We start from the raw sequence: 54,085 nt of genomic DNA, 5'->3' as shown, positions 1-54,085 counted from the left end.
TGCCATGATGGTTTCCTCGAGTATATGCGATCATACAAACAGATCGCAACATTGTTAAAATTTGATTCATGATACCATCCGAGTATCAGATGGTATCTGATGATACTACTGCTAATAGACGATTAATTATTCATCATCATCTTTAGCTGTAAATTTCTTGATGATCTCATCAGCAACATTTTTTGGCGTTTCTTGATACTTCAAGAATTCCATTGAGTAAGTTGCACGACCTTGAGACATTGAACGCATTTGGGTTGCATAGCCAAACATTTCAGCCAATGGTACTTCTGCACGAATAGACTTGGTGCCACCAGGAAGATCATCCATGCCTTGAACCATACCACGACGACGGTTCAAGTCACCCATGATGTCGCCCATGTAGTCTTCAGGTGTTTCCACTTCAACTTTCATGATAGGCTCAAGTAGCGCTGGATTGGCTTGTAGAAAGCCTTTTTTGAACGCCATAGAACCTGCCATCTTAAATGATAGCTCATCAGAGTCAACATCATGATAAGAACCATCATATAAAGTTGCCTTGATACCAACAACTGGATATCCTGCGATAACGCCATTTTTCATACGCTCTTGGATACCTTTATCAACTGCTGCATGGTATTCTTTTGGAACTACACCGCCGACAATTTCTTCGTTAAATTCGTATTCCACATCGCCTGTTGGATCAAGTGGTTCAAGACGCAACCAAACATGACCAAATTTACCACGACCACCTGTTTGACGAACGAACTTACCTTCAACTTCCACAGATTGGCGAATCGTTTCACGATAAGCAACCTGGGGCGCACCAATATTAGCTTCAACATTAAATTCACGCTTCATACGATCAACGATGATATCAAGGTGAAGCTCGCCCATACCTGAAATAATCGTTTGACCCGATTCTTCATCTGTGCGTACACGGAATGAAGGATCTTCTTTTGCTAAGCGACCCAAAGCAACTGACATTTTTTCTTGGTCAGCTTTTGTTTTTGGCTCAACCGCCAAAGAAATTACTGGCTCTGGGAATTCCATACGCTCTAGAGTGATGATGTTATCGTTATCACACAGCGTGTCGCCCGTGGTTACATCTTTCATACCTACTAAAGCTGCAATGTCGCCTGCACGGATCTCTTCAACTTCTTTTTGTTCATTGGCGTGCATCTGTACGATACGACCGATACGCTCACGCTTCATCTTAACAGGGTTATAAACGCTATCACCTTGCTTAACAACACCAGAATAAACACGAACAAATGTCAAGTTGCCAACATACTTATCATTCATGATTTTGAATGCCAATGCTGAAAAAGGTGCTTCATCAGAAGCTTCACGAGAAGCTTCGGTTTCGGCTTTATCATCCAAAATGCCTTTGATCGCTTCAACATCATCAGGTGCTGGTAAGAACTCGATGACAGCATCCAGCATACGCTGTACGCCTTTGTTCTTGAACGCTGAACCACATAGCATCGGCTGAATCTCACTCGCCAAAGTGCGGATACGCAAACCTGCAACGATATCTTCTTTTGACAATTCGCCTTCTTCAAGGTATTTATCCATCAGCTCTTCAGATGCCTCAGCGGCAGCTTCGATCATGTTAGTACGCCACTCTTCGGCAGTGTCAACCAAGTCTGCTGGGATTTCGCCATATTCAAACTTCATACCTTGTGACGCTTCATCCCAGATGATAGACTTCATCTCGATCAAGTCAACCACACCAGTAAAGTTTTCTTCTGAACCGATAGGAATAACGATTGGCACAGGGCTTGCACCTAAGCGAGTTTTCATCTGCTCAACAACACGGAAAAAATTTGCACCTGTACGGTCCATTTTATTCACAAATGCCAAGCGAGGTACTTTATATTTGTTAGCCTGACGCCATACGGTTTCAGACTGTGGTTGTACGCCACCAACAGCACAATAAACCATGCAAGCACCGTCAAGAACACGCATAGAACGCTCAACTTCTACAGTGAAGTCAACATGGCCTGGGGTGTCAATAACATTGATACGATGTTCTTTGAACTGGTTACCCATGCCTGACCAAAATGCGGTGGTCGCAGCAGAAGTAATGGTAATACCACGCTCTTGCTCTTGTTCCATCCAGTCCATGGTAGCGGCACCGTCATGTACCTCACCAATTTTATGTGATACACCAGTATAAAACAAAATACGCTCAGAGGTAGTGGTTTTACCTGCATCAATGTGTGCCGAGATACCAATATTACGGTAGCGACTAATAGGGGTTGTACGAGCCATAATTTTTCCTAGAAAAATTCTGTTTAATTTGGTAAATCTGTTGGCTATTAACCATCACAACCAACAGATTTTTGAGTATTATTTGGAAATGAATTTCCAAAAACAATTACAATTATTGTAAGAAAAGTATGCACCAAACGCTGGTTAATGCACCTAAAATTAGAAACGATAGTGTGAAAACGCTTTGTTTGCGTCTGCCATACGGTGAACATCATCACGCTTCTTAATGGCTGCACCTTTACCTTCTGAAGCATCATTTAGCTCACCAGCTAGGCGTAGAGCCATAGATTTTTCAGAACGCTTTGAAGCAGCATCAGCTAACCAACGCATAGCCAAGGCGGTACGACGGGATGGGCGTACTTCCATGGGTACTTGATAGGTAGCACCACCAACACGGCGAGCCTTAACTTCAACGGTTGGGCGAACATTTTCTAGCACTTCTTCAAAAAAAGCCACAGGGTCTTGAATATTCTTTTTGGCAACAACTGCTTCTAGTGCACCATAAACAATTTTTTCTGCGACTGATTTTTTACCATCAACCATCACATGGTTAATGAATTTAGCAATTGTTTGGCTGCCGAATTTAGGATCTGGTAGAATTTCACGGGCAGCGACGACACGACGTCTTGGCATAATAGTTTTCCTTATCTCTTCAGGATTATCTGGTATAAAGCTAGGTTTAACCAGCCTTACTGCATGATTGGGTCTGACACACCAAACCCTGATTCACGCAACAATGTCTTAGGCAAATGATTACGCCTTAGGACGCTTAGCACCGTATTTAGAACGGCCTTGTTTACGATCTTTCACGCCTGCACAGTCAAGTGCACCGCGTACGGTATGGTAACGCACACCTGGCAAGTCTTTTACACGACCGCCACGGATTAATACAACGCTATGCTCTTGAAGGTTGTGACCTTCACCACCGATATAGCTAGAAACTTCATAACCTGAAGTTAGGCGTACACGGCAAACTTTACGCATGGCTGAGTTAGGTTTTTTTGGTGTGGTAGTATAGACACGAGTACACACACCACGACGCTGTGGGCACGCTTGCAACGCAGGAACTTTTGATTTTTCCTTGATGGTTGTGCGACCCTTGCGGATAAGCTGGTTTGTAGTTGCCATAGGGCAATTTTCTCCCGTTGTTGTTAAAAATTCGTCATCAATCAAGCACCGATCTTGGTTGGTACTTTCAACCAATAACGCAAATCCCCATTTAGGGCAATATATTATAGGGCTAAATCAAGAAAACTTCAAGCAGCCCTATAAAATAAATTATGTTTTTGATAAGAATAATTCAAGCCACTATCAAAAAATGACTGATTGATAGCGATTTTTTAATTATGCTTCGGCGGTTGATTCTTGATTTTCCGTATTTTCACTTGAGTTAGAAATCAATTGATGACTTTGCTCAAAATCATCTGAAAAGGTTGCCATCGCTGTACCAATGACTTCATCAATCAGCTCATTATTATAATGAGCACCCACTGCTACTGCAGATATTGGCAAAATTTTATGCAACCAATTTGGATTTAAATTATCAAGATTAACAAATTTATCCAAATCCAAAAACTGTTTGGCATAAGGTTGGCTTTCACGATAACGAGCAGACAAGCTATCTAACTGAGCTTTAATGCCTGTTTGTTGAGCATTAGCAAGCATGCTACTACCCAAAGCCAACGCTGTCAAAATCACCTGTTTTTCTTGGAGTTTTTCAAGATTAGCACCTGACAGCACACCATAAGCTTTCTTAGTACCTTCTTTGCCAGTCAGCGGCTGATCATAAATGGCAGCCACTTGATAAACTGTACGCAACGATACCATCAATAGCCAAGCTGCATCAGCAAGCACACCTTTTAAGCCTGCTAAGCCTGCCACACCGCCAAGCGTTGCCAACGCACGGTTTTGATTGGCGACATCTTCGGCAAAAGCATGACGCTCTTGAGTGTTCATGGTATTGATTAAATCAAATCTTGGGTCATTTTTAAGATCTTTGATTGCCCATGCATTCGACCATTCAGCTACTTTATTATAAAGTGATTCACCGATGGCTTCAAATTTAGATTGAGGAACAACTTTAGCTGCCACATTCTTAGCTGCAACTGCTTTGGCACCAAATATTTGTCCTGCAAAAAAACTGCTTTGGGCATGAAATGCATCTTTATCAAAACTTTCACGATGCAAGTCAACGCCTTGGTAATGTTTATTTTTATTTTGGCTAATGCCATACATGCCAGACAAATAGGCACCCACTTTACCAAGTTTAGTGGTCAAACCCTTATCTTCGTGGGTAGCGTCATACTCTTCGCCAGCCGCCTTGGCAGCTTGTAGAGATTCTTGGGCATTGGTTTGTAGTGCTTGTGCTTCTTCTTTAATGACTTGGGTAGCCAAATCTACATTTTCGCTGACTGCATTAATTTTCTCAGTTGCACCAAATTTTTCGCCCAATTCTTGAACTTTCTCATCCAAAGCGGACTTACCTTGTTCAAAGAGCTGATTGAGCTTATCTTTTGCACTTTGAGCGGTTGATTGTGCCGAATCAGCGGCAGCAACCGAACCACTTACTACGGCAGCTTGAGCCTCTGTAATGGCATCATTAGCAGCCGTTTGAGCTGTTTGCTTGAGTTCTTCGCCAGAAGATTTTAGGGTATCAGCTTTTTGGCTAAGCTGAGATTTGACCTCTTCTGTTTTGTCAACAGCAGCTTGCTTAATCTCATCTATTTTTCCGCTTGCGGTATTTTTGAAAGATTCGGTGGCGTGTTTGACATCATCTACCACATCTTCAACTTTGCGTTTAGCAGCGGTGGCAGCTTGCACCGCCTTATCTTTTAGGGTCTGTTTTTCTTGATCTTGATCAGTATTATCTTGATCGGTATCGTCTTTTAGGGAGTCAACCTGATCTAAGACTTGCTCTTTGATGGCTTCTACTTTGCCTTCAACCGCTTGTTTGGCTGATTCAAATGTTTGAGTAGCATCATCTTTTAGTGATTGAGCTTCAGCTTTGGTAGTCTCAACCTTATCACTGGCCGCTTGTTTTAACGCTTCAACTGTATCGGCAGCATCTTCTTGCAAAGATTGGGCTTTATCCTTGATATCCTCAACTAAACTTTGAGTTTTCTCTACCTTGTCTTGGGTAGCTTCTTTGGCGACTTCAAGCTTCTCAGTAGCCTTATCTTGAAGATCTTGTGCTTTATTTTCAAAATCTTCTTTAGCCTCTTGAGCTTTTTGTTTAACGCCATCTACCACAGTCTCATCATCTGCTTTAGATGCGTCATCAGTGTGATCTGCTTGGTCAGCTTTGGTATCCGTATCACGAATAATCAAAACATCAGAGACAGCTTGATTGTCGATATCTACTTCAGCAACAATTTCAACATCATCATATTCAGCGACTTCTTGAGCCAGCTCTTTGACTTGATCATCATGGCTGTGTTGTGTTTGTTTGGTGGTTTTTTGGGTTGATTTTGTCATCAGTTACTCCATGATTTTGGTATTAAGATTCAGGTTTTGACATAAAATACAAAAAGTCAATTTACTTTTATCTATCGTATGTCCAACCTCATTAATTGTATGAAATTGTCATAAAAATTATCTTCTAAAGATTATCACAAAAACTAAACTACGCCTAGTGATAATATACAACATAAATGTTATTAAATGTTCATAAATACCGTCGCCAATTGATGAATAACTAAATATTTGGTCAACCCTTGTCTATCTTTAGTCATTTTCACCTATTTTTATGAAAATTTTGGGAAAATTTCCCTAAGTGTTGGAATAATTTGTTACAATAGCAAGATTACAACTGTAAACTTTTTAGGATGAAATTATGAAACGAGTTGTCATCACAGGTGCAGGCATTGTTTCTTGCTTGGGTAATGATTTAGATACTGTCAAGGAGGCCTTAGAAAATGGGCGTTCAGGCATTCGCTTTAAGCAAGAATATGCCGATTTGGGATTTAAATCATGCGTGGCAGGTAGTATAGATCATGATGACTTGGACACCACAGGCATTGATCGTAAATTAAAGCGCTTTATGAGCAACGCCAGCCTTTATGCATATATCAGTGCTTTATCAGCAATCAAAAACGCAGGGCTTAGCATTGACACCATCGCTGACAATCCTAGGGTTTCGGTGGTTGCAGCATCGGGCGGTGCTTCTACTGCTGATGTGGTGGCAGCTGCGGATGCCATGCGTGAAAAAGGCTTGCGTGGCGTAGGTGCAATGGCAGTTCCCAAAATCATGGCAAGCTCGGTATCTGCGACCTTAGCGACGGGGCTAAAAATCAAGGGCTTGTCTTACTCGCTATCTTCTGCCTGTGCCACTTCAAGCCACTGTGTCGGTCATGCCATGGAGCTGATTCAACTTGGTAAGGCTGATATCGTACTGGCAGGCGGCGGTGAAAGTGAGCATTGGACGCAATCGTGTATGTTTGATGCCATGGGTGCAATGAGTACACAGTACAGCGATACTCCACAATCCGCCAGTCGCCCCTATGATAAAGATCGTGATGGCTTTGTGATTGCAGGCGGTGGTGGCATGGTTGTTGTTGAAAGTCTTGAATCAGCACAGTCCCGTGGGGCAACAATCTTGGCAGAGATTACAGGCTATGGTGCAACTTCAGACGGTGCAGAAATGGTTGCACCAAGTGGCGAAGGTGCGGTCAGATGTATGCAAATCGCCCTTGCTCAAGCAGGATTAGCCAGTGTTGATTACATCAATAGCCACGGCACCAGCACACCCCTTGGAGATATCACAGAACTTAACGCCATCGCAACCGTCTTTGGTGGAGCAAAGCAAACACCACCCATCAGCTCAACCAAATCTATGACAGGTCATAGTTTGGGTGCGGTAGGTACCCAAGAGCTGATCTATTGTCTGCTCATGATGAACCATGAGTTTATTGCTCCGACGATTAATATCCAAAATTTAGATGACGCTGCCAAAGATTTTGACATCGTTACCCAAACTCGTCAAACAGCACTCAATAGCATCATGAGCAATAGCTTTGGCTTTGGAGGTACCAACGCCGCTTTGGTTATCCAAAAATTTAACAATTAAGACAACAAAGGTCATGGGGACGGCATCCCTGTGACCTTATTAAACATAACAGCCATCTTGTCAAATCCAACGGTTTAACTTTTCAAGTATTTTACTGAACTAAAACAATCAGACCACTCCCCTTTTTCTTTTTTGTATTTTGCTTTAAAATTTGTATTTTTATTTGCCATTTGATAATGCTAAAACATCACTTTGCCACCACATACACCCCAAGTCAAATCACAGCTCTCATCACGACGCATCACCCTGATTGGCAAGTGTGCTTTTTAAATAATGCACATCGCCCTGTGATTGGGATTTGTCCTAAGGTTGCATGGACAGCCACTTTTGATAAAAATCTGTACATTCACAAAAAAACTCGTCAAGCAGATAGGGTACAGAGTTTAAATGGACGACGCTACCCATCTACTTATGACAACTGGCAGCATGAGCTGACGGCATATGCCAATCAAATGAATCTCGATGATTATCATGGCTTAAATCATAGCAGCTATGTGCATGGATTTATGGGATTTATTAGCTATGATTTATCAGCACATCAGTTAAATCATCGCATTACCATCAAGCCAAATCAACCTTGTGGCTATTTGGCACATTATGATATTTATCTTCAGCCCATCAAAGACGGCTATGACTTAATTGGCATGGGCGTTTGTTCTGAATTTTTTCATCGTATTACCCATCAGTTATCTGACTTATTATGTCGTTGCCTGCCCACAGCTTCGCCGATAGACTTTCAGCCTATTTGGACAAAAACAGAGTATGCCAAAGCATTTTATCAAACCCAAGAATATCTAAAAGCAGGCGATACTTATCAAATTAATCTAACCCAAAAATGGTATGCTCATTTAGACCGTCTGGCAAACCACTTGCCTGATTTACAAGACACAATGAATGCACCTTTTGCAGGATTTTTACAATTGGGGGAATTTGAACTACTCTCCATCTCACCAGAGCTATTTTTTGAATTTTACAAAACAAACGGTAAAATCCATCTGATCACCAAGCCCATTAAAGGCACACGCCCACGCCATGCAGACCCTATTATAGATGATGAGCTTAAACAATCTCTTGCAAACAGCGAAAAAGATATCAGCGAAAATCTGATGATTGTGGATTTGCTCAGAAATGATTTGGGCAAATATGCACAAATTGGTACGGTCAAAACGCCCAAGCGTTTCGCCATCGAAAGCTTTAAAAATGTGCATCACATGGTCAGCACTGTTACAGCGACGCTCAGTGATACGCATCCAATTACCGTCTTATTCGGCTCGCTGCCAGCTGGCTCTATCACGGGTGCACCCAAAAAACGGGCATGCGAGATTATCCATGAGCTTGAAACCTCACCTCGCGGTGCCTACTGTGGGACGATGGGCTATATGAATTTTGACGGTACAGGCAGCTGGAATGTACTCATTCGCACACTACAAAAATGGCAAGAATGCGAGATCTGGGCAGGTGGTGGCATTACCATCAAATCAAATGTTGATGATGAGTATCAAGAATGCCAAGATAAAATTGGCACTATTTTGGCAAAAATGTCTAAGCCAAAATAGTGCTTGATTTAAGTCTTAGATGGCTTTGGTTCTTTCGATCAGCCAGTCTTTAGCTGCACCACTGACACGATCAATCAGCTCATCATGCACACGCTGATGGTAGTGATTTAGCCAAGATTTTTCATCTTCGGTCAAAAGGCTGGGCAAAATGAGACGAGTGTCAAAAGGACACAAAGTCAAATCATCAAATTTTAAAAATGTGCCAAACTCACTGCGATCAGCCTCAACACAGACAGCACAGTTTTCTAAACGGATACCCCACTGACCTTCACGATACAATCCAGGTTCATTGGTGGTTACCATGCCACGCTTAAGCACACGCTCTGGCGTTGTTGGAGCAAATACTGAAATCACTTGCGGACCTTCATGGACATTCATAAAATAGCCCACGCCATGTCCTGTACCATGATTATAATCTAAACCCTGACGCCATAAATGGATTCGGGCTAACGCATCTACTTGTGATGACGCCAAACCTTCAGGAAACTGTGCTTGTGCCAGTCCAATATGTGCTTTGAGTACATAAGTAACATCGCGTTTTTCATCATCGCTCACTTGACCCACGCTTGCCATGCGTGTAATGTCGGTTGTGCCATTATAATACTGTGCACCTGAATCGATGAGTAACAGCCCATCACCTTCGATCACACTGTAATTATCTTCACTTGCACTATAATGCACAATTGCTCCATTGGCTTGAAATCCTGCGATGGTATCAAAACTGGGTGAAACATAGTGCTTTTGTTTACTGCGTGCCTCGATGAGCATACGATCGATATCAAGTTCGGTGATACGCTCGCCAAGTGATGTTTTGGCTTCAAATTCGGCAAAAAATTCACAAAGTGCCGCACCATCTTGACGCATGGCTTCACGAATATGTTCGATGTCTGCCTCAGATTTGATGGCTTTGATGATTGTACTTGGATTCATGGCACGAATCAGCTCAACCGATGAAGAAAGCTGCTTTAAAGTACCAATCGCAATGCGTGATGGATCAATTAACAGCTTGCCTGAAACTTGAGCAATCGCATCGCCAATCGCTTGATATTCAGCAACTTGTACGCCCATCGACTCAAGTGAGGTGCGTATTTTGTCATCAAGCTTATTGATATCAACAAATAAAGTCGCCTTGGTATCGTCTAATAGCAAGTGTGATAAAAATACAGGATTAAATTCCACATCAGATCCACGCAAATTTAACAACCAAGCAATATCATCAAGGCTAGATATCAGATGAACATCTGCTTGTTTTTGTTGGATTTGAGCACGAACCTGTGCTAATTTTTCGGCAACCGTTGTATCAACAAACTCAGCAGGATGCTCATAAATGGCGGCATCTGGTAACTGTGGTCGATCTGTCCAAATTTTTGACAACAAATCCAAGTCTGTTACTAACTGAATATCTTTATCCAAAAATGCTGTTTTTAAATTATCATGCTCATTTACAGACAATACATTGCCATCGATGGCAACCTTAGAACCAGCTGGTAATGTGTCAGCCAAATATTGTGTAAAAGTCGGCTGTCCGATCTGCATTTTTTGAAATTCAATGCCCGTACCTGCCAGCTGAATGGGTGCTTGTACCCAATAGCGACTGTCTGTCCATAAGCCTGCAAATGTCTGAGTGACAACCAGCGTTCCCACCGAACCTGTAAAGCCAGATACCCAAGCTCGGCCCTGCCAATATTTAGGCAAATACTCCGACATATGCGGATCGGCTGATGGGATAATCAACGCATCCACACCTTCATCTGCCAGAATTTGACGAGCAAGACCGATACGCTCTTGATATCTATTTGACGAATTTAGCATAACTTTTCCTTGATAATGATAAACCTATATTATATGCCTAAAGCGTTTAATTTTAACATAAGTTTGAACAATTGTTCTACGAATAAGGCAATCCACCTGATAAATCTTTAAGATTTAGGGCGATAAAATAAAAAACCCTTGTGATACTCACAAGGGCTAAAAGCCATAAAAAGTCAATTACTTTGCAATGTGGCGACTTCAGCTTCAGCAGGTTCAGCTTGGGCTGGATGCTCACCTGCTGGGCGTAGCCATGCTGAAATTGCAATACCTGCAATCATTACAAGCAATAGCACAGTACCAATCAATGCTGTTAGCGATTCTTTGAGTGGGTTATTATTTGAAGCATCATGTGCCATGGGTAACCTGCCTAATTTAGTCTAAGATGGGTAATGATTTAATTTAAGATGAAACCTAAAATGAATTATCCTTATTATATAACAAATGATGGCTTTTTGTACAATGACTTTTATCAATTCAAAGTTGTCTAAACCCAAAATGTCAAAATTCACAACCAAGTCAGCTTTGAAGATTAAAAACCATTAAAAACACCCAGCCATCTTAACCTGCCCTTAGGCAATTGAGTTAAAACGACCGACCAAGCTCCAAATAAAAATTTTGTTTGTTATGGCTATAAAGTGCTGGTAAGTTACTGTTATTTTTACTGTAACGATAAGTCAGCTTTGGCGTTAATCCAAGCCAGTGAATGTCTTTGTGCCAAATGGAGGTTTGTAGGGTTAGGGTTTTATCTGTGCGATACACATCATCAGGATTAACCAGACGCAATAATTTACCATGATAACGCTCACGCTCAGCACTCACTCTACCTTGCACGGTCAGACCATTTGGCAATCTTTGCAACACCCCAAAATGTATCTTTGTGGCATGACTGCTTTTTGTTGCATCTTGCAGATGGCTAAGCTGATACCCCACGCCCAAAGAGTAACGACGATTTGGGCCATCTTGCAACAAAATGGTGTCATTCACATGATAACGCTTGCCATCATAACCTTGATAACGCTCGGTATAATTGCCTTTTTCCATGCGTGCAAAAAACGCATTTTGCCATTTATCATTGATCCGATGATGGCTGCCAAACGCCACGCCCTGACTGTCTTTTCTGGGGGATAATCTGCCATGCTGCTGATTGGTGGCAAAAATACGCCCAACAAAAGGTACGACATCAACATAACCTTTTTGGTGATCTTTTCTTAGTCCAGCATGAGCAAAAACCGCCAGTTCATTGTGGCTTTTGTCATCATAAAATTTACCATCAACATCTAGGGCTGTATAAATACTCATGCCATGACTAAGCGGCGTGTATTTATTCACACCAAGCGATAAGGCAAGCCCATGAGCAGGTTTTGGGGCATCTTTTTTAATGTTGGGCTGGGTGATGGTGGAGGCGGCGTTGATATTATCCAAATGCAGATAGTTGATGCCCAAATCCAAGCCCATTTTATATTTTTTATGTAAATAGCGACTTTGCGATAGCACCCATCTTTGCTCTTTTTTGCTTAATTTTAAAAAGTGGGCATCATCTTTGAGTTCATCTAGCACCATTTGGGCGTGTTTATCGTGCTTGTTGGTCAGCAACAAGGAAGCAAGTTGTAATTTTACCGCCGTAAGTGTTGGCTCTTTGTTACTCAAATCGGTCAGCAGATTCAATGCCAATTTGGTATTGCCATCACTTAGGGCAAGTTTACTTTGGGCAAATAACAACAAAACATCATCTTGATAATCATCAGGCAGGCGGTCATAAAATGGCAATAACAAGCGTAATGTTGCCACATCATCTTGCACAATCGCTTGATGAAAGACATGATAAAATGCCTCTGGCTGGGCAAGTAAAAAATTGACATCTACGCTCGGTGGGGCAGGCTGGCTCTCATTGGTCTGATGGGCGGTCAAGGCGTTGATGGGTAAAGGGGTTTTATCACTTTTTAAGCCATCACCCAAACCATCGCCTAAACCATCACCCAAACCATCTGGGCTATCCAAACTGTCCAAACTGCCCAAATCCTTACCCAAGCCTTCATCTGATAAAGCATCAGCAGATGGCAGCTCATGCGTGGGTGTATGAATGGGCGTATGATGGCTGTGGGCGTACGCCTGTGCTGTTAATGTATCAACACAAAGCAATAACAGCACCTGCTTTAAAAATCTGTGCTTGACTTTTAAAGCAGGGTTGGTCTTTGGTAAACAGGTCATATTAAAACTTCATTTCAAGACTGGCAAAGTAACTGCGACCTGGTGCAATGTAACGGGTTGATTGGGTACTGCTTGCAGCTTCGCTGGGCAGTTGGCGTGCCGCTTCCCATGTGGTGTAGCGGGTGTTTAATACATTGTTGATACCAAGACGAGCGGTGATGCTCTCAGTTGGGCTATAATAGCCTGTCATGTCCAGTAAGGTATAGGCTTTGGGTATTGTGTGCGTTAAGGTTTGTGTTTCTCTTTTGCCATTTCGGATTCTAAGGGCACTTAGCTCATTTTCATCTTTTTGTTTGCTGTGCGTTAAAGTTGTGCCAATGCCCCATACTTGACTGGGGTGGTCATAGTTTAGACCGACCACATAGCGCGCTGGGGTGATGGCATCCCAAAAAGCAGGGCGAGCCTGATACCAACCATCGGCATCTTTGGGTGCAATGTAATCAAATTTCCCCAATTTGGTATGACCATAACCTAAGGTCATTTCAAGACCATCTGGCAGTTTTGATGTCATGGCATGCAAATCCAGTTTGCCTTTGACACTCACCCCTTTGATGGTGGCATTATATAAGTTGGCAAATACCTCATCACTGGTTTTGGGCGTGGGTGGATTACCAACACATTCATTGGAATCCAAATGAGCCTTACAATACTCTTGTTGGGCTTTGGTTAGGTTCGGTATGGCTTTATCTAACATGTCCTTGTAACGGCTTTTGAACATGCTCATCTCAACATCCCCCCAAGGGTGCTGATAGCGAAAGCCGTATTCATTGGTATTGGAAGTTTCAGGTTTGACATCAACCGCGCGTTTGGGAAAAGACACATCAGGGTCATTTTTATGCTGGGCGGCGGTGCTGTTATAGTTGTACAGTTCATAAAAACTTGGCGTACGAAAGCCTTTGGCAGTTTTATACAACAGGCTAAAATCAGGTGTCAGATGAACCGCCGCTCCAAAATTATAGCTTTTGTTGGTGTAAGTTTTGCTGATGATGTTTGAATCGGTGCTGTGAATGCGTTGTTTATCCAAGCGTCCACCAAAACTTAAATCCACATAATCATTTGGTGTATAAAGATTGTTAATGCCCACATATTGGTTACTGCCATGAATGGGCGCGCGTTCACATTCATTGGCATTGCCACAGGCGTCTTTTTCTTCTAAGCGTCCAAGGCGATTTTTGACAATCCATGCTGCCCCTGATTGCTTAAATTTGGCTTGCTCCTGTGCTGTCAGCGTGCTTTCATCAATGATGGCATCGCCTTGGGTGGTGTCAATGATTGTGCGTCTGGGGTTGTTGGCACGAAATTGGCTTTTAACTTTATCTGCACCAGCCAACACCGTCAAATCGTGCTGACCCAGCAGGTCAAAATTAAAATCAAGTTTGCCTGTCAAGCTGGCACGCCCTTCTTTATAACGGTAATTATTTTGATATTCATAATGCCCAATTTCACTGATGCCACAATTTAAATCCACCTTAGGATATTGGCTGCACGATTTTTTAATGTCATGGTTAATGATTTGGATATTTTGTTGGTGTAGGTTTAATTTTGCTTGCTTAAACCATGGCGTGTCAGGCTTAAACTCAAAACTTAACCCATAGCGAGTTTTGCCATGCTCTTGGTTAAACACACTGCTTCTGGCATAAGCCAGTTTTGGAATGGGGGCATCATTAGCACCTGGTCTAAATGATGCTTGTGATGCGTCATTGGCGTTTAGATACTCTTGATAATCATCGCAAAGGACAATGGAGCCACCATTGGCAGGCTTACCATCATTGCCCAATCTTGCCCCATGGTAACTACAATGACGCATATCACGAATGTTGTATGTTTGCTTGGTGTCTTCTAATAACAGTTTACTGACCAGATTTGGGGTGATTTTGATGTTAAGGCGTGCCAAATACGAGTCTGAACGATAGTCCATGGGGTCAGGTAACAACCGATAAATGCCTGTATAATCTTTGGCAGAGACAACCTCATGGGGGTGCGTGGATGCCAAATATTGTGCTTTTTCAGCATCGCTTAACTCAGAAAAATTGCGATTGCCGATGCCATCTGGTCGGGCTTTGGTGTAGACATAAGGGTATTGTACGCAGCTTTTTGGGTCATCACTTGCCAAACAGCTTTCGGTGATGTAGCTTGTGCCTGCAAACAGTTCGTTAGGCTTTCTTAAATCATATTTTTGTTGCCATGCACCCAAGCGATATAGGCTTTGGTTGATGCCATTTAGGTCGCTGTGTGCTTTGTTTTCTTTGCCTTTACGGTAGGTATATTGCACCATCGCTTCCACACGCTCGGTTTTACCTGCCGCTGCCAGCGTCTGACTAAAATGGTCATTTTTGCTGTTATAAGTGGTTTTGCTTTGAGCGCCAAGATTTTTACCAGATTTTAAGACATCGCTCACATCTTTGGTATGAAACGCCACCGAACCACCCAACGCACCAGAGCCTGCTTCTAAGGCATTACCGCCTTTATTGATGGCAACGGCGGCAATGTTTTCAATCTCTATCTCGTTCATCGCCCCAGAGCCTGCCCCAGCTCGCTTAGTGGATTCGTCTTTGTAGGATTGAATTTGGGCAATGCCATCTACGGTAATGCCCACTCGGTTTTTATCCACGCCATGAATGGCAAATCCGCTGCTGCCACCACGCCCCTGCTCAACCACACTCACCCCAGTTTCATAACGCACCAAATCACGAATGCCCTGTACTTGTTCTTTTGCCAGCGTGTCAGCGGTTTTGACGGTTTTGCCAAGCCCTGTTACATCGGTGTCAAACCGAGAAACAGGGGCAGATGGGGCGGCGGTTACCGTGATGGCATCTAAATAGACGACAGGGGTTTTTGTGTCTTTGGCATCAGAGTTGGCATCTGTCTGAGTGTTCTCTTGCGCCCAGACGGATAGGGGTAAAACTGCCACACCAAATAACGCCGCTTTGATGGCAAGGTTTAAGCGGTGCGTGGTCATGGTATGGACTGATGGTGTTTGTGTTTTTGTGATAGATTTTGACATAAAAAAATCCTAAACTTTATTTTCTATTTTATGGCGATGTTTTATCAAGATATTAGCCCAAGGCAAATCTGGTGCATTTATCCAAGAATTCGCCCAAGGCACTGTTTCAAAGTGCTGTTTTAAGACATTGCCAAGGGCGTCATCAACTGTCGGTCAAGCGACTAAACGATGATGAAGGGGGGCTTTATTTATCTTTAACAGCCCCAAAGACAGCCCCTGCTTTTTCGGCGGTGTCATTGATGCCATCGCCTTTGTCATGATGTAACTGTCCTGCCAACTCTTCGCCATTTGTACCAAAAAATTGTCCCTTAACATCAATATCTTTGATGTTGTATAAGAAACCGCCACCTTGGTTGTTACCCACTTCTTCACGATAGTTTGGCACATCGGCTTTGGCGGTAAATCCTGTGCCATCAATTTTGCCATTTTTGATATCAAAGACGATATCACCTCTCTCATCGTTTAATTTACCAGTTAGGCTGTTGGTGTTAAAATCCACTTCAAACTTAGCTTTATTTTTACCATCTAGGGCAAAGGTTTTTTCATGAGTAGGCTCATTAATGGGCAAGTATTTGTTTTCAAATTCAGGGCGAATATTACCTGCATGATACACTTTGCCTGCGGCGTCATCATCTGCACCATCACCCAAATCATCTGAATCGTCATCGCCATCTGCGTCATCATCTTGTGAATCATCAGATGCAATCAAATCATCATCGCCATGTGTATTATCATCTTGTGAATCATCAGATGCGGTCAAATCATCGTCATCATCTTCTGGGGTGAAGTTTTCGGTTAACAGATAACCTGGATGACCTTTTTCCTTGATGGTTTCTGCATTATCGCTATAACCTTTGTCCTTTTTTTGGGTCAGGTAGCCTGCCCAAAGACCGTTGTAAGTGAATTTACCTGCCTGGGGCAAAGTTGTGCTGGTATCTGCCCTACCGCCTTGCACAAAATAACTGCGTGTTGGGGTTTGGTTGGCATCGTTATACAGCGTCTCGCCAAAACTGATGTGCTGATAGCTTTTGGCACGAATGGCGGTATAAGGCTTATTATCTTTGGCTTCTTGTAGCACGATGGCGGTAACTTGGTTGTCCTTATTTAGTGTGGCATTAGGGTATTTTTCTTTAATGGATTGGTTGGCTTTGACAGCATCGGCAGGGGCTAATTTATCAACACGACTGGCTGATAGGTCATAATAGTTGCCATTAAAATAAAATTTATCATGTTGCCCAAAATAAGCTGGCACGACTTGGGTGCTGCTGCCAACTTTTTTGGTGAACTCTGCTTTTTTTTCGCCCCAAGGAAATTCATTATAGCGTTCATCACTGGTAGGAATATCACCATCATCAATTTGTTCATTGATTTTATCATTTAACTTTGCTTTATCAATGATTCCACCAATCGTTTCATTATCCACAAAACTGGTGCTGGGTTTTTCAAAGCCTGCACTAAAATACACCGTTTTTGTGGCGACAGGTTTGTCTGTTTTGTCTCGTTTACCACCAAAGACCACAAAAGTTGCGTTGTCATTGGATAAAAATTTACCCGCCAGCTCATCGCCCGACTCACCATAAAATCCGCCTTCTAGCGTGTCTGAATTAGGGTTTGGGTTATTGGGGTTGGCTTTTTTGGAGAACAGCTCTTTAACAAAAGGTGCGGTATTGGTGTTATCATCAATCAAAGATTTGGCTGTACCGACAAAGCGGTTACCGTTGATTTTGGCATCAATTTGATACACATCGGTTTCATTGACTTTTTTGGTAGTGTCAAATTGGCTTTTGAGATATTCGCCTTTATTATTTTGCTGATTGGGATTGTCATAATAGGACAGCTTGCCTGTTAATGAGTTTGTGTCAAAATCCACCTGATAAGTGGCAGGCGTGTGCTTATATTGAAAGCCGTTTAGATAAATGTGGGCGGCACTGACGACATCGCCCTCGTTGGCTTTGCCACTGGCATTGAGATAGACCCCCACTCGATCATCTGCTGCTGAAAGGGCAGGGCGTTTTTTGACATCACTTAGGTACAGCCAGTTGCCTGTGTAGTTAAATTTACCAGCACTGGGCAGCTGGCTGCTGGCATTTTCTCCATGATAAAACAAAATGGGCATGGGTTTGGGAATGCGGTCTTGGTCATTTTGAGTATCGGCATTTTTTTGGGTCAGGCTGCTTCCTTGTAGTTCAAGATATCCAAAACGGATATTTTCATAAGGGTCAACAGGCTTGTTATTTTTCTTATTATCAGCTTGCTGATGATTGATGTGAGTGTTGTTGTTGGAAGGTGTTGTTAAGTTGCCATAACCATACACTTTAATGGTATTTAGCTTTTTGGGGTCAAAACGATGGCGTTCACTGTCTAAGTGCAAATCAGACAATGCAGGGAATTTGTTAAAATACAAGGGTTTGATGTCATTGGCGGTGATGGGCTGACGCAAGTTTGTACCTTTTCCGATGCCATCTGGGCGATGGGCATCAATACCAACATATAATTTGCCCAGCCACTGCTGTTTTAAATCATTGCTATAATCTGGGTCATTTTTTGGGCTGGTATCACGAATTTTACCCATCACAAAAAACCCTGCGGCGGCGGCAGTTTTTTGTGCTTGTGTCAGTTGGTTGTTATCGCCATTTGGGTCAGTTGTGCTGGTGCTGTTATCCGTGTTGTTGCCCTGATTGTTGGCGTTATTGGCGTTGTCATGACCTGTGTTCGGCGTTGGTGAAACCGTGCCTTGGGGCAGTTGGGTAACATTGGGTGCATTGACGCTGATGTCATCAGAGCGGCAACCTATCATCACCACGGCAGCAAAAATACTGGCGATGGCAAGGCTAAGGGTGCGTTTTTGGTAGAAAATATGGGGGGTTTTGACAGTACTCATGGTGATATCTCGTTTGGTGTGTTATGAAGACCGCTTTATTAAATCAGCCCAAGCATCCACCACTAAGGTAAGTACAATCAACTCCCACAAACACACAACAAGGCAAAAAGACAATCAGCCGATGCCGTTATGCTAAGCTTGCTGTCAATCGGACAATCCGCTCACCGCTTGGTAACTGTTAAGATGGGGGATGAAGTTTAGTAATGGATATCTTGGTACTAATGATAATTATTATCACATGATAACATAAGAATTTACAATACAGCAAGTTATTTTCTGATATTTTTAGCCATTGTATGTTTAGGTTTTGGGCGGTGATGTTTGGCAGGTTTCGGGTAGGCTGATGAGTGATACAACCAAAGCTCACCCAACGCCTAATCTTGCTCATGCTCTAACGCCCAAAGTGGCACAATTCAGCGGTCTACCACACCATCAGCGGTATAAAATTTTTCTCGTTTGGCGGTGGTATTTTTCATTTTCTTTGCCATGATACTAAGAAAAATCAGCACCAAAGAAAACCCCAACATGGGATAATGCCCCCAAACCATATAAGGCGTGCGTCCAACATAACTGGGTACATCACCTCGCAAAATATCTCGCTGAAACTGCGGTATCTGCTTGATAATCCGTCCTTGATGGTCAATTAATGCAGTCACTCCGTTGTTTGTTGCACGCACAAACCATCGCCCCGTCTCCAAGCTTCGCATTTGCACCATTTGTAAATGCTGCAAAGGACCTGCTGTTGTACCAAACCAAGCATCGTTTGAGACGGTTAATAAAAAATTACTGCCAAGTGCATTTTTACGCGTCGTCTCAGGATATGCCACCTCATAACAAATTGCCGCACCAATCGTATCGCCCACGCCGCCGCCCAATTTGAGCGGTGGTTGCTTATCATCGCCACGGCTTAGGCTAGCGACACCCTCAAGCCCTGGTAAAATATCCAACAAACCACCAAATGGTATATATTCACCAAATGGTACAAGCTGTTGTTTTTTATAAACTGATACTTGATTGGCATCGTATAACATCACACTGTTATAAAATTCTGCCTGATTTGAGGCATCGCTTGGTGTCTTGCGATACATAATGCCCGTTATCCATGCACTGCCATCAGCGTTTGCCTGTTTTGCTAGAGCATTGATGTGGTCGCTGGCTTCGTCTTGAAATAGCGGAATGGCAGCCTCTGGCCAAACCACCAAATCACGCCCCCATTCAGATTGTGATAATCCTGCATAAATCCCCAAGGTTTGTATACCAAAACCCTCTTGCCATTTTAGGTCTTGTGGAATATTGCCTTGGATGAGTGAAACGGAAGTCAGTTTACCTGTTGGCTTTGTCCAATTTACCCCTATCAATGAAATCATGACAACAGCAGTTGTTAAAATACCGCCAATCATAATATGCCCAATATTACGATAAAACAGCTCAATCACAGCCGCCCCAATAAATACCGCTAAAAACGATAAGCCAAATACCCCAAAAATCGGTGCAATGCCATTTAGCCAACTGACATCTGTAAATGCATACCCCACAAAAAGCCAAGGAAATCCTGATAAAACCCAAGTTTTTAGCCATTCTTGAAGTATCCAAAATCCTGCAAAAGATATCGGCTGTTTGGCACTAAATCGAACAAATGCCCATGCCATCAAGGCATGAAACAGCCCCATAATCAGCGACATTGCCCCAATTAATACAAGTGCAGCCCAACTTGGTACGCCGCCATAGTAGTGAATGGAGTGATATAGCCAAAATGTACCAACCACCCAAGTCCCAAATCCGTAGAACTCACCCAACCAAAAGGCCCGCTTAGGGCTATCGCACTTTTTTAACAGTGCATACAACAGCATTGGTGAGAGAACTGCAATGGGGATAATAAAATAAGGCGCAAGTGCCAAACTAAACATTGCACCAGCAGACAAAGCCGCCATCACCGATATCGGTAATGGCAACTGGCGAGTGGTGGTCTTGGGTCGGATAGAATTGGTAGCGGTTCGCATATGACAAGCTAAGATTTCATAGTAAAAGTGTGAGAAGTGAGCGGGTCTGTTAATGAAATTAAATCACCTCACGCCCATGATACATTGGGCTGGGTGATTAAAATAGTTAGGTCATTTAGCCATGTTAAGAGCTTGTTATTGCCCTTCTTGGACTTCGGCATCCTGAGTGGCAGTTTTGGCGGTCTCATCAATCTCTATCACTTCAGCGATTTGGGTGCTATCGCCTTCAGCAAATGCTTCAGGTACTACCTGCTCAATCGATGAAGACGAATCGCTCGGTACAACGATCATTGGCTCGGCAGGTTCAGCCGACATAGGCACTTCTTTTTCTTCAACAGGCTTGGCGGTTGCCTCTTTGGTTTTTTGGGCACAAGCAGACAGTACAATCATAGCTGACAATGCTAACGCTTGCCAAATGAGTTTTTTCATGGGGTTATTCCCTCACTGGTTAAGTCAATAGCCAAACTCAGGAAGCAATACATCCTTTAAATGAGAGTGGTTTACAATTAGCTTAGTATAGCACAGTTTTTTATAAAGCTCTAATCTTAGCGATATACCCAAATGCCCAACAACCAAAATTTATCACCGCCGATAACAACTAGCTTAGTTTGCCATGGCATTGTTTATATTTCAGACCAGAACCGCAAGGGCAAGGTGCATTACGATGGGTATTTTTGGGAATCACCAATGCCTCATCCGTTGTTGTATCAGCCGCTTTATGTGCCACAGAAGTAGTGCCTAAAGTCACTGTCATACGACCCAATGGGCGTGGTGTTTCTTCAGCAGGGCGATTATCCAAACTTTGAGCATCGTCAAGCTGTGCCTGCTGCTGCTCAAACATCATACGCATTTGTTCGGCCTGCTGGCGACGCTGTTCTTCTAAGGCGGCAAGCTCTTCAGGCGTTGGCACATGTACACGCGCCAAATCTTGAATCAAATCTGACTTAATCGCACCAAGCATCGATTGAAATAGCTCAAATGATTCACGCTTATATTCTTGTTCTGGATTTTTTTGGGCATAGCTACGCAGATGAATGCCTTTTCTGAGCTGATCCATTTGGGTTAAATGCTCTTTCCAATGCCTATCTAGGCTTGTTAGCATAAAATGGCGTTCAAGCTGGGCGGCTGTTTGTTCGCCCATTTGCTCACGACGAGTCTGGTAACGCTCAATGGCAGTTTCGATGATTTTGGCACGAAGACCCTCTTCATCCAAACGACGATCAGCATCAAGCCAATCATTAATTGGCATATCAAAACGAAACGCCTCTTCGATTTCATCTTCTAACCCATCAATATTCCATTGGTCATCGATAGAGCCAGGCGGAACAAATTGATTGATTAAGGCGTGATATACTTCATGGTGCATCGCCTGAATACCTGCTTGCAAATCCATCTCTGCCAATAAATCATCTCGTTGTGAATAGATGACCTTGCGTTGTTCATTGGCAATGTCATCATACTTAAGCAAGCTTTTACGGGCATCAAAATCTCGAGCTTCAACCTTGCCTTGAGCGTTTTCAATTGCACGAGAAACCATCTTATGCTCAATGGCTTCATCTTCTTTTAAGCCCACTGCACGAAACATACTGGTAATACGATCGCCTGCAAAAATACGCATCAAATCATCTTCAAGCGATAAAAAGAATCGTGATTGCCCAGGGTCGCCCTGTCGCCCTGCCCGTCCACGCAGCTGATTATCAATACGGCGTGATTCATGACGCTCAGAACCAATGATATGTAAGCCACCTGCTGCCAACACCTCATCATGGCGTGCCTGCCAAGCTGTGAGTGCCTCACGACGCATCTCATCGGTGATGACTTCATGTGTTTCAAGCTCAGCCTGCCAATTACCACCCAAAATGATATCTGTACCACGGCCTGCCATGTTGGTTGCAATGGTCACCGCACGAGGACGACCTGCTTGTGCGATAATATCTGCCTCACGCTCGTGCTGCTTGGCATTTAAGACATTATGAGCAATACCTTCTTGATTTAATAAATAAGACAGCTCCTCAGAAGCCTCAATGGTCGCAGTACCCACCAAAACAGGCGCACCTTTTTCGGTGATTTGTTTAATCTCACGAATGATGCCTTTATATTTGCCAAGCTTGGTCAAAAAAATCTGGTCATCCATATCAATCCGTGCAATCGGTCGATGTGTCGGAATGATGACCACATCTAAATCATAGGTTGACTTAAGTTCAGCAGCTTCAGTATCTGCCGTTCCTGTCATGCCTGATAATTTATCATACAGACGGAAATAATTTTGGAAAGTGGTGGTTGCCATCGTTTGGTTTTCTGCCTGAATCTCTACCCCTTCTTTGGCTTCAACCGCTTGATGTAAACCATCTGACCATCGTCGACCTGGCATGGTACGACCTGTATTTTCATCAACAATGATCACCTCACCATCTTGAACGATATAATGAATATTTTTGACAAATAAATGATGTGCGCGTATCGCTGCTTGTGCATGTGCTAATAATGGTAATCGTGCTGGGCTGTATAGGCTTTCATTTTCGCCAAGCTCACCGACTTCCGCCAAAAAGCTTTCGATTTTTTCATAGCCTTTTTCGCTAATCTCAATCGTACGGTTTTTTTCATCAATCCAAAAGTCGCCATCAGTATTATTTTTATTATCTTCTTCATCTTTGGAACGCACCAATCGCTCAACGATATTGTCAATCAAAGCATACAGATGTGCTGAGTCTTCGGCTTGGCCTGAAATGATGAGCGGAGTACGAGCTTCATCAATTAAAATGGAGTCAATTTCATCAATAATACAATAGTTTAATGGTCTTTGTTTTTTTTCACTTAGGCTAAACACCATATTATCACGCAGATAATCAAAACCGTATTCGTTATTGGTGCCATAAGTAATATCAGCTCGATAGGCGGCAAATTTTTCTTGGGGGGCTTGTTGGCTATAAATCACACCAACTGTCAAACCCAAAAAATCAAACAACGGGCGATTTAGTTGTGCATCACGGTTTGCCAAATAGTCATTCACTGTGACAACATGAACCCCTTTGCCACTGATGGCATTTAGATAAATGGCCAAGGTCGCCATCAAGGTCTTACCCTCGCCTGTTTTCATCTCAGCGATTTTACCTTCGTGCAATGCCATGCCACCAATCAACTGCACATCATAATGACGCATGCCATTGACACGCTTAGACGCCTCACGACAAACAGCAAACGCCTCAGGCAAGAGTTTATCTAGGCTTTCGCCTGCTTGATGACGCAGCTTAAACTCTTCGGTTTTTTGGCGTAATTCATCATCAGATAACGATTGAATGCTTGATTCATAACTGTTTATTTTGGTAACAATTTTACGCATACGCTTTAATTCACGGTCGTTTTTTGTACCAATGACTGTACTGATAATTTTTGTAAGCATACTAAATATTCCGTCAAGAATAGATAAATAATCCATTCTAATGGGTAAATGGGCAGTGCGATTAGATGACTTTTTACCATTTAACAATAAAATTCATCTGCATACCCCACCAATGTTTGTGTGAATTTTGACCAATTTATCTAAGATGTGCCTATCCTTTATAACATCATTTTCATTTTAAAAATTGATAAAAATAAAATAATGACTTATACATAAAAATAGCCAAACTGATTTTTATTGCAAATACAAAAGATGGGCATACCTTATTAAAATACCGCTAACGATTGAGGGTAAGATACCGCTCATGACGCTTGTGATAGCTGTAAAAAGACTTGCTCTGCTGCTTGGATGGTTTTATCCAAATCTTCATAAGTATGTGCCGCACTCATAAATGCCGCTTCAAATGCCGACGGTGCAAGATACACACCCAAATCCAACATACCATGAAAAAACTTGGCAAATTTTTGGGCATCGCAAAGATTTGCCACATCATTAAAATTCTTAGGCAAACTGTCTGAAAAGAACATACCAAACATACCGCCTACCGAACATGCCTGAAAAGCTACTTGATGCTTGGCTGCCGCGGCTTTTAAGCCATCAATCAAATATGTGGTTTTTTGACCAAGCGTCTCATAAAATCCATCAACCATCAGCTCATCAAACATCGCTTTGCCAGCACGCATTGCCAAAGGATTGCCTGACAGTGTGCCTGCTTGGTACACGCCCCCAAGTGGTGCAATGCATTCCATAATTTCACGCTTACCGCCAAATGCACCAACAGGTAATCCTGCACCAATAATCTTGCCAAAGGTTGTCAAATCAGGCGTAATGCCAAAATGCACTTGAGCACCGCCAAGACCGACACGAAATCCTGTCATCACCTCATCAAAAATCAGCACCACACCGTACTCGGTACATAATTGACGCAAGGTTTGATGAAATGCTTGGGTTGGAATGATCATGTTCATATTGCCTGCGATTGGCTCTAAAATCACGCACGCAAGCTCATGACCAAATTCATGAAAACATGCTGTCAATGCCTCGATATCATTATAGGGTAAAGTGACAGTATGCTTGGCAAAATCAATCGGTACACCTTTGGATGTCGGTTCACCGATATCTAGCATCCCCGAACCTGCCTTGACGAGCAGGCTGTCTGAATGCCCATGATAACAGCCTTCAAATTTGACAATTTTATCACGACCTGTATAGCCACGAGCGAGTCGAATCGCACTCATGGTAGCTTCTGTGCCTGAGCTTGTCATACGCAATAAATCAACACTTGGGATGATTTGACAAATCAAATCCGCCATGGTTGTTTCAGATGGGGTCGGTGCTCCAAAAGACAAGCCATCTTCAGCAGCAGCCTTCACCGCATCGATGACTTGATCATGTGCATGACCCAAAATCATCGGACCCCATGAACCAACATAGTCAATATAGGCGTTATTTTCGGTATCATAAATATACGCACCCTTTGCACGCTGGACAAATACTGGCACACCCCCTACACCAGCAAATGCACGCACAGGTGAATTTACACCGCCTGCAATATGGCGTTTGGCATCATTAAACAATTTTTCATTGGCTGGGCGGATATGTGTCATGACTGCGTCCTTATGATAAATGAACTAAAGTTGAGAGAATCAGGCTTTTTTGACAACCGAAGATTTAAGTTTCATCGCACCAAAACCATCAATCTTACAATCAATGTCATGGTCATCTGGTGCATCATAAATCAAACGAATGGATTTAACTTTTGTGCCAACTTTGATTGGTGTGCTTGAACCTTTCACTTTTAAATCTTTAACCACCGTGACCGCATCGCCGTCATTTAGGATATTGCCGACAGCATCTTTGATGATAGGCAGTGCCTCGGTCTCGCCACCCTCTTGCCATTCGTGAGTACACATTGGGCAAATCAACAGCATACCATCAGCATAGGTATAAGATTCATGACATTGCGGACAGTCAGGTAAGTTCATGATTTCACCTTAAATTAATTTTTGATAAAAAACTTAACTGCTTATTGTAACCGATTTTGGGGTTTAAGTGTTATGTTGGCTGGTATTTTGTACAAAAAATTTAACATCTGCCATCAAATTTATCCTATAATTTGATGAATAGCCCCAATATTTATTATGACAACTTTTGAATAAGAGACAAACCATGACTGATTTTTGTTATTTTGAAATGACTGGTACAGACAGTGAAAAATTCTTACAAGGGCAAATTACTGCTAATATCGCTGATATTGGTGAGCAGTTTTTACCGACAGCAATTTGTAATCTAAAAGGGCGTGTACAATTTGGGATTTGGATTGCACGAACTTTGGCAGGCTTTGATATTGTTATGAGTTCTGATATGGCAGATAATTTTATCATGCATATTAAAAAATATGGGGCATTTTCCAAAATTACCCTATCATCAGCCAACCCCGTTTACCCTGATGTGATCGATGACATACCCACTTTTAATAAAACCCAGCAAACCGATACCAAGCTTTGGGAGCAATTAAGCATCAAAACAGGTAATTATTGGCTGACTGCCAAAACCAGTGAGATGTATCAACCCCAAGAGCTGCGCCTACACCAAAAAGGGGGTGTGGCTTATGATAAAGGATGTTATTTGGGACAAGAGATTATTGCACGGCTATATTTTAAGGCTCGCCCAAAGGCCTATCTACACCGCATCTTGGGGGTGGGTGCTATCCCACCTACTGGCGGTGATATGGGGCGTATGAGTATCGTTAATGCACTCGCAACCGATACAGGTTTTGAGGCTTTGGTAATCGCCCGCCCTGAGGATTTAACGACAGTTGAAATTCTACCCCTGCCCAAGGCCTTACAAGAAGACATTGGCCGCAACTAGCTTTAACATAGGCTTTATCACACCTACCAAGTCACAACAAAAACCGAATGAAATTATCAATTCGGTTTTTGTTTATTCAGCATTCTCAAGCTGTGGTATCAGCACAAGCTCCAACAGATGAATAAATCGTGCCTCAACATCAACCACAGTAATTTGCCATTCATCGATTTGAACAACCGCACCTTGAAGATGGCTAACAAAGCCCAATGCTTGCATGACCAAACCGCCCATTGTATCAACATCTGTATCATCAAAATGACTGCCTAAAATCTCGTTACAATCACTGATGAGTGTGGAAGCTTGCACCAACCAAACGCCTGATTTATCAGGGTGTGGAATGATGTTATTAATGTCGCTGTCCTCGTCAATATCATCATGTTCATCAACAATATCACCGACAATCTCCTCAAGCAAATCCTCCATTGTCACCACACCAGAGACCGAGCCAAATTCATCAACAACAATCGCCATATGCACTTGGGCTTTTTGAAGTGAGCGTAGCAGTGTATCTGAGCGTGCCGTCTCGCTAATATACAACGGCTTTCGTACAATATCAGCCAATTTGAGCGGCTGCTCTTTACCGTCAGCTTTGGCTTTTAGGTATGGTATTAAGTCCTTAATCAGCAAAATCCCAACCACAGCATCATCATCTAAACTGTCAAAAACAGGATAGCGAGAATGCTCTGTTTCAAGCACCACCGATAAAATATCAGATAAATCATCATCGCTGGCAATCGCATGCACCTGCGGGCGTGGTGTCATAATCTCACGCACTTGGGTTGCTGGCAGATCAAGCACCCCTTCAAGCATATCAACCGTATCAGGCTCTAAAAACTGGCGAGAGTCTTGAACCAGCTTTAATAAATCATCTCGAGTTTCAGGTGCGGTGGATAACCAACGCCTAAGACCACGCATCGACCAAGTGCTTGAATTGTCATCAGACATAGACAGTATAATTTAACCTCGTGTTCATTAAAATTATGATGAATTGATTGGTTTGCTACAATTTAGCGTATCACTCGGTTTTATTCAAGTGCTTTTGATAAAATCACACACATACACCCATTTTATCAAATTTGCCAATTTTTATTTTCTTTCAATCATGTCAAGGTTTAACCCATTTCACCACTCGCCTTTCTATGTCTTCATCACTCATACCAAGCTCACTCACACATCGCCCAGCAGTTGAAACTTTCGCAAATCCTGCACCATGGTTTTGGCTATGTTTAATGAGCCTGTGCCATGCTGGCAGATTTTGCCCAAGATACAACCGCTTATAAGCACAATGGCGTGGCAACCACAACATATCAGGCAACATATCAGGTGTTAAGCGAATACAATCTGGCACAATCGTTTGACGCTTGGCATAGTTTTGGCAAAATCCTGTTGAGCAATCCAATAGCTGGCAGGCAACATCGGTATATTCGGTCAATTTAACATTGTCATCATCAAGAAATTTCACCAAACAACACGCGCCACATCCGTCACATAATGCTTCCCATTCAGCATCTGTTAACGCATCTAAGGGATAATTTTCCCAAAATTTTGGTCGCAATTCATCATAAATCATGACAATACCATATTGTTAACAATCAGCTTTATTGTACCTTAAAATCTGAAAAAATAGGCATAAAAACCTTGACTTGCTAGAAACTGCTTGTTAATTTAAAAAGACCAATACCGTGGTACAATGGATAAAATTCCATACAACCGTAGGGTATTTCATTGATATCATCCAACCCAAAAGGATAATTTTATGACAATAACGAATCGTACACTCACCACCACCGCACCTGATGGCACACCACTACTTAGCCACATTGCCCTGCCAAATGATACCACCGAGACAGGCAAGGCACGGGCAATTTTGGTTGCTCCTGAATGGTGGGGTGTTGCCGATCACCCAAAAACAGTCGCCGAACGTTTGGCCGCTGAGGGATTTGTGGCAGTGGCAATGGATGTTTATGGTGAGGGTAAGATGACAACAGACGCTCATCAAGCCAATGAATGGATGTCTCAGATGCTTGAGTATTCTGATGAACTTATGAACCGCTGTCAAGCCATTTACCAAGATGTGGCCAATTTACCCGAAGTAGACAAAGAGCGTATCGGTATCGCAGGATTTTGTTTTGGTGGTAAAATTGCTCTGGATATGGCACGCCTTGGTACACCGCTCAAAGCTGTCGCAACATTTCATGGTAATCCTGCCGCCATCACACCTGCCACCAAACAAAAGTTTATCGCCAAAGTCTTGGTTGCACATGGTGCAGAGGATTCCATGGTCTCAATGCAAGCAATCGATGATCTAAAAAAAGAACTTGAAGCTGCTGATGTTCAATACCAAGTTGATATCTATGACGGTGCCAAACACGGCTTTAGCAATCCACATGCTGATGAACGAGCTCGTGATAATGGTATTGACTTGGGCTATCATTCCCAAGCTGCCAAAGAAAGCTGGGCTAAAATGATTGTATTTATGAATGATACCTTATAAATGATACTGAATTCACCCAATCACTAAAATAAAACCATCTGCTTAAGAGTAAGCAGATGGTTTTATGAAATGGCAAATGATGGTTTAGCGTTTAAGTGGTGCATTCGCCAAAATCTCGGTCAAAAGTCGCCAATATACCGCCACCGACCCAATATGCACCATTTCATCAGGTGAGTGGGCATTTTTGATGGTAGGACCAATTGAGACAATGTCCATATCAGGATGGCTTTGCTTAATCAAGCCACACTCAAGCCCTGCATGGATAACCTTAATATCAGGCTCGTGACCCAAAATCTGGCTATAAAGCTGTGTTGTGATCGGCGTAATTACAGAATCGGTATCTGGATTCCAGCCCACATAGTCGCCAGCAAAAGTAATCTGTGCACCTGATAGATGGGCAATACTTGACAGCGTATCACAAACCGCCTCTTTACCTGAATCAACCAAAGAGCGGATAAGCAGCACGCATTTAAGTACATCATCATCCATCTTAAGCTGTCCAAAGGATAATGAAGTCTCCACAGTGTCTTTGGCGATATCGCTTTGACGCACCACACCGCTAGGCAGTGCATTGATCAGATGGATGGCTTGACAAGATGACGCCCAAGTTAGCACATTGTCTTTAGGCTTAAGCTTAGTGGTATCGATAACGGCTATCAAGTTTGGCTCAGCCTGCTTTAGCTCATCAAAGATTTGAGCAGTGGCGTCATTGATGGTATCTATCAGTGCGGATAAAGATGACTGTTGGCAACTGATAACGACTTGAGCTTCTCGTGGAATGGCATTTCTTAGCGTGCCACCTTTGATGTGACTGATGGCAAATTGTCCATCGAACTGACCCAAAAGCTTAACCAGCACTCTTGCCATCAACTTAATGGCATTGCCACGATTTTTATCAATATCCAGTCCTGAATGCCCACCACGCAGCCCTTTAATGGTTAGGCTTAGTGTCGCATCAAAGGGATTTTTTTGCCACATCAGTGGCAAGCTTAGATCTGCATCAATACCACCAGCACAGCCAATATACACCTCACCGATTTCTTCGGTATCAGTATTGACCATGATTTTTGAAGCCAGCTCATTGGCTTTTAGACCAACTACCCCAACCATGCCTGTCTCTTCAGTCATCGTCAGTAGCACCTCAAGCTCAGGATGCACCAGCGAATCATCTTCAAGCACCGCAAGGCAGCTTGCCATGCCAATGCCATTATCCGCCCCCAAAGTTGTGCCTGTCGCCATCAGCCATGCATTATCATCAGGACGAAGACGCAGACGAATCGGATCTGTGGCAAAGTCATGCAATACCCCTTCATTCGCTTGGGGTACCATATCTAAGTGTGCCTGTAGGGCGATTGGCTCATGATTTTCATAGCCTTTGGTCGCTGGCTTTTTAATAATCACATTACCAATGCCATCTCGGCGAGCAGCCAGCCCATGTGCTATCGCCCACTCGATGATATCCGTCGCCAAAGCTTCTTCATGAAAACTTGGATGCGGTGTCGCACTGATACGACTAAACCAATGCCATAATAACGCAGGTTCAAAATCTTTGACAACAGTTAGGTTGTCTTCATAAGCTACCAAATTCAAAGCCATCTTATTTCCTTAATATGATAATTTTAAAGTATCAGTCAATCTCATTTAACATCATTCTCCAAATTACCAAAATAAAAATAGGCTAGGCATTAAGCACATCGCCTATTTTTGTTTTTGGATTAAACGAACACTTGATCGACTGCACGCTTAAATCGTTCAATCGTACCTTCAATATCGGTCAATTTATCAAGCCCAAACAAACCGATACGAAAACTCTTATAATCGCTTGGCTCACCAACCTGAAGCGGTGTGCCAGCAGCGATTTGGACACCTGCCTTGGCAAAGGCGGCACCTTTGTGAATCTCATCACTTAAAGCATGGCAAACAATCACGCCATACGCTTGAGCTGATGGATCGGCGACACTGTGGACGCCTTTTTTATGAAGTGTTGCCAAAATCTCTTGACCAAGCTTGATTTGGGCTTGTTTTAGGTTATCGTAGCCAATCTGCTTTGCCTCAAGCAAAGTATCCCGCAGCTGCTTTAGACCATCGGTTGGCATGGTGGCATGATACGCATGACCACCATTTTCATAAGCCATCATGATATTTAACCAAGCTTTTAAATCCAAAGAAAAGCTTGACGGCGTGCTTGATAATACAGCTTCTTTGGCGGCCTGTGACAGCATCACCAAGCCAGCACATGGTGTGCTTGACAACCCCTTTTGAGGTGCTGATAAAAGCACGTCGATACCAAGCGCTTTCATATCCAGCCAAATACATCCAGAAGCAATACAATCAATGACAAGTAGGCCACCGACCAAATGCACAGCCTCAGCAAGTGCACGAATATAATCATCTGACAGCATCATGCCAGAGGCAGTTTCAACATGAGGGGCGAACACAACGCCCGGCCGATGCTCTTTGATATAGGCGGTCACCTCATTAATATCAGCAGGTACAAACTGACCGTTCTTGCCTTCTTGAAGACATGCCTTAAACACATGGCTAGATTTGGCAACACCAATCGCTTCTAATATCTGCGTCCAGCGATAGCTAAACCAGCCATTTCTGATAATGACAGCATCTTGATCAGTCGCCAAAGCTCGTGCAACTGCTTCCATCCCTGCCGTGCCAGAACCTGGCATGATGGCAAGTGCATCGGCTTGAAACAGTGACTTTAACTCAAAAGATAAATCCTTCATCACCTGCTGGAACTGCACCGACATATGGTTAAGCGCACGATCAGTATAAACAACAGAAAATTCCAATAATCCTTCAGGGTCAATATCTTTTCTAAGTGCTGGCATAATCATTTCCTTTTATGCGATTAGTAGCCACTAATGTATCAAGCAAAACTCGAAAAATCAAGCCACTTCCGCTGATTTAAGCTGGGTCTTTTATGCTTTTAATGACCCAAGCTGCCGCTTGATTTTAATACCAAAACTGATTTGGTCATCATAATAAAACCTTGGCTTTTATTAAGACCAAGGCTTTATTATTCATCCAAACTGCCCTATTTCAATCAAATCAAAATTTGACCAAAGAAGATATCAGTTGGCTTGAGTTTCGGTAGGCTCTACGGTTGCATTAGCATCCGCCATTTGGGTATCTTCTTGAGCTGTGACATCAGCACTTGCATCCGCTTGAGCTGTCTCGGTCGTCATTGTAGATACACCTTCATCACCAAAAACCATGTCTTCGGCTTTTGGAGCATTGGCCAAAGCGGCTGCTTGTGCTTCTTCAACACGGTCAATAGCATGTACTTTTTCATGACCGTGACCGCAAGCGGTTAACATCAAAGTGACAAATGCTAAGGCAGTTACTGCAAAAATTTTCATACCCTTACTCCAAAATTAAAGACTGTTTAAACTATCAAGTCAGCCACTAACTTTTAAAATGCTCAAATTAAGTTACAATACCCATTTTCCAAGCACAAATTCAATCACAAGTTTGGCAAGAAAACCAAAAAAACCCATGCCCAAAGCGACAAAAATCCAAAAAGTTCCCGCTCGGCCAGCATCTGATTTTTTTGAGATATCCCACATGATAAAAATTAAAAACCCGATGAAAATAGGCAATAAAACATACAGACCCAATGTGGTAATCGTCTCAGCCGATACCAAAAACAGCGTCGCCATTGCAGACATACCAAGCACCTTTATGATTATTTATCCGCACATTATAGCAATATTTATCCCAACTACCAACCATCAGGTAAGAATAAGCACGATATTTTTATAAAAATTTGCTAAAATAGCCGTCGCTTGGGCTAATTAACGCTCACCTTAATTTGGTATTTGATTACTACCCTAATTTTTGTATAAAAACCATACAGGATATTCTTATGGCTCAAAGACCCCAAAAACAGCCTTCTGCCGTCTATAAAGATGAAGTACATAATCAAAGAGTAGGTTTAAGTAGCTTGCTTTGGATTGTCGTGGGGCTATTGGTGGCAGCGATGCTGGCGGTTTTTTTGTATGTGTCGCCTTTATTTGATGGTTTTGGTCAAAGCGCAGATCCTAAACCTGACGCTTTGGTTAAACCCATTACCGCCAGCGAACCTGAAATTGAATTTGAATTTTATGAAGTTCTGCCCGAACAAAAATTTCAAAGCATTCCAGAAGGCGTGAGCATCCAAGACCGAGAAGATAATACCTTGCCCAAGCCATCAACCGATGTGATCATCAATCACAGCACAAAAGCGAGTACCGACCAGCCAGCTGACATTTCAATCGCCGCAGAAAATACCGCTGATGATGAGCCTAATCACCAAAGCCAATACATACTCCAAATCAAAAGCTATGAAAAGGCCAAAGATGCCGATCTAAAGCGTGCTGAAGTACTCATGGCAGGTGTGGATGCCATTGTGGTACGCCAAGATACAAAAAATGGCTATGTGTATCAAGTTATCTCAACGCCCATGACTCAAAAAGAAGCCTCTGCCACCAGTGTACGCCTGCGTAATAATGGTATTGACTCTTTGCTTATCGAACAGCGTCCTACTCCCAAATAACCCAAATAACTATCATCATTTCATCATGCCAAAATAAAAAGCGTCCATATTGATTGAACACTTTTTATTGATAGCTTAGGTTCAATAAATTTGGCTATTGTTTTATGAATTTTTTAACACCGATCACACCCACCAAAATCATCAAACCTGCAATCAAACCTGTCATACCATTATATAAAGCTTCGGTCAGACCACCAAAAACACCCGATAACGCCGCCAAGTCTTGAGCTTGATGATGTAAGATACCAACACCATGCACCAAAATCCCACCACCGACCAAGAACATGGCAAGCGTGCCTGCAAAGGATAAAAATTTCATAAGCCTTGGGGCAAATACCAAAATAGTACGACCCATCGCTTGGCGGTATGCCGAGGGCTGATTAACCAAATAAATACCCATATCATCGAGTTTGACAATTAAGGCAACCAAGCCATACACCCCAACTGTCATCATAATAGCAATGGCAGATAATGCTGCCGCTTTTGTTGTGAAAGTCGCTGCCGTCATTACACCCAATGAAATCACCACAATCTCAGCGGATAAAATAAAATCCGTCCGGATAGCACCACGAATTTTATCTTTTTCAAAGGCGGCCAAATCGATGCTTTCATCAGCATTAGCTTTGAGTCTTTTGGTATGTGCCATTTCATCATCCATCTCGTGTGGTAGTAGATTGGGGGTAAATTTATGAACTACCTTTTCAGCACCTTCATAGCACAAAAAAGCACCACCAAGCATCAATAAAGGCGTGATTAGCCAAGCTGCGATGGCACTGATAAGTAATGCAGCAGGCACCAAAATCAGTTTATTAATCAACGATCCTTTAGCAACCCCCCACACCACAGCCAACTCTCGATCAGCACGCACACCAGTAACCTGCTGAGCATTTAGTGCCAAATCATCACCTAAAACACCTGCGGTTTTTTTGGCTGCCACCTTAGTCATTACCGAGACATCATCGAGTATCGCTGCGATGTCATCAAGCAGCATTAATAAACTACCACCTGCCATAGTTTCACCTTTTTATTAAATGCCTCACAAATCATGTCAAGCGATTAGCCAGTATTGTAATATTATACTTCAGTCAGACTTATTCATGATGGTTTTTTGGCAATTATCACCGCACGCTTAGGTCTAGGATATCCCTCGGCAGTTTTTGAAGGATCTTTGGTATCCAAAAAATCATCTAAAGAATGATAGGTCATCCACTCAGTGGTTCGCTGTTCATCATTGGTTGTGATATTAATATCAACACAGCGAACCTGAGCAAAGCCTATTTTGTCTAGCCACAGCTGTAAGGCAGATACCGATGGTAAAAAATACACATTATTCATCATCGCATAGCGATTTTTGGGAACAAGTACCGTATTTTCATCACCATCCACCACCAAAGTCTCAAGTATCAGCTCACCGCCTTTTGTCAGCTGATTTTTTAATTGTAATAAACAATCAAACGGTGATGCACGGTGATATAATACACCCATACAAAAAACACTGTGAAATAATCCTGACTGATTATTATCTTGGGGCAGCTCCTCTAACCCCACAGGAATAAAATGAATGGGCGGCTGCTCATAGCGGTTTTTTATGTTGCCAAGAAAGTGCCGGGTCGCCATAAACTGATGGTAAAATAAGCAAGACGGATCGATGACAATCACCGTACTCGCCCCCGCCCCAACCATACGAAAACCATGATAGCCCGAACCTCCGCCAACATCCAACACTCGCTTACCAGTCAAGTCGCCAATGTATGGTAATATTCTGTCCCATTTTAAATCGCTACGCCATTCTGTATCAATATGGATCAGCCGATCGCCTTGCCCAAATTTAAATCCACCTTTTCGCCATGGCATGAGATTTTTTAACAAAGCTTCACTACAACGATAATCGCTGTGAGTAAAGTCAATCTGTGAAGTAATACAAGCGGCATTTAGATTAATTTCATTAGGCGTAACATCAGGCAGTTTATCAATGATTGATTCATAATATGGCGCATGTGCATATCGATCTTTATTTTTAATGTTCGCTAACCAATCTGGTAATAATTTGAGCCATTCATACGCCATCGGATGATGCTGAGCTAGGTCAAATAAGGTTTGATAAAGGTCTTTTTCGGCACGAGTGATTGTATTCATAAGGTCATCGGTCTTCATCATTGGGCAAAATTTGGTACTAAAAACTTGGTAACTGATGATTAATTTATCATCATTTAAAAGCCACAATGGACGCAAAATTTAAAAACATAAACCAAGTCAAGCTACGCTCAAAACCTGCCTGTGCCAAGCGTTCATGGTGCTTGTGTAGCGTGTCGGTGATGAGCACATTTTCAAGTGCGTTACGCTTACCGCTGATTTCCATATCACTGTAGCCATTGGCACGCTTAAAATCATAATACCGCTCAACTCGCCACGCATCGTCTTGTTCATCGGTTAGGTGAGTTTTTTCGGTCAAAATCAAAATACCGCCTTCTGCCAAAGCGTGATGGCATTTTTGGAGTAATAACAGTCGCTGATCTGGTGGTAAAAATTGTAAGGTTAGATTAATAATAATCAAATCACAGGGTAACAAATCCATTTGACAAACATCATCCAACCAAAAGCGAATATCATGATCAGGATAATACTCACCTACGACCGATTTGGCCCGCTCAATCATTGGTGCTGAGATATCGATGGCATGAATCTCAAGCTCATCAGGAGCAAATTTATCCGCCAAAGCAAAGCTCACCGCCCCAAGCGATGTTCCTAAGTCATAGACACGACTCACACGCGCTCCACGATCACTAACTTGACGCAACAAACAATGGCGGCGTGCCAAAATCGGCAGCATCGCAAGCACTTGCCCATAACCTGGCACACTACGGCGAATCATATCAGGAAAACACGCCACCACTTCTTCATCAAAACTAAAGCGAGCCGACTTATCAAGCGGTGTGGTAAATAAAGTATCGTGAGTATCGTGGTTGGTATTTGGCATGACTTATGATAGACTTGAAAAGGTGTTATTATAGCATTGATTGAGGATAAAAATATGAAAACTATTTTATTAGGCGGTGGCTGCTTTTGGTGCACCGAGTCGGTATTTGATTCATTAAAAGGCATCAACTCTGTCGTCAGTGGTTACGCTGGCGGTGCAGGTGATACAGCAAACTATCAAGCTGTCTGCACAGGTGAGACGGGTCATGTTGAGGTCATTGAAGTAAACTATGATGACTCAATACTTGGTACTGATGCGATTTTGTCGGTATTTTTTGCCACGCATGATCCAACAACGCTCAACCGTCAAGGCAATGACATTGGCACGCAGTACGCATCAGTGATTTTTTATACCGATGATGAACAAGCCAAAGTCGCTAAGGCAATGATTGAGTCGTTACGCTCAGAAGGCGTCAATGTGGTCACAAAACTTGAGCCTGCACCAACATTTTACCCCGCTGAGGACTATCACCAAAATTACTATGCCAATAACCCCACGCAAGCCTATTGCAATTTTGCCATTCCGCCCAAGCTTGCCAAGTTGCGTGCAAATTTTGCACATTTATTAAAAGACAATCAAAATGCATAACATTTGGCGGTGTTTTTTGGGATGCAAGATATATCAAAAGATAAGGCAGTTGGCTTGGTTATAAGATGTACAGCATTCATCAAAACACTTTAAGGAATATTATGAAATTACACACATCCGCCCTAGTGCTGGCTATGTCTGGTATCATGCTATCACAAACGGCATTTTCCAATGATTCTCCCAATCTTAGCAACAGTGAATTTCAGCAGTGTCTTAGCACTTTAAAAAACAGTAGTACCTTTCGGAGTGTCTCTGGGGTGACATTTGAAAAATATCGCCCATCGCAGCCTGATCCCAGCGTCATTCGCTCGCTCAATTATCAGCCTGAATTTAAAAAAGATGTTTGGGATTATTTGGCGTCTTTGGTAGACAGTGAGCGTGTCCAAGACGGTATCCGTGCCAAGCATGAGCAAGCTGATGTGCTACGCCGCATTGAGAGCCGCTATGGCGTCAAGCCTGAGCATGTACTGGGCGTCTGGGGCGTTGAGAGTAATTTTGGTCAGACGCTGGGTAAAAAAAATTTATTTGATAGCCTAGCGACTTTGTCTTGTTTTGATCGTCGCCAAAGTTATTTTCGTGGTGAGTATGCCAATGCACTAAAAATTGTCCAAAATGGTGATATTCACCCTGAGGATATGACAGGTTCTTGGGCGGGAGCATTTGGTCAGACACAGTTTATGCCGAGTACCTTTTTAGAGCTTGCGGTGGATTTTGATGGTGATGGGCGTAAAGATTTGGTCAACTCAAAAGCCGATGCATTGGCAAGCACTGCCAATTTCTTGGTGAAGCGAGGCTATCGCCTAGGCGAACCTTGGGGCTATGAAGTGCGTCTTAATGGCTATAATGGCTCAAGTGGTCGCCGCAATAAGCAATCAATCAATCACTGGCGTGCTCAAGGCATCACCTTGCCAAATGGACAACCTATCCCAAATAATATGGCATCAGCAGGTTTACTACTGCCTGCTGGTAGGCAGGGTCCTGCATTCTTAGTTGGTAAGAATTTTGATACTTTTTATTCTTATAATGCCTCAGAAAGCTATGCGTTAGCCATCGCTCAGCTGTCTGACCTTGTGCGTGATGAAAATACCAATACCAACTTTGCCACACCTTGGCCAACAGACGACCCTGGTATCGGTCGCCGTGAATCCAAAGAAATCCAGCAAGCACTCATCAATGCTGGCTATGACATCGGTGCGGTCGATGGCATCATCGGTGATAATACACGCCAAGCAATTATGGATTATCAGCGAAAAGTTGGTGTTATGCCCGATGGTCGAGCAGGTCAAAAGTTTCACCGATTAATTACTGGTCGCACTGCTTCCATCCAATCTGCCCAAACACCAGCCCAAGCCATGAATACGCCTGTACCCCAGTATCACTCAGTACAGCCAACTGTCAGTACGCAAGCCACTGCAACAAGGGCGGTAATTGTCAAGCCAGCAAACACTCCGCCTACCACAGGAACGACCTATCGGCGTGTCATCAATGCTGATGGCAGCTCATCTTGGATATTAGTTAAATAGCCGAAGTAAAAGCCCAAGAGTTATCTTGGGCTATTTTGCTGTTAAGCTTTTTATCTCAATATGGCATATAAAATTATGATATGTCATATTAAAAATCACTCTTCTTCTTTATCATCATCCCATTTGGCATAGGTTTTTGAAGGATCAATCCCTTGATCTTTCAGATACTCCACCTGCTCTTCTAGCGTGCGTTTTTTCTCGGCATCATGCATGGTGTCACTTAATTGATCAAATTGTTCAATTTTTTCACGCAAGGCACTTTTTTTGGTATCGGTTGTCATCACAAGCTCCATTTTGGTGGTTAATTTAACCATTAAATTCTTAAAATAAATTCTTAAAATTATTACACCAAATTTTAATCAAATTTAATCAAAATTGCAAATCTATCAAGCGTATTTTACACAAAACCCACAGTTGGATAAAGCTTTGGGCAAAAGCTTGATTAAACATTGATGGGCAAAAAGTTGCCATCAACAAAGCTAATCGGCACCTGTGAGAGTCTGCGTGCTGTGGCGGGTACATTATCTGTTAAATCAGATGCATAGAATGTCAGCGGCTCATCAAGCACATCACCATCAGCACTTATCCCAAAACAGTCAAGCAAAGATTTAACCCTTTGGGCAATGGCAGCACCCGAATCAAGCAAGGTCATCGTAATGTGTTGTTCATCAATCCAATCTTGCAAAAATTGTCGAAAAAATGGGTAATGCGTGCAACCCAAAACAAGTATATCCACGCCCTGCTGATACCATGCTTGAGTTTGTTTGATCAAAAGATCAGCGACATGATGATTGATTGGCATCCCCGACTCGACCCACGGCACAAGCATTGGCTCAAAGTGCTTATGTACCGTTACACCTTTGGATGTTGCCACCTCATGAATGACTTCGGCAAGCAGTTGCCCTTGAAGTGTCGCTTGCGTCGCAAGTAAAGCAATTTGGCGTGTTTGACTCATCTCACAAGCAGGCTTGACTGCAGGCACCAAGCCCACAATGGGAATACGGCAGCGGATACGAAGCGTTGTCAATGAATACGCCGAAGCACTGTTACATGCGATGACAATCAGCTTACAGCCTTGACGACACAGCCAATCCACCGCCTGCAGAGTCAAAAACAAGATCTCATCGCCTGATTTGTTGCCATAAGGCAGATTTTGGGTATCTGCATAATAAACATATCGCTCTTTGGGCATAAGTTCTGACAAATGCCGATACACCGACAAACCACCAACACCAGAATCAAAAATACCGATGGGTGCAGATTTTTGGGGATTTATTGAATCAAAATGCGGATGTATCATGTTGCAAGCCTTATAACTTTAGGCTCATCACAGACGCTTTTATTTTAATAAAGCACTCAGCAAGCCTAACCGTGCTGTTCAATTTGATAGATTTTACCACCGCTACTGAGTTTTAGCACGGTTTTATTCTGTCCATTTTCTTGGATTTGGCTAAGCCTGCCCATTTGGATCAAATGATACATGGCATTATTCATCAAGCGTGCAGTCAACCCAAAGCGTGTATCAATATATACCCGTTCTTCATCACCAAATCGCTTAAAATATAATGGATGATCTTCATCCAAGCGAATGACATCGCCATTTGTTGTACCAAATTTTATCCACTCACCATCAGCATCCGTGACTTGAGTGACTTGATTGATAAACAATGGTGCGTCAGCCACATGAATTTGATACTTGTCAGTTGGGGTTTTAAGATAATGAATGGCTTGATCATCATGCCACTCCACCCACAGCACACTGGCAAATAGATCCACAAGTGACTGACGAGTCATTTTCTGACCTTCATGCCACCATTCACCATTATCACGGATTTCGATATCCAAAGGTGTCGTTCGTCTTGGCTGCCAGCTTTGTAATGGTGGAATTTTACGGATCTTGCCGACCTGCTTGGTTTGGATAGCTGTCAGCTTTTGGATAAGTGAATTATTTAAGTCATTGTTTTTATTATTAATATTATCTTTATCCATCATCATTTTATTCCTATTATTTGACCAAAACCATGCCAAATTATCAAAAATTAGCCTGATTTTTGCTAAATTATCTTGTCAATTTGCCTTATCATGGCAGTTTTTAGAGGGAATTACAAGGGGATTTTATGGCGGTATTTAGTCATAATCCAAGCCATTTTATCCAAATTTATCAAAAATTTTTAGCAGATTGGCGATTATTTATCGCAAATTGAACGATACAAACCCATCAAAAAAACTTGCCTAATTAGTGAAGCTTGTTACAATAGATATTATTAAAATATTTTGGCAAGAATCTTGCCGCCTGATTTGCCAGCTGCTTTTGCCGCTCGCCTGTTTTTGATATTTGACCTATTTTTAAGGATAATTCATGCAAATCGAACGAGACTCTATGGAATTTGATGTTATCATCGTGGGCGGTGGACCTGCTGGTCTATCCGCTGCAATCCGCTTACGCCAATTGGCAATCGCTGCTGGAATGGATGAGTTCACCGTCTGCGTCATCGAAAAAGGCTCAGAGTTTGGGGCACACACCCTATCAGGTGCCGTGATAGAAACGCGCGCACTTGATGAGCTGATTCCTGACTGGAAAGAGCGGGACGCACCGATCACAGTAGAAGCCAAAGAAGACCGTGTGTATATGTTGACCAGCGAAAAGGGCAGCACCGCCCTACCCAGCTCAATTGTACCAAGCAGTATGCATAATGATGGTAATTATATCGTATCGCTTGGCAATGTGGTTCGCTGGCTGGCTGAGCAAGCAGAAAGCTTAGAGGTGATGATGTTCCCAAGCTTTGCAGCCAGTGATGTTTTATATCATGAAGATGGCTCAGTGCGTGGTGTGGTGACGGGTGATATGGGTCTAAATGCACAAGGCGAACCAAAAAACAGCTTTGAGCCTGGCTACGAACTGCTTGCCAAATACACCATCTTTGCTGAAGGCTGTCGTGGACATCTTGGTAAGCGTCTGATTAGTCGTTTTCATTTGGATAAAGACAAAGACCCGCAGCACTATGGCATCGGACTCAAAGAGCTTTGGGAGATTGATGCCGACAAGCACGAACAAGGCGTCATCATGCATGGTTCAGGCTGGCCACTGTCAGAAACTGGTACTACGGGTGGCTGGTGGCTGTATTTTGCCGAAGACAATCAAGTCAGCTTTGGTTTGGTGGTTGATTTGTCTTACCATAATCCATATGTCTCACCATTTGACGAACTTCAGCGTCTTAAGCTTCACCCAATCATTCGCCCTATTTTAGAAGGTGGTAAGCGTCTGTCATATGGTGCACGAGCCCTAACCAAAGGCGGTCTAAATAGCTTACCAAAATTAACCTTTGCTGGCGGTGTGCTGGTGGGTGATGATGCAGGTTTTCTAAACCCTGCCAAAATCAAAGGCACCCACACTTCAATGAAATCAGGCATGCTTGCCGCCGAAAGCATCTTTAATGCCATTCAAGCAGGACGCAGCTCTGATGAAGTGGTCGAATATCAAACTGCTTTTGAGAATTCTTGGCTATTTGAAGATGCTCATCAAGCTCGCAACTTCTCACCATCATTACATCGCATGGGTACTTGGATGGGCGGTGTGTTCACTTTTGTTGAGCAAAACTTATTTGGCGGTAAAATGCCATTGACCATTCATGACAACACCCCAGATTACTCAACACTTGATAAGGCTGACCATGCCTATAAGCCCAACTATCCAAAGCCTGATGGCAAACTGACTTTTGACAAATTATCAAGCGTGTTTATCTCAAATACCAATCACGCCGAAGATCAACCAAATCATCTGCGTCTGACAGATCCAGCAGTGCCTGTCTCACTCAATCTACCGCTTTATGCTGAACCAGCGCAACGCTATTGCCCAGCAGGCGTCTATGAAATTGTACACAAAGAAGGCAAGACGCCTAAATTTGTGATTAACAGCCAAAACTGTGTCCATTGTAAAACCTGCGATATCAAAGATCCATCGCAAAATATTACTTGGGTAACACCTGAGGGCGGTGGTGGCCCTAACTATCCGAATATGTGACAAATATTAAAAACGCTTCATCAAATCATGAAGCGTTTTTTATTTTGTTTTTTAATTTGTTTTTTAATTTTAAAGTATCACAGTGAAAACAACAAGCATTATCTTAATACAATATTTAAATTGGCTTACGATAACTATGAATGAGTTCATGCGACACCAAATCTAGGGTATCTGCATCGTATGTTTTGGCAATTTGACGAATCAGCCTTGAAGGGCTGTGCATAAGTGCTTGACTGAGCGTATGAGAAAACTCGCTTAACACCGCTTTGGCATCATCACCTTGATCAATCTGTGACATCGCCCGTGCAAGTAAAACTTGAGTGCGTGCCTCAGCCATTTGCCGATAATCTCGGATATGCGTGCGGGCAACCTGTCCTTGCATCTGTGCTTCGATATCTGCTACCAGCTGACCGACCAAAAGCTCCGCTTCAACTGCTGCTTGCTTACGCTCAGCGATATTACCTGCGATGACATGCTGTAGATCATCCACCGAATACAGGTAGATATTATCAAGCTGTCCAACCAAAGGATCAATATCTCTTGGCACTGCCAAATCCACAAGCAACATCGGCTGATGACGGCGTATCTTAAGCGCATATTTAACCATGGCGGTATCTATGAGTGCCTGCATGCTCCCGCTGCAACTACTGACAATGTCTGCGTGTGGTAAAACTTCGCCCAATCTGTCCAAACCTGCAAGCTCAATCTCAAGAAAACGCCCCGCCTGCTGAGCCATCTCAGATAGCTCATCTGACAGTGCTTGGGCTCGCTCAGGGCTTCGGTTGCAAATGATGATTTTTTTAACACCCAAAGCGGCGACATTATGTGCAACCAATCGATTCATCTCGCCTGCTGCAACCAATAAGAAGGTCAACTCACTTGGGTCATCAAAAATCTGCGTAGCAAGACGAGCGGTTGCAAAACCTAATGTTACCGCTTGCTGCCCAACCTTGGTATCACGGCGTACCGTCCGTGCCGCAGCAAAAACCTGCTGCGTCAGCCACCCAAAATCACTGTCTACACCGCCATACTCTCGAGACAGTGCAACCGCTTGGCGAATCTGGCCTAAAATCTGTGGCTCACCAAGAATCATTGAGTCCAAACCTGCTGCAACTCTTAGCCAATGATTAAGTGCACGTGAGTCTTCATAAGTATACAAATAAGGAGCAATCTCATCAAATGAAATGCCCTTAAACTCTGCCAACCATTCACCAATCGCCTGAAGCTTAGCAGAAATTAGCCCGCCTGATTGCTCATCTTGAGACTCGTGCTGACTGCCCACATCATCAACGATACCAACATAAAGCTCGCTACGATTGCAAGTTGAGACGATGGTACAGCCATTTGCCAATGTTGATAGTTGCTCAATTGCCTGAGGCATATCCGAGCCAAACGAAAGCCGCTCCCGCAATGAAACGGGGGCAGTCTTATGATTGACTCCGATGACAGCTAATTTCATACAAACGACCAAAAAGCCAAAGATCTTGCTAGTTAAAAACTCACTATTATAACAGCTTTGATACTATCATCGCCAATAAATTACAAGTTTATTTTATTGACTATTTTAAATTTTAGTCTTTGATACTTTTATATCAGGTATTCATGATACGCTTTGGTCAAAAGGATACAAAATTAAAGCCTAATCACGATTTTACACAATGTTATCCAATTTAGTTTTGAATATTTAGACGGTTTTGTTTGCACTTATCAAAAATACTTTTATAATAGAGCGTATTGTACCTTTAAATTAAGTTGACTTAATCATCTAACACTCAGGAGGTGTTTGGTAAGTTATGAATTGGCTTTGGCGTAAACGGCGGTATCACTCACACGATGTCTCAAAATTGGCACATCAAGGTACACCTGCACCCAAAAATTCTGACAAAACCTTGAAAATATCCAAGTCCATCCTGACCGCTTCAATACTCGCAGGCTTGATGGTAGCCACCACTCTACCGACGCACGCCAATATCTTTGATCCTTTGTTACGCATTTTATTGCCATTTTATAAAAAATCACCAAAAGCTGAGGGAGAAGCTAAAGAACCTTTAGTAGAACCCAAAGAGCCTTTAAAAGATGATATTATTCAGACACCCGCTCATACGCATACAAATAAAGAAGCGTCCTCGGTGGTCATACCCCAAGCTGAGACAACAAAGCGATATGCCAACATTCCTGAGATTTTGCTCGAAGATACACTGATCGCCGAAAATGTTGAGCCTATACTCAACATACCTGATTTATATGCACTGATGGATGCTGAATTTGCTGCTGATCGAGGTGATATCAGACGAGCGTTGAATATTTATAAAGCAGAATCTTTTAAAAAAAACGCCACCAATGTGTTTGAGCGTGCCTTATCTTTATCCATTGAGTATGAAACGCCTGCTCAATCATTGGCGTTTGCCACCGCTTGGCAGGATCGCAATCCTGACCATATTCCTGCTTGGTTTTATGTAACCCACTTAGCACTAAAAGCGGGTGAATATAACCAAGCGGCCGCAATGATATCAACCATCTTACACTACGATCCACGCTCAGATTTAGGGCAAATCTTGACTGGTATCATACCACCCAAACGAGAAGATAAACGAGCGTTATTATACGCTTTACAGGGTCTTGGTGAAAACAATGCGTCCATCTCTGTACTTAGAGCGGGGATCTTGATGGGATTGGCGGATTATCAAGCGGCACACCTGCATGTCAATCAAGCCTTAAGCATTGAGCCAAATAATTTGGCATTTATTACCCTAAAATTAGATATCTTGCGTGCTGCCAATCAGTTAGATGAACTTTGGAACTATCTACATCAAGCACGCAAACAACTGCCCAAAGAAAAAGAGCTTTATTTGTACGAAGCTCGGCATCTGATTGAAGTGGGTGACCTTAGTCAAGCTTGGCAACTTTTGACACAAGCTGTCAAAAATACTCAAGATAAGGACATTATACTCTTGGCAGGACTGGTAGGACTTGACAGCGGTCGTTATACCGATGCCATTGAGATACTTAAACCTTTAACTAAGAATACAGAGATAGCAAGTCAAGCGCATTATTATATCGGTATTGGCTATGAACGCCTAGGCAATCCCCAACAAGCACGAGAAAACTTTGAAAAAGTACATCATTATGAACATGTGCTTGATGCCACCAATAAAGTCGTTGGTTTTTATTTGGCGGATAATAACACGACCGATGCCATCAAAACACTGATTCGCCTGCGTGATGAATTTGAAAATTACGCCACCGACAGCTATATCCTCCAAGCTGAGATTTATTTGCGTCAAAACAATCAACAAAAAGCCAAAGATCTGCTGACGGTCGCAAACCGTGAATATCCTGATGATGACCGCTTGCTGTATGCCAGTTTTCAATTGCTCGAAAATGAACTTGAGCCACAAGATAAACGCCAAGCCATCGATCGACTGCTTGAGATTGATGAATACAATCCTCGCTATCGCTTGGCAGATGCCAAACTTCGCCTCAGTCAAAACGCCAATGATGATGATGCACTCAATACCGCCTCAGAGATTAGCAATATCAGCTTTGATGATCCAGAGTATGACAGCCAGCTTCAGTTGGATGCCCTGCTTGTTCTTGGTAATCACGCACTGGCTGAACAAAATTATGAAGCAGTCATTGATTATCTGCAAGCACCTTATGAAGTGATGCCCAATCTTAATGTTGGTATTACACTGCTTCGAGCTTATCAAGGGCTTGGTAATAATGAAGCAGTAGCAAATCTTTTGGCTGACTTACAGTCTCGTTTTGCCAACTCTAGTGCCATTGCTGACGATAGCCAAATTTATTAAAAACTCTTAAGCATCTAGGAGACAGATTGTGAAAAAAATTGCATTTGCTGCTTTGAGTGTATCCGTACTTTTATTAAGTGCTTGTACCAACATACAACCAAGCACCCAAACGCCCACCACCCTGCCTACTGCGGATACCCCTCTTAAATTTGCGGTCACAGGTAAAATCGGCGTGGTTACCACCACCCCCGAAGGTAGGCAAGCAGGTAGTGCCTTTTATACTTGGACACAAGAAGATGATCGCTTCGCTATTGAATTGACAGGTATGCTTGGTATTGGTGCAACCCAAATCCGTTATAACGGGACAACTGCCGCCTTGGACAGTGAACGCACAGGCACGATAACTGCCGATACGCCTGAAGCACTTTTATTGACTGCAACAGGCTGGCAAGCACCAATCTCTCAGCTACCACACTGGATCTTAGGACGCGGTGCTCCTGATGACAGCACAGCCGGCTATGATCACTTAGGTCGGCTGGTGTCTGCTGCTAATGGTGCATGGCATGCCCAATTTGATTACGACAAAACCTCTTTGCCGTCACGCCTTCGCATCACACATACCAACCAGCACAGTATAACCATGACAGTAACACATCAATAAGAACATGGCTTTAAAGATTTTTTCTCCAGCAAAAATTAATTTATTTTTGCATATCATTGGCAAGCGTTCCGATGGCTACCACGATCTACAAAGCGTCTTTCGTACGCTGGATTTTGGTGATTGGTTAAGCTTTGGTCTCACGGATACAAAAAAACCTTTAATCACGCTGACAGGTGCTGAGGGCTTAACCAAAGAGCTTGACCAAAATCTCATTGTCAAAGCTGTAACCTTACTTGCCAAACACTTTCCAAATCACGCCAAGCCGTTGATAATTGATTTGCAAAAACATATCCCAACAGGTGCAGGCTTAGGCGGCGGCTCCAGCAACTGTGCGACGACACTCATCGCACTCAATCAGCTGTGGGCGCTTGATTTATCGCTTCAAGCTTTGATTGATTTTGGTCAGCAGCTTGGTGCAGATGTACCATTTTTTATTTTTAGTCACTTTCACCAACAAGATGCGATTGTCTGTGGCATCGGTGAGATTTTAACACCACTTAAGCTGCCCTCAGCGCGTTATTTACTCTTATTTCCTCAGGCACATCTGTCCACAGCTCAGTTTTTTGCACACCCTGACTTACAAAAAAACTGCTTGCCCATACCAAATATTGGCAGTCGCTATGATGACTATGGCAATACTATGACCGATGCGTTTTTCAATGTCTTTGAGCCGATTGCCGTCATGCACTCGCCCGCCGTTGCCTTGGCACTTCAATATCTAAAATCACGACAAGTATTCACTGGTACGACCGCACGCTTAACAGGTACTGGCAGTACGGTATTTTTACCCATTCCTGACAACATAGATGACGCAATGCTCAAACACTGGCAAGCTGCTGCACCATGCCCCACAATCATGACACAAAATTTATATTAAAAATTATATAATTTTCAATGAGTTGCATAAATTTTAAGACAAATTATGCAAAAATGGTTGCATTCATTTTAAAATTTGGTATAATTTTTGCCCTATACAGGGGTATCGCCAAGTTGGTAAGGCATCAGGTTTTGATCCTGACATTCGTTGGTTCGAGTCCAGCTACCTCTGCCATTTTTGTCCGATACATTGTATCAGACTCTCGGTCATAGTACCGAACCAAAGAATCCGATCAAGGTTCTTTTGCTGAGAATATAATCAGTACCTACAGGGGTATCGCCAAGTTGGTAAGGCATCAGGTTTTGATCCTGACATTCGTTGGTTCGAGTCCAGCTACCTCTGCCATATCCAAATTGGGTCAGTCATTCGTGATTGACCCAATTTTTTTATTCAGTTTAACCAAGATTTTTCTATTTAACCAAGATGTTTTTTATCAAAAAAACCGATAAAGTCTTATAAAAACTTTTCAAAAATCCCCATATCCCCTGCAAATTATGGTTCAAAAATGCTAAAATATAATCTCAATTGGTTATGTTAGCTTTCGATTCGCTTTTATAGGATTTTTACCATGTCATATATGGCTGTCTTTTCAGGTAGTGCCAACCCTAAACTTGCCCAAACCGTTGCCGATAATCTGCACATTCCTTTGGGTAAGGCAGACATCAATCGTTTTTCTGATGGCGAAATCGCTGTTGAAATCAAAGAAAATGTTCGAGGTAAAGATGTATTCATTCTGCAGCCAACCTGTGCACCCACCAACGATCATTTGATGGAAGTTATTTTATTGGCAGATGCACTGCGTCGCTCAAGTGCTGGTCGTATCACAGCCGTGATTCCTTATTTTGGCTATGCTCGCCAAGATCGTCGCCCTCGTTCAGCTCGTGTGCCCATCTCTGCCAAGGTGGTCGCTGATATGTTGTCGATTGCTGGTATTGACCGTATTATGATGGTTGATTTGCACGCCGATCAAATTCAAGGCTTTTTTGATGTGCCTGTTGATAACTTATACGGCACGCCTGTGCTATTGCGTGATCTTAAGCAACAAAACTATGAAAACTTAATGGTTGTTTCACCAGATGTTGGTGGTGTGGTGCGTGCGCGTGCCATGGCAAAATTACTTGGTGATGCTGATCTTGCCATTATTGACAAGCGTCGTGCTCGTGCCAATGAATCTCAAGTGATGCATATTATTGGTGATGTATCTGGTCGTGACTGTGTCATTGTTGATGATATCGTTGATACCGCAGGCACACTGTGTAAAGCCGCTCAAGCACTCAAAGACCATGGTGCACGCCGTGTGGTTGGTTATATTACCCATCCTGTTTTATCGGGTAAAGCCATCGAAACCATTCAAAAATCTGCCCTAGATGAGCTGGTTGTTACCGATACCATTCCACTTTCTGAAGCTGCCTCTGCTTGTGCGAATATTCGCCAAATCAGTATTGCCTCGATGATTGCAGAATCATTACGCCGAATCAATAATGAAGAGTCAATCAGCGCCATGTTTGAGTATGATATTTAACCCATTTGCCAATCATAAAAATTCCGCCAAACAGTGGCGGAATTTTTTAACGCATGCGTGATAAAATATGATCTTTTAGGATAAATTGGTGATATAACGCCCCAATGATATGTGCCGCCACAAAGATTAATAGCATTGGCCACACAATATCGGTATGCCAATCTATCAACCTATCTGCCAGCTCGGTATTGGGTATCTTAAAACCAGAAATACTGATGATACCAAATACATTCACCCCATAGCCGCCATACATGGATGCCAAAAACGCCGTCAAAGGCATCACAATCATCGCCACATATAAAGCAAGGTGAACCACATTTGCTATCACGGTATAGATTTTTGAAACTGGCAGTGGTGTAGGGTCTTTGGTAAATACTCGATTGGCAATACGAAGCATTGTCCAAATCAAAAAGCTCACCCCAATTGACTTATGCAGGCTAAGATAATCCTCGCCTTGCTGAGCCAAAAACCAAGCCAGCACAATCAATAATGCACCGATCCAATGAAAAATACGCGCTGCCAAATTATATTTTATCACACGAGCAGAGGTTATCTGAGTCATGACTGGCATACCTCAATTAAATAAAACTTAAAAACAAATCTATTTTATCAAAATATCTTCAAGCTAATATTCTGTAACTGTTGATATTTTGTATCCATACCTACTGACAGTTTTGGTTGGTTAAGTTTTGGTTGATTAAAAGCGATACTATCACTTTCATCAAAAATCATGCTAAGATGAGTTTATACAATACTCAATCGGATAAGGATAGGCATGACGGCCCATAAAGATCGGTCAACCAACCTCTCAAAAATATGCTTAAAACATTGTTTTTTCACATCAAGTCTCATCGCCACATTGGCAATGGGGTTGGCGATGAGTGCTTGTAGTGATGACCGCCCAAAATCCCCTATAATCAAACCTGCTGATGATGGCATCATACTTAATAAAGACAGCATCATGACCGTCAAGATGTCCAAATATCAGCCAAGTTTTGCCTTTGATGGTAAAATTATCCCAGTCAATCAGACCCTATTAAATCTTGATACTGCTGTGATCGTTGAGCATATTTTTGTTGATGCAGGTGATGAGGTTTCCAAAGGCGATGCACTACTTGGTTATTTCACCCATTTAGAATCTTTGCCCAGCGAAGTTACTACCCTGCCTGCGCCATTTGATGGGGTGGTTCATCGTGTCTTTGCCCACACAGATCAGCACTATGATGCCAATACGCCATTAATTGAGATTCATGATATTTCTCAATTAAAATTCATCAGCTATTTGTCTTCTGCACTGATGAATGATACCAAATTGGGCGATGCGGTAACTTTTGGGGTTGATGGTATTGCTCATGTTGGACAGATTAGCCAAGTGAATGTCAGTGAACAAAACCCCAAACTTATTGAAGTACATGTCATCATCGAACCCAATCCTGATGAAAAGCCCAAAGATCTGCTTGGGCGGCGTGTGGTTGGGCATATTGATTATGGACAAATCCAAGTTGGGGTCATGATGCCCAGCAGCGCTGTTTATGACAGCGATTTGAATATCTTAGCGTTAGATGGATTTGATAAGCCACCACATAAGCCAGATGCTCCGATTGATGGCTATGTTTGGGTCGTAAAACAAGACCACCGACTGTCCCTGTCCCCTGTAAAAGTTTTGGAATACCGTCCCAAAACTCAGCAATTTTTAGTGCAAGGTATCACCGAAGACAGTCTTGTTGCCACAGTGCCCTTACCAAAAGACGCACATGATAAGCCAGTCAAAGTATACTAAGACCACAAATACAAAATATTGACCGTAATATCACCAAATACGGGAAGATAAATGTTACACATTCTTGAAATTGTTTGCTAAACTTCAGAGAATTGACCAATTTTTATGCAATTTAACTACAAATATACACTTGCGAACACAGACAAAACTTGGCAAGATAGCTCTATGAGTCACTATCATTTAAAGGTACTAAAATGAATAAACAAATCCTACTGATTGAAGATGATCCAGATTTGGCGGAGCTGATCAGTGATTATCTATCCATGAATTATTATGAAGTTCATCACGCTGCAACTGGTCAAGGTGGCTTGGATATTTTGGATACCAAAGAGCGTGACATCAGTTTAATTGTTCTAGATTTGATGTTGCCAGATATGGATGGCATGGAAGTGTGCCAAAAAGTACGCGGTTCAAAAAATACCATGATTAACAAAGTACCGATTGTTATGCTCACCGCTAAGGGGGACACTACCGATCGTGTCTTAGGGCTTGAGATGGGTGCTGATGATTATATTGCCAAGCCATTTGAGCCACGAGAGCTATTGGCGCGTATCCGTGCTGTCTTGCGTCGTCACGAAACGCCAAATCAAGCAGATACCAACTCAGGCAGCCTAACTTTTGGTCGTTTGACGGTTTATCCAGACAGCCATGAGGTCACGATTGATGAAAAGACCGTTCGTCTGACCACACACCAGTTTCAGCTTTTACATTATTTTGCTACGCATGCTGGCAAAGTACTCAATCGTGAGCAGCTTTGGCAAGCCATGCCAAACGATGACAGCTCAGAAAATATTGATCGTGCCATCGATGTTCATATCTCAAGATTACGCGCTTTGATTGAAGATAATCCACGCCAGCCCAAGCGTATCATCACAGTGCGAGGCGTTGGCTATCAGTTTGCCACCGATCAAGTTTAAATCTATTGTTATCCAAAACCATCAGGCGATAGGCTTGATGGTTTTTCTGCATTTTTTGGGATAATCAGCTTAGCCACCCAGTGACTTGGTGTGATGTTGTCATGATTCACCATTTAATCAACAGTTGGTCGTCTTATGAACTTGGTACATTATGGAAAATTTGGTTTTCGCTCCATTTCAGCACGATTATTTATCAGCGTTTTTTTGGCACTTTTGACCTTTACCATTGCTTTTGTGCTATTGTCACAATTTGCACATAATAATTCTGATTATACCAGAAATCGAGCTATTGCCAGTCAAATTATGAATCAAATTGAGCCATTTTTGGCAGAGGCACACACTTTATCAGCTAAAAATAATTTGCTTCAGGCGAGATTTTCTTTGGTTGTTATCAAAAAAAGTTTTGATATTTTTGATGAAAGCTTGAATGCCAAAATTGGGCTGTATGATTCTCAAGGGCGGCTGATGCTACAAACCGAAAATACCGACTTGCCTGAAACGCTTGTGCCTAATCCACCATGGATTAGCCAAATCTTTGCACCATCACCCACCCACATTGTGGTCAATAGCACACTTGGCTATTCTTTATGGTACGAAAATCGCATTCTTAGCCCTGAACGCCCTTTGATGGCATGGTTTAATCTATTTTCAGGCACAGTCTTATTATTTACCATCATGTCGGCAGTACTTTGGTGGATTTCGCACAGTATTACTTGGCGAATCAATCAACTAAGCCGACAGATGAGCCGCTTGGGTGAAGGTGATTTTAGTGTGCGAGTCAGCGAAGAGGGTAATGATGAGATTGCGGTGCTTGCACATGGATTTAACCAATCCGCCCAAAAAATCGAACAGCTGATTGATGCACACAGCCTACTACTTGCGCACGCTTCACACGAATTTCGTACGCCCATTACTCGGATTCGCTTACAAATTGAGATGATGGATATGCTAACAAGCCAGCTTGATGAAACTACAAAAGCCAAATTTGATAAACGAGCTGCTGCGGTGAATCGTGATTTAACAGGGCTAAATGACTTGGTTGAAAGCATTTTGTTGGTGTCTCGGCTGGATGCAGGACACGCTCTGCAAGCCACCGAACAAGTCGATTTGTATGAGCTGATTCGCTCAGAAGTGCAGCACTATCCTGAGGCGACACTTATCGGTGAGTCAGTGAGTATGATGGCTCAGCCAAAATTGCTTACGCATTTGGTGCGTAACCTACTCAATAATGCCATGATTCATGGCATACCGCCTGTTCAAGTTTATCTGTATCACGCCACCAATATTCAAGAAGCCACCTCAATCCCTCAGTACCTGCTAGACAGTTTTTGTAACATTGGTGATGGCGATATTTTACACTCAAAATCAGATGAAGCA

Annotated in this window: 43 protein-coding genes and 2 tRNA genes (1 of these 45 cut by a window edge); 17 read left to right on the top strand and 28 right to left on the bottom strand. The window is 42.7% G+C overall.

The window, feature by feature from the left end:
- Positions 1–126: 126 nt before the first annotated feature.
- The 4 genes from fusA to A4U55_RS01235 form a co-directional block, all read right to left on the bottom strand.
- A complete protein-coding gene (gene fusA / locus A4U55_RS01250; protein ID WP_003656379.1) occupies positions 127–2,253 on the bottom strand; it encodes an elongation factor G in 2,127 nt (708 codons plus the stop codon).
- 159 nt (positions 2,254–2,412) lie between these two features.
- The gene (gene rpsG / locus A4U55_RS01245; protein WP_003656378.1) at positions 2,413–2,886 is read right to left on the bottom strand and encodes a 30S ribosomal protein S7; all 474 of its coding nucleotides are present in this window, start codon (positions 2,884–2,886) and stop codon (positions 2,413–2,415) included.
- Positions 2,887–3,006: 120 nt separating this feature from the next.
- Positions 3,007–3,381, bottom strand: a complete 375-nt coding sequence (gene rpsL / locus A4U55_RS01240) for a 30S ribosomal protein S12 (protein ID WP_003656377.1) — start codon at positions 3,379–3,381, stop codon at positions 3,007–3,009.
- A gap of 216 nt (positions 3,382–3,597) precedes the next feature.
- Positions 3,598–5,727 carry an EcsC family protein gene (locus tag A4U55_RS01235; protein ID WP_063453926.1) on the bottom strand — a complete coding sequence of 710 codons (2,130 nt, stop codon included), beginning with the start codon at positions 5,725–5,727 and terminating at the stop codon, positions 3,598–3,600.
- 358 nt (positions 5,728–6,085) lie between these two features.
- Between A4U55_RS01235 and A4U55_RS01230 the strand changes: the two genes are divergently transcribed.
- Positions 6,086–7,318, top strand: a complete 1,233-nt coding sequence (locus tag A4U55_RS01230) for a beta-ketoacyl synthase N-terminal-like domain-containing protein (protein ID WP_003656374.1) — start codon at positions 6,086–6,088, stop codon at positions 7,316–7,318.
- Positions 7,319–7,494: 176 nt separating this feature from the next.
- Entirely contained in the window at positions 7,495–8,874 is a 1,380-nt protein-coding gene (locus A4U55_RS01225) for an anthranilate synthase component I family protein (protein WP_063453925.1), read from the top strand.
- A gap of 15 nt (positions 8,875–8,889) precedes the next feature.
- On the opposite strand, the gene A4U55_RS01220 is transcribed toward A4U55_RS01225, so the two are convergent.
- The 10 genes from A4U55_RS01220 to A4U55_RS01175 form a co-directional block, all read right to left on the bottom strand.
- Positions 8,890–10,686: an aminopeptidase P family protein gene (locus A4U55_RS01220; RefSeq protein ID WP_003661782.1), complete on the bottom strand. Its 1,797-nt coding sequence runs from the start codon at positions 10,684–10,686 to the stop codon at positions 8,890–8,892.
- A gap of 173 nt (positions 10,687–10,859) precedes the next feature.
- Positions 10,860–11,042: a hypothetical protein gene (locus A4U55_RS01215; protein WP_003656368.1), complete on the bottom strand. Its 183-nt coding sequence runs from the start codon at positions 11,040–11,042 to the stop codon at positions 10,860–10,862.
- A gap of 226 nt (positions 11,043–11,268) precedes the next feature.
- Positions 11,269–12,894 carry a surface lipoprotein assembly modifier gene (locus tag A4U55_RS01210; protein WP_003666993.1) on the bottom strand — a complete coding sequence of 542 codons (1,626 nt, stop codon included), beginning with the start codon at positions 12,892–12,894 and terminating at the stop codon, positions 11,269–11,271.
- Position 12,895: 1 nt separating this feature from the next.
- Entirely contained in the window at positions 12,896–15,898 is a 3,003-nt protein-coding gene (locus tag A4U55_RS01205; protein WP_042510189.1) for a lactoferrin/transferrin family TonB-dependent receptor, read from the bottom strand.
- 184 nt (positions 15,899–16,082) lie between these two features.
- Positions 16,083–18,779 carry a transferrin-binding protein-like solute binding protein gene (locus tag A4U55_RS01200; RefSeq protein WP_063453924.1) on the bottom strand — a complete coding sequence of 899 codons (2,697 nt, stop codon included), beginning with the start codon at positions 18,777–18,779 and terminating at the stop codon, positions 16,083–16,085.
- Positions 18,780–19,192: 413 nt separating this feature from the next.
- Positions 19,193–20,779 carry an apolipoprotein N-acyltransferase gene (gene lnt, locus A4U55_RS01195; protein ID WP_036331873.1) on the bottom strand — a complete coding sequence of 529 codons (1,587 nt, stop codon included), beginning with the start codon at positions 20,777–20,779 and terminating at the stop codon, positions 19,193–19,195.
- Between the two features lie 135 nt (positions 20,780–20,914).
- Positions 20,915–21,208, bottom strand: coding sequence for a hypothetical protein (locus tag A4U55_RS01190; RefSeq protein WP_063453923.1), 294 nt, complete (start codon positions 21,206–21,208; stop codon positions 20,915–20,917).
- A gap of 169 nt (positions 21,209–21,377) precedes the next feature.
- Positions 21,378–24,179: a preprotein translocase subunit SecA gene (secA, locus tag A4U55_RS01185; protein WP_063453922.1), complete on the bottom strand. Its 2,802-nt coding sequence runs from the start codon at positions 24,177–24,179 to the stop codon at positions 21,378–21,380.
- Between the two features lie 302 nt (positions 24,180–24,481).
- Positions 24,482–25,786, bottom strand: a complete 1,305-nt coding sequence (hemL, locus tag A4U55_RS01180; protein WP_004463314.1) for a glutamate-1-semialdehyde 2,1-aminomutase — start codon at positions 25,784–25,786, stop codon at positions 24,482–24,484.
- A gap of 39 nt (positions 25,787–25,825) precedes the next feature.
- Positions 25,826–26,164 (bottom strand): zinc ribbon domain-containing protein YjdM, encoded by a 339-nt coding sequence (locus A4U55_RS01175; RefSeq protein ID WP_003656357.1) that lies wholly within the window; start codon positions 26,162–26,164, stop codon positions 25,826–25,828.
- 184 nt (positions 26,165–26,348) lie between these two features.
- Here A4U55_RS01175 and ygfZ point away from each other — a divergent pair, with 184 nt between their 5' ends.
- Entirely contained in the window at positions 26,349–27,050 is a 702-nt protein-coding gene (gene ygfZ, locus A4U55_RS01170) for a CAF17-like 4Fe-4S cluster assembly/insertion protein YgfZ (RefSeq protein ID WP_063453921.1), read from the top strand.
- Positions 27,051–27,122: 72 nt separating this feature from the next.
- Here the strand turns inward: ygfZ and A4U55_RS01165 are convergent, their stop codons facing one another.
- The gene (locus A4U55_RS01165; protein WP_003665026.1) at positions 27,123–27,995 is read right to left on the bottom strand and encodes an HlyC/CorC family transporter; all 873 of its coding nucleotides are present in this window, start codon (positions 27,993–27,995) and stop codon (positions 27,123–27,125) included.
- A gap of 160 nt (positions 27,996–28,155) precedes the next feature.
- On the bottom strand, positions 28,156–28,620 hold the full coding sequence (locus tag A4U55_RS01160) for a YcgN family cysteine cluster protein (RefSeq protein ID WP_003656352.1): 465 nt from the start codon (positions 28,618–28,620) through the stop codon (positions 28,156–28,158).
- A 186-nt stretch (positions 28,621–28,806) separates the two neighbouring features.
- Here A4U55_RS01160 and A4U55_RS01155 point away from each other — a divergent pair, with 186 nt between their 5' ends.
- Positions 28,807–29,544 (top strand): dienelactone hydrolase family protein, encoded by a 738-nt coding sequence (locus A4U55_RS01155; RefSeq protein WP_063453920.1) that lies wholly within the window; start codon positions 28,807–28,809, stop codon positions 29,542–29,544.
- Positions 29,545–29,628: 84 nt separating this feature from the next.
- Here A4U55_RS01155 and A4U55_RS01150 read toward each other — a convergent pair whose 3' ends face one another.
- From A4U55_RS01150 to A4U55_RS01135, 4 genes are all read right to left on the bottom strand, one after another.
- Positions 29,629–31,140, bottom strand: coding sequence for an aminoacyl-histidine dipeptidase (locus A4U55_RS01150; RefSeq protein WP_063453919.1), 1,512 nt, complete (start codon positions 31,138–31,140; stop codon positions 29,629–29,631).
- A gap of 119 nt (positions 31,141–31,259) precedes the next feature.
- Complete coding sequence (locus A4U55_RS01145) at positions 31,260–32,387, bottom strand: aminotransferase class V-fold PLP-dependent enzyme (RefSeq protein ID WP_063453918.1); 1,128 nt, start codon at positions 32,385–32,387, stop codon at positions 31,260–31,262.
- Positions 32,388–32,630: 243 nt separating this feature from the next.
- A complete protein-coding gene (locus tag A4U55_RS01140; RefSeq protein WP_003656344.1) occupies positions 32,631–32,918 on the bottom strand; it encodes a hypothetical protein in 288 nt (95 codons plus the stop codon).
- A gap of 72 nt (positions 32,919–32,990) precedes the next feature.
- Entirely contained in the window at positions 32,991–33,227 is a 237-nt protein-coding gene (locus A4U55_RS01135) for a DUF2788 domain-containing protein (protein ID WP_003656342.1), read from the bottom strand.
- Positions 33,228–33,424: 197 nt separating this feature from the next.
- Between A4U55_RS01135 and A4U55_RS01130 the strand changes: the two genes are divergently transcribed.
- Positions 33,425–34,093 carry an SPOR domain-containing protein gene (locus A4U55_RS01130; protein WP_003667010.1) on the top strand — a complete coding sequence of 223 codons (669 nt, stop codon included), beginning with the start codon at positions 33,425–33,427 and terminating at the stop codon, positions 34,091–34,093.
- 94 nt (positions 34,094–34,187) lie between these two features.
- Here A4U55_RS01130 and A4U55_RS01125 read toward each other — a convergent pair whose 3' ends face one another.
- From A4U55_RS01125 to cmoA, 3 genes are all read right to left on the bottom strand, one after another.
- Positions 34,188–35,105, bottom strand: coding sequence for a DUF808 domain-containing protein (locus A4U55_RS01125; protein ID WP_003656338.1), 918 nt, complete (start codon positions 35,103–35,105; stop codon positions 34,188–34,190).
- Between the two features lie 83 nt (positions 35,106–35,188).
- Positions 35,189–36,229: a tRNA 5-methoxyuridine(34)/uridine 5-oxyacetic acid(34) synthase CmoB gene (cmoB, locus tag A4U55_RS01120; RefSeq protein ID WP_063453929.1), complete on the bottom strand. Its 1,041-nt coding sequence runs from the start codon at positions 36,227–36,229 to the stop codon at positions 35,189–35,191.
- A 70-nt stretch (positions 36,230–36,299) separates the two neighbouring features.
- On the bottom strand, positions 36,300–37,070 hold the full coding sequence (cmoA, locus tag A4U55_RS01115) for a carboxy-S-adenosyl-L-methionine synthase CmoA (protein WP_003656336.1): 771 nt from the start codon (positions 37,068–37,070) through the stop codon (positions 36,300–36,302).
- 54 nt (positions 37,071–37,124) lie between these two features.
- Here cmoA and msrA point away from each other — a divergent pair, with 54 nt between their 5' ends.
- Positions 37,125–37,658 carry a peptide-methionine (S)-S-oxide reductase MsrA gene (gene msrA / locus A4U55_RS01110; protein WP_003656334.1) on the top strand — a complete coding sequence of 178 codons (534 nt, stop codon included), beginning with the start codon at positions 37,125–37,127 and terminating at the stop codon, positions 37,656–37,658.
- A 101-nt stretch (positions 37,659–37,759) separates the two neighbouring features.
- On the top strand, positions 37,760–39,181 hold the full coding sequence (locus A4U55_RS01105; protein WP_063453917.1) for a lytic murein transglycosylase: 1,422 nt from the start codon (positions 37,760–37,762) through the stop codon (positions 39,179–39,181).
- Between the two features lie 95 nt (positions 39,182–39,276).
- On the opposite strand, the gene A4U55_RS01100 is transcribed toward A4U55_RS01105, so the two are convergent.
- The 3 genes from A4U55_RS01100 to A4U55_RS01090 form a co-directional block, all read right to left on the bottom strand.
- On the bottom strand, positions 39,277–39,462 hold the full coding sequence (locus A4U55_RS01100; RefSeq protein WP_227513407.1) for a hypothetical protein: 186 nt from the start codon (positions 39,460–39,462) through the stop codon (positions 39,277–39,279).
- A 161-nt stretch (positions 39,463–39,623) separates the two neighbouring features.
- Complete coding sequence (gene murI, locus A4U55_RS01095) at positions 39,624–40,481, bottom strand: glutamate racemase (RefSeq protein WP_003671445.1); 858 nt, start codon at positions 40,479–40,481, stop codon at positions 39,624–39,626.
- A 65-nt stretch (positions 40,482–40,546) separates the two neighbouring features.
- Entirely contained in the window at positions 40,547–41,173 is a 627-nt protein-coding gene (locus tag A4U55_RS01090) for a DUF1285 domain-containing protein (RefSeq protein ID WP_003671444.1), read from the bottom strand.
- Between the two features lie 367 nt (positions 41,174–41,540).
- Between A4U55_RS01090 and A4U55_RS01085 the strand changes: the two genes are divergently transcribed.
- On the top strand, positions 41,541–43,202 hold the full coding sequence (locus A4U55_RS01085; protein ID WP_003664052.1) for an electron transfer flavoprotein-ubiquinone oxidoreductase: 1,662 nt from the start codon (positions 41,541–41,543) through the stop codon (positions 43,200–43,202).
- Between the two features lie 115 nt (positions 43,203–43,317).
- Here the strand turns inward: A4U55_RS01085 and hemA are convergent, their stop codons facing one another.
- Positions 43,318–44,661 (bottom strand): glutamyl-tRNA reductase, encoded by a 1,344-nt coding sequence (gene hemA / locus A4U55_RS01080; protein ID WP_003656323.1) that lies wholly within the window; start codon positions 44,659–44,661, stop codon positions 43,318–43,320.
- A gap of 334 nt (positions 44,662–44,995) precedes the next feature.
- Here hemA and A4U55_RS01075 point away from each other — a divergent pair, with 334 nt between their 5' ends.
- The 6 genes from A4U55_RS01075 to A4U55_RS01050 all read left to right on the top strand — a co-directional run bounded on the left by A4U55_RS01075 (position 44,996) and on the right by A4U55_RS01050 (position 50,011).
- Positions 44,996–47,011, top strand: a complete 2,016-nt coding sequence (locus tag A4U55_RS01075; protein WP_063453915.1) for a tetratricopeptide repeat protein — start codon at positions 44,996–44,998, stop codon at positions 47,009–47,011.
- Between the two features lie 28 nt (positions 47,012–47,039).
- Positions 47,040–47,612: an outer membrane lipoprotein LolB gene (locus A4U55_RS01070; RefSeq protein ID WP_003665040.1), complete on the top strand. Its 573-nt coding sequence runs from the start codon at positions 47,040–47,042 to the stop codon at positions 47,610–47,612.
- A gap of 4 nt (positions 47,613–47,616) precedes the next feature.
- Complete coding sequence (ispE, locus tag A4U55_RS01065; protein ID WP_003656316.1) at positions 47,617–48,489, top strand: 4-(cytidine 5'-diphospho)-2-C-methyl-D-erythritol kinase; 873 nt, start codon at positions 47,617–47,619, stop codon at positions 48,487–48,489.
- A gap of 98 nt (positions 48,490–48,587) precedes the next feature.
- Positions 48,588–48,663, top strand: a tRNA-Gln gene (locus A4U55_RS01060).
- 95 nt (positions 48,664–48,758) lie between these two features.
- Positions 48,759–48,834: transfer RNA gene (locus A4U55_RS01055), tRNA-Gln, on the top strand.
- A 223-nt stretch (positions 48,835–49,057) separates the two neighbouring features.
- Positions 49,058–50,011 carry a ribose-phosphate pyrophosphokinase gene (locus A4U55_RS01050; protein ID WP_003656314.1) on the top strand — a complete coding sequence of 318 codons (954 nt, stop codon included), beginning with the start codon at positions 49,058–49,060 and terminating at the stop codon, positions 50,009–50,011.
- Between the two features lie 46 nt (positions 50,012–50,057).
- On the opposite strand, the gene A4U55_RS01045 is transcribed toward A4U55_RS01050, so the two are convergent.
- Positions 50,058–50,573, bottom strand: a complete 516-nt coding sequence (locus tag A4U55_RS01045) for a cytochrome b (RefSeq protein WP_003668733.1) — start codon at positions 50,571–50,573, stop codon at positions 50,058–50,060.
- Positions 50,574–50,786: 213 nt separating this feature from the next.
- Here A4U55_RS01045 and A4U55_RS01040 point away from each other — a divergent pair, with 213 nt between their 5' ends.
- The 3 genes from A4U55_RS01040 to A4U55_RS01030 form a co-directional block, all read left to right on the top strand.
- On the top strand, positions 50,787–51,791 hold the full coding sequence (locus tag A4U55_RS01040; RefSeq protein WP_063453914.1) for an efflux RND transporter periplasmic adaptor subunit: 1,005 nt from the start codon (positions 50,787–50,789) through the stop codon (positions 51,789–51,791).
- A gap of 194 nt (positions 51,792–51,985) precedes the next feature.
- Positions 51,986–52,708 carry a response regulator transcription factor gene (locus A4U55_RS01035; protein WP_003656306.1) on the top strand — a complete coding sequence of 241 codons (723 nt, stop codon included), beginning with the start codon at positions 51,986–51,988 and terminating at the stop codon, positions 52,706–52,708.
- Positions 52,709–52,843: 135 nt separating this feature from the next.
- Positions 52,844–54,085, top strand: the 5' portion of a protein-coding gene (locus A4U55_RS01030) for a sensor histidine kinase (protein WP_003656304.1). It continues 324 nt past the right edge of the window; the window shows 1,242 of its 1,566 coding nt (coding positions 1–1,242); the start codon lies at positions 52,844–52,846; its stop codon lies off the right edge, out of view.

Source organism: Moraxella catarrhalis (assembly GCF_001632285.1).
GTDB lineage: Bacteria > Pseudomonadota > Gammaproteobacteria > Pseudomonadales > Moraxellaceae > Moraxella > Moraxella catarrhalis.
Note: the sequence above shows the minus strand (reverse complement) of the source record. Positions and strands in the feature narration are given on the sequence as shown.

What these genes read in the sequence shown, in the direction of transcription:
- A4U55_RS01090 (WP_003671444.1), bottom strand. Translation starts at nt 41,173, where the DNA reads ATGATGGATAAAGATAATATTAATAATAAAAACAATGACTTAAATAAT.
- A4U55_RS01145 (WP_063453918.1), bottom strand. Translation starts at nt 32,387, where the DNA reads ATGCCAGCACTTAGAAAAGATATTGACCCTGAAGGATTATTGGAATTT.
- A4U55_RS01235 (WP_063453926.1), bottom strand. Translation starts at nt 5,727, where the DNA reads ATGACAAAATCAACCCAAAAAACCACCAAACAAACACAACACAGCCAT.
- A4U55_RS01130 (WP_003667010.1), top strand. Translation starts at nt 33,425, where the DNA reads ATGGCTCAAAGACCCCAAAAACAGCCTTCTGCCGTCTATAAAGATGAA.
- A4U55_RS01175 (WP_003656357.1), bottom strand. Translation starts at nt 26,164, where the DNA reads ATGAACTTACCTGACTGTCCGCAATGTCATGAATCTTATACCTATGCT.
- A4U55_RS01125 (WP_003656338.1), bottom strand. Translation starts at nt 35,105, where the DNA reads ATGGCAGGTGGTAGTTTATTAATGCTGCTTGATGACATCGCAGCGATA.
- A4U55_RS01140 (WP_003656344.1), bottom strand. Translation starts at nt 32,918, where the DNA reads ATGAAAATTTTTGCAGTAACTGCCTTAGCATTTGTCACTTTGATGTTA.
- cmoA (WP_003656336.1), bottom strand. Translation starts at nt 37,070, where the DNA reads ATGCCAAATACCAACCACGATACTCACGATACTTTATTTACCACACCG.
- A4U55_RS01105 (WP_063453917.1), top strand. Translation starts at nt 37,760, where the DNA reads ATGAAATTACACACATCCGCCCTAGTGCTGGCTATGTCTGGTATCATG.
- secA (WP_063453922.1), bottom strand. Translation starts at nt 24,179, where the DNA reads ATGCTTACAAAAATTATCAGTACAGTCATTGGTACAAAAAACGACCGT.
- ygfZ (WP_063453921.1), top strand. Translation starts at nt 26,349, where the DNA reads ATGACTGATTTTTGTTATTTTGAAATGACTGGTACAGACAGTGAAAAA.
- rpsG (WP_003656378.1), bottom strand. Translation starts at nt 2,886, where the DNA reads ATGCCAAGACGTCGTGTCGTCGCTGCCCGTGAAATTCTACCAGATCCT.
- rpsL (WP_003656377.1), bottom strand. Translation starts at nt 3,381, where the DNA reads ATGGCAACTACAAACCAGCTTATCCGCAAGGGTCGCACAACCATCAAG.
- A4U55_RS01165 (WP_003665026.1), bottom strand. Translation starts at nt 27,995, where the DNA reads ATGTCTGATGACAATTCAAGCACTTGGTCGATGCGTGGTCTTAGGCGT.
- A4U55_RS01210 (WP_003666993.1), bottom strand. Translation starts at nt 12,894, where the DNA reads ATGACCTGTTTACCAAAGACCAACCCTGCTTTAAAAGTCAAGCACAGA.
- murI (WP_003671445.1), bottom strand. Translation starts at nt 40,481, where the DNA reads ATGATACATCCGCATTTTGATTCAATAAATCCCCAAAAATCTGCACCC.
- hemL (WP_004463314.1), bottom strand. Translation starts at nt 25,786, where the DNA reads ATGACACATATCCGCCCAGCCAATGAAAAATTGTTTAATGATGCCAAA.
- A4U55_RS01215 (WP_003656368.1), bottom strand. Translation starts at nt 11,042, where the DNA reads ATGGCACATGATGCTTCAAATAATAACCCACTCAAAGAATCGCTAACA.
- A4U55_RS01200 (WP_063453924.1), bottom strand. Translation starts at nt 18,779, where the DNA reads ATGAGTACTGTCAAAACCCCCCATATTTTCTACCAAAAACGCACCCTT.
- cmoB (WP_063453929.1), bottom strand. Translation starts at nt 36,229, where the DNA reads ATGAATACAATCACTCGTGCCGAAAAAGACCTTTATCAAACCTTATTT.
- A4U55_RS01150 (WP_063453919.1), bottom strand. Translation starts at nt 31,140, where the DNA reads ATGGCTTTGAATTTGGTAGCTTATGAAGACAACCTAACTGTTGTCAAA.
- A4U55_RS01230 (WP_003656374.1), top strand. Translation starts at nt 6,086, where the DNA reads ATGAAACGAGTTGTCATCACAGGTGCAGGCATTGTTTCTTGCTTGGGT.
- A4U55_RS01085 (WP_003664052.1), top strand. Translation starts at nt 41,541, where the DNA reads ATGCAAATCGAACGAGACTCTATGGAATTTGATGTTATCATCGTGGGC.
- A4U55_RS01205 (WP_042510189.1), bottom strand. Translation starts at nt 15,898, where the DNA reads ATGTCAAAATCTATCACAAAAACACAAACACCATCAGTCCATACCATG.
- lnt (WP_036331873.1), bottom strand. Translation starts at nt 20,779, where the DNA reads ATGCGAACCGCTACCAATTCTATCCGACCCAAGACCACCACTCGCCAG.
- A4U55_RS01155 (WP_063453920.1), top strand. Translation starts at nt 28,807, where the DNA reads ATGACAATAACGAATCGTACACTCACCACCACCGCACCTGATGGCACA.
- msrA (WP_003656334.1), top strand. Translation starts at nt 37,125, where the DNA reads ATGAAAACTATTTTATTAGGCGGTGGCTGCTTTTGGTGCACCGAGTCG.
- ispE (WP_003656316.1), top strand. Translation starts at nt 47,617, where the DNA reads ATGGCTTTAAAGATTTTTTCTCCAGCAAAAATTAATTTATTTTTGCAT.
- A4U55_RS01050 (WP_003656314.1), top strand. Translation starts at nt 49,058, where the DNA reads ATGTCATATATGGCTGTCTTTTCAGGTAGTGCCAACCCTAAACTTGCC.
- A4U55_RS01075 (WP_063453915.1), top strand. Translation starts at nt 44,996, where the DNA reads ATGAATTGGCTTTGGCGTAAACGGCGGTATCACTCACACGATGTCTCA.
- A4U55_RS01135 (WP_003656342.1), bottom strand. Translation starts at nt 33,227, where the DNA reads ATGTCTGCAATGGCGACGCTGTTTTTGGTATCGGCTGAGACGATTACC.
- A4U55_RS01190 (WP_063453923.1), bottom strand. Translation starts at nt 21,208, where the DNA reads ATGAAAAAACTCATTTGGCAAGCGTTAGCATTGTCAGCTATGATTGTA.
- A4U55_RS01100 (WP_227513407.1), bottom strand. Translation starts at nt 39,462, where the DNA reads ATGACAACCGATACCAAAAAAAGTGCCTTGCGTGAAAAAATTGAACAA.
- A4U55_RS01040 (WP_063453914.1), top strand. Translation starts at nt 50,787, where the DNA reads ATGACGGCCCATAAAGATCGGTCAACCAACCTCTCAAAAATATGCTTA.
- A4U55_RS01220 (WP_003661782.1), bottom strand. Translation starts at nt 10,686, where the DNA reads ATGCTAAATTCGTCAAATAGATATCAAGAGCGTATCGGTCTTGCTCGT.
- A4U55_RS01035 (WP_003656306.1), top strand. Translation starts at nt 51,986, where the DNA reads ATGAATAAACAAATCCTACTGATTGAAGATGATCCAGATTTGGCGGAG.
- fusA (WP_003656379.1), bottom strand. Translation starts at nt 2,253, where the DNA reads ATGGCTCGTACAACCCCTATTAGTCGCTACCGTAATATTGGTATCTCG.
- A4U55_RS01225 (WP_063453925.1), top strand. Translation starts at nt 7,495, where the DNA reads ATGCTAAAACATCACTTTGCCACCACATACACCCCAAGTCAAATCACA.
- hemA (WP_003656323.1), bottom strand. Translation starts at nt 44,661, where the DNA reads ATGAAATTAGCTGTCATCGGAGTCAATCATAAGACTGCCCCCGTTTCA.
- A4U55_RS01045 (WP_003668733.1), bottom strand. Translation starts at nt 50,573, where the DNA reads ATGACTCAGATAACCTCTGCTCGTGTGATAAAATATAATTTGGCAGCG.
- A4U55_RS01160 (WP_003656352.1), bottom strand. Translation starts at nt 28,620, where the DNA reads ATGATTTATGATGAATTGCGACCAAAATTTTGGGAAAATTATCCCTTA.